This is a genomic window from Clostridium punense, from assembly GCF_017874425.1.
Classification (GTDB): domain Bacteria; phylum Bacillota; class Clostridia; order Clostridiales; family Clostridiaceae; genus Clostridium_J; species Clostridium_J punense.
The window spans coordinates 1-57,671 of record NZ_JAGGLL010000024.1; the positions used below are offsets into that span (position 1 = coordinate 1).

Consider the following 57,671-nt stretch of genomic DNA (forward strand, 5'->3'; position numbering starts at 1 on the left):
GACATGAGTATGTACCATAAAATGGATTATACTCATGTCTTTTTTATTATCTAAAAGGCAGAACACTGAAAAACAAGATGTTTTTCAGTGCCCTCGTATTTATTCACCTTCTTTTTTAAGCTTCATATTGTTTTAATAATTTATAAAACGTATTTCTTTTTAAACCTAATAACTCCATTGATTTTGTTGCAGTTAATTCTCTATTTTTATATTTACTATATATTTCATTCCAATTACTTGGATATTCTATAGCTTTTCTACCCTTATATGCACCATTTTCTTTTGCTATGGCTATGCCCTCACGTTGCCTTTCAAGAAGGTTTGTTCTTTCAAATTCATTAATAGCACCCATCATTGTAACCATTAATTTTCCTGTTGGTGTACTTGTATCTAAATTTTCTTTTAAACTTATAAGATTAACTTTCTTTTTATTAAAGTATTCAACCAATTCAAGTAAATCCTTAGTACTTCTTGCTAGTCTACTAAAGTCTTTTATGTAAACTATATCTCCTTCTCTGACAAAATCCATCAACTCTTTTAACTTAGGTCTATTGGTATCCTTAGCACTTATTTTTTCATTAAAATATTTTTCAATTCCTAAGTTATCCATTGCCTTTACTTGTCTCTCTTCATTCTGCTCTATTGTACTAACCCTAATATACGCAACTTTCATTCTATCCCCTCTTTCATGACTATATACATATAATACCATATTGTTTATTTAGAGTCTATACTTTGTAAAACATTTATTTGTATAATATAAAAACCACTCTAAACAAACACATCTTAGCTTATAATAGGAGTTTATTTAAGGTATACTCTATACAAATAATCAACTATCATATTTCAATGTAAAAATAAAAACGTGTCTCCACATATTCACTTAAATAGCTTACAATTACTTATATCCTTTTAAAGAAAATCTTAAATTTAACTCCAGAAATCATTGAGTTTCTCAATTCTCTTAAAATAAATATCCAATTTTATCATAAAAAAAGAATGGCATTAAATACCACTCTTTCATGCAATTATATTATATTTTATTAAGTAAATCAGCTTTTTTAGATATAAATTCTTCTTCTGTTACGATTCCTTTTTTCATTAGCTTGTCAAGTTTTTCAATTTGCTCAAAAATATCCTCCTTCGGCTCTGTCACTTCTATCCTATTCCCTGTTGCTACAAATTTTATTTCTTTACTTGGGATTAGTTTTAAAAATGCATCATAAGCTTCAGAATTGAAAATTGCATGTCCTTTTTTATCTTTATCCTTATACTCTAATATTGTAAATCTAAAGTCCTTCCTAATATTTTCAGTAGTTATTTTCCTTCTACTCCCTATAATCGCCCCAGTATCACCTGCAATTACTCCACCCAATATAGCTCCTCCAATCGAGGAATCTCCACCTTTTATATTAGTTTCACTATAAATATCTCCTTCTCTTAAAAAAGAGATAATATCATCTAATGCTATTTGATATTGCCCAACTCCATTTTCTTCTGAATCTAGTAAACATAAATTATTATTACATAACCAAACATAAAAAGTTATTAAGCCACTCTCAATTTCATATACTGCTAAGTTTTTTTCTAAAGAGTTTAGTCGCAAATTATCCTTCATATGCTTTCTAATTTTATTTTGTATATTTTTATATATAGAAGCATTTTTTTGATTATATACATAGAAATTTACTTGTCTTTTGTACTCATCCTCATTAAAATTTTCATACACATCCTGTATAAACTTGCCATATAGATTATTGATTTTACTATCTATGCACGCAATTCCACTCTTATACTTAATAGAAAGTGCATTTGCTGGTACCGAATTAGATTTCATGTAATTAATCTTTTCTTCTTTTAACTGAGCTTTTTCTTCCCTTCCATCTATGGTCACAACCACTATTGTGACAAAAAAAATAAATACTCCCCCCAAAATAATCCAAACCATAAATCATACCTCCAAATAAATATATAATATATTATATATTACTTATTTCCAAAATTAAACCTATATTCCATATTTATCATATGAGTTTTACAACAGTAAAGTGAATTTAATTTTAATGAGAGTCAAAATTATTTATGATACGGCTTTTAATTTCTTTTTATTTAGGCAAAATTTCCTTCCATGTGTTTCTGCTAGTTTATTAATCCAGTAAGTTTCTTTTTTGCAAATCCTTATATATTCATATTCAATAAATTTGAATATTTCTCTTTCATCATCTGTTAGTTGACTAAAATCAAACTTTTTATTTACACCACTACGACCATCTATTTTACCACGTATAAAACTTTCGTACTTATTTAGATATATTCTTTTTATAGTTTCTTTATCATTTACTTCAATATAAGTTCCATCCTCATCCAATTGTAATATCCTTCCACCTATTGCATCATACGAATCTAAAGGATAATCTTTTACATAGTTTGTATAAACTTCTTTTCTATCTAATTCTGGATGCTCAAGACAAATTTTATTAAAACATTTTTGTAACTTTTTATCCTTATTAGATTCTTGGTTAATAATTGCTGATTTGTGTTTTGATACTTCTGAATTAATATCTTGTGAAAAAGTCATTCCTACATAAAAGAAAGTTCCCTCTTTTGAGATAAACTCCATAACATAAACACCAATCTTTTTGTCACCTTTACGATATATTGGATAATGTTCTTCACAATATCCCTTAGTTTCTGCTTCTTTATTACAATTCTTAAATTCACATTTCATATTTTTATTCTCTCCTTATTACTTAATACTAATTGATTCTCTTCTAAATATTCTTGGAAAACTTCTTAAGCCAACTTGATGCCCTGTTTTAGATTTAAGAAAATTAAATAAGTTATTACAATACTTTTGGGAATATAGGTTATATTTATCTCTTTGCATGATAACATACGGATAACCAACTTCATCAATATTTAATCTTTCTTTTAATAATTTATTTAATTTAATTCTAACCAAGTCGTATTTTTCTAATGTTTCTGGAATCACTCTCTTAATCCTACATCTTAAAATCTCTTTATTTCCTTTAAAAGACTCAATAACTTGTCCTTCTCTTACATATCCTTGAATTTTTATAAAGTTTAAAATAACCCTATCAACCAATAATGAAAACTCTTCACTCATATCAGTCAATTGTTTCCCTGCCGATTGAGGAAAAACTCTATTTGCTTCTTCTTCTCCAAAAGTTCTGTAAATCAATTCTCTGCTTATACCTTTCATTGTAAGACCTTTTTCATTAAACTCTTTCGCTTTACTTTCACTAAATGCCATAATTGCATCGCAATAGGAAGGTATTGAATAATAATTTATAATATTTTTCTGACCCTTGATTTTTGCCTGATATTTGGATTCTTTTAACAGAAAATCGGGTATTTCATTTTCTTTTACCTTATTTAGTAAACCAAGATAAGTTAATAACGTTATCATACTAGTCATTCTTTTTTGGTCATAGCGTTTACATACACTCTGTAAATGACTTAAACTTGCAAAAAATAATGGTATACCACTCCCATCAGTGAAATTATCAGTAAAAACCTTTTCCTTTGCAAAACTATTTATTAGAATCAAATTTGGAATATAATTCTTAATCCTCTTATAGGTTTCAGGAGCAATTATTTTAAATCTTTCACTGTCCATCAGAAATCTAATATTGGAATCTAAAATTTCCTTCATTTCTTTTTCCCAATCACTTTCAACAAATTTAATATCATATACTCTTCTTAAAAAGTTGAGTGCTTGAGGTGTGTTGCACATTAATATATTTTCAGTTATCGAAATAATATCTTTAACTACATCACAATCTTCAGAATAACATTTATACCAATAATAATTAGTTTTAGGGTCTAAAAATATATTTGCACTAGGATTTTTATCTTCATGAAAAATGCAATTAAATGATTTTGGTAACCCTAAGAAGTTTTTCAAATCTTGTTTTTTTAGGTAATCATATACGTCTTTATAGTTACTTAACATAACTTGTTTTGGTTTTATAATTTCTCTAAGACTTTTCCACTCACTATTCCTAACTAAATCTAAATTGTGTGAATACATACTAGTCCCACTAATAAAAACATTAGTATTATTATTGTATTTATTAGTGGGATGTGCTTGTCCTATCTTTTCTTCATATGGCAAATCACATATAATATCTTCAATGTCATATCTTATATTATTTAATTCTAATACTTTGCACATAAACCTATTATTTATATCCTTTGTCCAATAATAGTCTGGGACTCTCATTATTCTTTCTACAGTTTTCACTTGCTTGTCACTTTGAAAATAATTAATTAACCTTAATTGACAATCTTCAAACTCCTCATTTGATGCACCTTCATTTAATAGCCAATAAACATGAAGACCATTTCTTGTTTCTATAGTTATAGAAGGTTTATTTTTAAACTCTTTAAGTTTATCAATACATTTTTCTTTGTATTGCTTAGTTTCTTCTAGAGGATAGTAATTTTTATCATCATTACGACCGCAATCTAAATCAATAAACACTGCATTAAATTTATTGATTTGATGTTTCTGCGTTCCCCCTCCGTTAACTACAAAATATACATTATATCCTTGTTCATTATACTTTTTCAGTTTTTTAATTGTTTCTTCGTCATACAATCCAGTTGTATTAAAAGCATTGTCTGAGTTAATTAACCTAAAATTAATTAAGTTTTTGCCATGAAGTAATTCTAAAAAATCTTTTGCTTGCATTCAAATCCTCCTTGATATTTGTAATCTATACTCTTTTTCAGATATAATTGCTTTTAAACCTCCAATACTTTCAAATTAAAAAAGCAGTATATGTATTTACCTAGTCTATAATTGAGTTGTTATGTGTGTAAATTACTATTCATCATATTGTGATTTGAATTAAGTTTATTTAATCATAGGTGTGTTATTATAAAAAAATTATAATAACACATAAAAAGTTATTGACATACGCACCATTTTGTATTAAAATTATGTTATAAGGGTTATATTATAATTATTTTGCTAACATTTATTCTACCATAAATGTTAGTGTTTGTAAATACTTTTTTTGTCAAAAGATAGAAAAATCTTCTATCTTTTTATTATTTATCCAATTTTATAACTAAGCTTCTAAATCAAAGCATATCTTCCCTTTATTAATAATATCTGCTCTATTAGATTAGCTTTTTTACCAACAATTGATAGAATTTGCATTCTTTAAGTTATGATATTATAAGGATGTTCTTTTATCTTTTTATATTCTGCACTTTTATTAAATCCTTAGTTCGCTTTTAAAACTTTATAGATACTTGTTTATATAATATTTTTTCCCATTGTACTAACTATCAATCAAACAATAAATAATTATTCTTTAATTACTTTTTACAAATGAAGCTATCACTAATGTTTGTTCGTGGTAACTATTGCATTGTTTGCAATATAATATAATACATTCTATAAAACGGTCTAATCAATTAATTTTACAATAATTTACTATACTTTCACTGCATATGTTTTTTTCATATCTTAAAATATAAATTGAACAACAAAAGGATGTATATAGGAATCATATACACCCTTAATCAATTTTATTTTAATAATTTTTAATTCATTTTAATTATACTTTTACGTGGTTTCTTCTCTATAGGCATTATGCTCTCGGCAAGCTTTTCAACATCATCCTCTAAATCAGTTGTATAAAATTTTACATATCTATCCAAAATCTCTGGTCTACTATGTTGTACTAATGCCATGACCTTAGGTACTGATAGACCTTGCATAATAGCATTTTTACAGTAAAACCTTCTAAAACTATGAATACTAGTCTTACTAACATTTCTTTTTAAATTATATCTCCTAATAAGTGCTTGAAGTGCATCAGTTGTTAATTGCTCATTATAAACACTTACAAGTAAAGGTAGACTATTCGTTTGTAAAGAATCCTCATTTTGCAATCTTATTTTTAAATAATCTTTCAAAACGTCTGTTAGTATCTTGGGTATTGGTACAGTGTGGGTTCTCCCATTCTTGGTATGTCTAAAATACATAACTTTATCATCAAAATTAATATCTTCAATTTTTATATTTATAGCAGTGCTTAATCTACAACCAGTATAAACAAATATATTAATTGCTACATAAGCACAATACTCTCCAAATTGAACTTTGTTTAAATCAGGTTTAGTCAGTAGCTTTTGTATTTCTTCATTGGTATAAGCATCAAGTTTATCCTTATTTTGAGGTGGAACTTTTATTTTAAATGATGAAAGGTAATTTTCTTTCATTGCCCAATAAAGAAATGTCCTTAAACCTCTGATGTTAGTATGTATAGTTCCTTGTGAATGTCCTCTTTCTTCAATAGAATACTTTATATACTGGTTAATGGTATCTTTATTAATTTCATTAATGTTAGTATTATAGGGAATAAACTTATAAAAAGCTTCCAAAATTCTACTATAAAACTTAATAGTGTCTATCCTCAATCCTCTTGTTTTCATATCTGCTTCAAACAATTGGTGAATTTTATCAATCGAGTAACTAATGCCTAATTCACTATTAAAATTTGAAGTTTCTTCCTCTGTAATTATCATAACCTGTTTTTTTACCCTTGCCATATACTCCTCCTTGCTAACATACGTTGACAAATAAAAAAGCCACACGTTTATAGGTGTTTTACAACCTAGACGTATGGCTTAAAGTTCATATTTAAACGTATTACTAACAAGTTAAATCAATAGCTGGTGCAGGTGATGGGACTTGAACCCATACGTACGTGGTACACACGCCCCTCAAACGTGCCTGTCTGCCGATTCCAGCACACCTGCTTGTGCTTAACTCTTCCTAATTATTATATCATTCTTTACTAACTCATTCAATAGGAAAATAATATTTTTCGCAATAAAAAATCCATAGAGTTACTATGGATTTTTTTCAAGATCATATAGATATTTATAAATATTATAACTAAATTTGACTTTTCTAACGTACTCCTCAGTTTCTTTAAATGGAATTTTATGCAAAGCTTTCCCATCCTTTGAGTATTCTCCATTAGATAGCCACTTATTTACATTACCCCTACCACCATTATAGGCTGCTAAAATAAGTTCAGTATCCCCATTAAATTCTTTGCTTAGATTGTTTAAGTACCAACATCCCATTTTAATATTGATTTCTGGATCATACATCATATCATTATTAAAAGGTTTAATCTCTAAATACTGAGATATCCATTGGCCAGTATCAGGCATAATTTGCATCAACCCATAAGCCCCTTTTGAAGATAAAGCTCTTTCATTAAATTTACTTTCTGTATTAATTACGGAAATCACTAAATAGGGATCTATATTGTATTTTGCACTATGTCTTATCACATAATCCTCATATTTGATAGGATATGCGAATTTTAAAATAGTTTTAAAATTTATTACCATAACTAGTACTAGAATTAGCACAAGTAAGGTTATAAGGTTCCTTTTTTTCGCCATCTTTCCCCCTAAAATTATCAACTAGTATCAATATTTCTTCTAATTGTTTTTTAGCATGTTCTTTAGTTCCATCATTTTTGATAACAAAATCAGCATATTTTAACTTATGTTCTTCTTTCATTTGAGCATCAATTCTTATAGTAGCTTCTTTTAAGCTTAGGGAATCTCGTTCCATTACTCTTTTGAGTTGTATTTCCCTTCCTACGGTAACAAGTATAATGGCATTCATATAAAAATGCAAATTATTTTCTATTAGTGTTGGTGCATCCACCACACATAAATCTATTCCTTTATCAGCATACTCTTTAACCTTGGCAAATATGTCTTTAATTATATAAGGAATGATTATTTCTTCAAGTTTATTTTTTTTTTCCTGATTCGCAAATATTATATTGCCTAATTTTTTTCTAATCAAAGTTCCATTTTGATCAAAGCACTCATCCCCAAAATTTAATTTTATTTTCGTCAAAATATCAGGGTGATTAATCATAACTTCTCTTGAGATAACATCAGCGTCTATAACAGAAATTCCTTTTTCTTTTAAGTAATTTGAAACTGTGCTTTTACCACTTCCAATATTGCCTGTTAATCCAACAAGAAAAATATTACTACTTTGCTTCATACCAATTTTCTCCCACACTTACATCAGCTTCTAAGGGGACTGACAAAGAAAGTACATTTTCCATTTCACTTTTAACCAGATAACTTACTTCTTCTAATTCATCTTTGTACACATTTAATATTAATTCGTCATGAACTTGTAAAATCAACTTACTTTTCATAGTTTTTTCTTTCAATCTATTATTCACATTAACCATGGCAATTTTTATGATGTCTGCAGCACTTCCTTGTATTGGTGCATTCATTGCCAATCTCTTTCCTAGTGCCTTAACTATTTTATTATTTGATTTTACTTCGGGGATAAACCTTCTACGATTAAGTATAGTTGTAACATAGGAGGTTTCTTCAGCATCCACAACTACTTTATCCATGTAGTCTTTAACTTTAGGATATCTTTTAAGATAAGTGTCGATATATTCCTTCGCTTGAGCCTTCGTAATTCCTAAGTCTTGAGCTAAACTAAAATCTCCGATTCCATAGACTATACCAAAATTAACAGCTTTGGCGTTGCTTCTCATAGTTTTCGTTACCTCTTCTACTGGAACCCCAAAAACTTCAGAAGCGGTTTTAGTGTGAATATCGCTGCTATGTTTAAAAGCGTCTATTAAATTTTCATCACCAGATATATGAGCAAGAACCCTAAGTTCAATTTGAGAATAGTCTGCAGATAATATAACACAGTCTTTATTGTGAGGTATAAAAACCTTTCTAATTGCTCTACCATTTTCATATTTTATAGGTATATTCTGTAGATTAGGCTCAGTACTTGATAATCTTCCTGTTGTGGTTACTGTTTGGGTAAAATTTGAATGAATTCTTCCATCTATATCTATTACGGCTTTTAATCCCTCAATATAAGTAGAATACAACTTAGTTATTTGTCTATAATAAAGGATTTTTTCTATAATAGGATGTTTTTCCTTAAGTGCTTCTAAAACTTCAGCATTTGTTGAATATCCAGTTTTTGTTTTTTTCATAGCAGGAAGATCCAATTTTTCAAAGAGAATTTTACCTAATTGTTTTGGCGAGTTTATATTAAAACTTTCCTCTGCCAATCCATAAATGTCTTTAGTCAGTGTATCTATCTCTTCTTTAAACTTCTCGCCCAAGCTTTGTAACATATTTTTATCAATATTGAACCCTTCAGTTTCCATCAACGCAATAGCCTTTGTTAATGGTTGTTCTACATTATACAATAAGGTCTCCATGTTTAAAGCTTCTATACGTGACTTTTCGGCCTCATATAGTTTGGGAAGGAATGATAATCCATTTATATATAAATTGTCTCCTTCTCCTTGGAAACTCTCCCCTAAATTTTCTTCAACTAAAGTTTTTAGACTATACTCAGCTTTAGCAGAATCCACTAGGTATGCAGCAATTTCCACATCGAATTCAACTAAAGGTAAATCGATTCCTAACTTTAAAAAAGAGCTGTAAGCATATTTAATTCCATGGCTTACAAGCTTAATGCCTTCAGCTTGAAATGCCATCTTTAACCACTTCACTGTTGATTCCTGTGAATCATTTAGTAATTTTTCCGTGTTTATTACGTAGTTTTTATTATTATAATTTGCATATATTTTTTTAAGACTTAGTTTAGAAAAAACATTTGTCTCTTCAACATTAAATAGAACATATAATAACTTATTATTTAGCGTCATATCTATGTTCTTAAGCTCTGAAATAGAATTAACTTCCACATACTCAATATTAGTTATAGCTTCATTTTTAGTCTTCTCTTCAATAGGTGTTCCACCGATTTTTTCTACCTTTTCTAATAAGGATTTAAACTGAAGTTTATAAAATAGTTCTCTTATCCCCTTCACATCAAACTCCTCTTTGGACTTAATAGCTTCTAAGTCAATATCCACTGGCACATTTGTAATTATTGTTGCAAGCTTCTTACTAAAAATAGCCTGTTCACTGTATTCCATAAGTGATTCTTTAAGTTTCTTTCCACTAACACTTTCTATATTATTTAATAGATTTTCTATGCTTCCATATTCTTTTATCAACTTATAAGCAGTTTTTTCTCCAATACCTGGAACTCCTGGAATATTATCTGACTTATCCCCCATTAGCCCTTTTACATCAATAAACTGCTTTGGAGTTACTCCTAGTTCAGTTACCATTCTTTCTCTATCATAAATTTCTTTTTCACTCATACCTTTTTTGTTTATTATGACTTTAACATTATCAGTAGCTAGTTGTAGGGCATCCCTATCGCCAGTAACTATATAAGAATCTATATCATTATTTTCGGCAACCACAGATAAGGTTCCAATTAAATCATCTGCCTCATATCCATCTAACTCAAAAATATTAATGGCTAATTTTGTTAATAGTTCTCTTACTATGGGAAATTGCATAGCTAGCTCATCAGGGGTTTTTTTCCTGCCTGCTTTATAATCTCCATACTCTATATGCCTAAAGGTTGGTGCCGCCCTATCAAAGGCCGTAACAATGTAATCTGGCTTTATTTCATCTATCATCCTTAATAGCATACTGGTAAAACCATAAACTGCATTTGTGTGTATTCCCTCTGAAGTTGTTAATTCTGGTATTGCATAAAACGCCCTATATAATAAGCTGTTACCATCCAATATTAGCAATTTCTTCTTATTCATTTGCACACTTCCTGTCTTCTTCTATATATTTTAATAAACTAATGAAATCGTCACTAGGATAAGCTTTTAATATTTCTTTTAGAATCTCAAAAGCTATGACATTTTCTAAAACAATGGAGGCAGGTACTACCCCACAAACATCTGATCTTTCATATCTTGTTGTAGTATTTTTCTTTTTTATTAAGTCAACAGTTCTAAGATTTTTTTTTACTGTTGGAATTGGTTTCATAAAAGCAGTAATAGAGATAATTTCTCCATTAGAAACTCCGGCTTCTATACCTCCACTATTATTACTGTATCTATGCAAATTTCCATCTTCAAAATACATCTCATCATTAAATGTACTTCCAATTATTGAGGAATTTAACGTTTTCCCAAACTCTAAAGCCTTTATTCCTTGAACAGACATTATCGCCTGGGATAAAATTCCATCTAGTTTTCTGTCATAGTGCACATAACTGCCAATTCCTACTGGGACACCATTTACTTGGACATTAATACTTCCTCCAATAGTGTCTCCTTCTAGCTTAAGTTTATCAATTCTCAACTTAATTCTCTCTTCAATTTCTTTACTTACAACCCTCACATCGCTATCTTCAATAACCTTATATAAATCGTCATTAAAGATATCTACCTCAACATCATGTATGGAACCGATACACTGAACCTTGCTCCTAACTTCTATGTTTAAATTTTTAAGTACCTGCTTACATACAGCTCCTACAGCGGTTCTGATTGCAGTTTCTCTTGCAGAAGTTCTTTCAATTGTATTTCTTATATCCCCAGTTTTGTATTTTATAAAGCCAACATAATCTCCATGGCCAGGTCTAGCGATTCCAATTTTATCTTCTTCATTTGGCTCATTATCTAGTACCGACTTCCAATTTTCATAGTCCTTGTTAAATATTATTAAAGAAATAGGATTTCCAGTGGTGACATTGCCTCTCAACCCTGACAAAATTTCCACTCTATCCTTTTCAATTTTCATTCTGTTACCCCTGCCATAACCTCTTTGCCTTCTAGCAAGTTCGTCATTAATACGGTCAATATCTAATCTTATATTAGCTGGTATACCCTCAAGAATTGCAATTAAAGCTTTACCATGAGATTCACCAGCATCTAAAAATCTTAACATATATTTTCCTCATTCCTAACATAAAGTTATCATTTTATTATAGCACTACTAATTAGTATTAACAATAATTCCCTAATTATAAATTACCTTAGAACATCATATAAAACATATTTGATAGTTTTATAATAAAAATACTTTATATAAGAAATAACATCTATGGTTTAAAACTTATAAAGTCTTAAACTAGATAATTAAGCAAAACACGTCCTAAGTTTCTTAGGGCGTGTTTTGCTTTAAACAATTAATAGTTAATATAAAAAATTGTACTTTACTAAATATAAGATTTATTTAATAAAAATGTATTAGAAAATACTTAAATCAAATTCCTGAGATAGACTTTCAAGAACTTTAATTCCTGCAATACTATTCCCCTTGTGATCTAGAGATGGTCCAAGCACACCTATTCCCATTCTTCTTGGAACTGCAGCCATAATTCCCCCACCTACTCCACTTTTCGCGGGAATTCCAATATGTACAGCAAATTTACCAGAAGCATCATACATTCCACAAGTAACCATTATAGTTTTAATGATTCTACATGCCTCTCTAGATATAACCCTCTCATTATTTAAAAGCACACCAGCATTTGCTAGTAGAGCTCCAATCCTAGAAATATCTCTGCAGGTAACCTCCATAGAGCAAGCTTTAAAGTATACATCTAAAATATCCTCAACATCACCTTGTATAATTCCATTACCTTTCATAAAGTAAGCTAAGGCTCTATTTCTATCACCAGTGGCCTTTTCACATAAATAAACATTATTATTCACATCTATAGTATCGTTTCCAGTAATTTTTCTTGTGAACTTTAATATTCTATTAAATTTCTCCTCAGCTGTTTCTCCACTAATAAGTGAAACTGTAGCAATAGCACCTGCATTTATCATTGGGTTTAAGGGTTTTTTCTGTTTATTATTCTCTAGATTTACTATTGAGTTAAACGCTGATTCTGTAGGTTCCATTCCTATTTTAGAAAATACATATTCAGTACCATTATCTAAAATGGCTAGCATCAAGGTTACTACCTTAGAAATACTTTGTATAGTAAACTTTGAATCATAATCACCAGCAAAATACTCTTCGCCATCTAAAGTAGTAACACAAATCCCGAGGGCATTAGGGTTAGCTTTCGCAAGTTCAGGAATATATGAAGCAACCTCTCCCCTTTTAGACCATTCTCTATTTTTTTCAATAATATTTTCTAGTACTTTTTTCATTATGATACTCTCCAATCTAAATATAAACATTCAATACAAACATATTATAACATTTTAATTTAGTTTTTCAACTTTATAGAATGAAAACCATAACTTTTTTTACTAATATTTTCATATACATATTGAAAAAACTATAATACTGTGGTAATATAGTTTTGTTGATAATGATTTTAATATAAAATTTATCAGAAATACTCTTAATATTATGCCGATGTGGCGGAACGGCAGACGCATTCGACTCAAAATCGAACGGGAAACCATGTGGGTTCAAATCCCACCACCGGCACCAAACCATACTACATCCATAGTGTGGTTTTTTTATTTTTAAAATTCAACTCATTTAACCTCTTAAAGTGCCTATTATACCGTGATATTAGTGTATTTTAAATTAGTTCTACAAATTCATGGATTTTTTAACTGCTTTAAAGGAATATATGAATGCGACAATTTAATCTTACACAATGAATTCAACTTTGTTCCCATAAAAATAAACTCCCTTCATGAAAACAGTTTTATTATTTAAACTATCTACCATAAAGGAAGTATATAAAAATTAATCTGTGTTTTATTTTTATAGTTAGTTTTGTTTATTTTCTTGGATTTTCAAAGGATGGTGCAGTTGGATCTGGCGCTTCAAAGAATTTTCCAGGTGTAGATAAATCAAAGTAAAGTTTAGAATCTTCTGTTACACCAAAATCTCTATTTGAACCAGTGTCCTTAATTTTATTAAATGCTTCTCTAAATAATGCATTATGCGCTTCTTCACGATTTAATAAAAAGTCTATAGTTTCTCTAACATACTTATCATTAATTTGGCGATGTAAATACTCATAGACAACCTTAGCTCTTTGTTCAGCGGCAATATTTGATAAAATGTCAGCACATAGGTCTCCAGTTACATTTACGTAATGGGCGGTCCATGGGTCTCCTGATGCATTAATAAGTACTGGATTTAGTCCGCTTAAAACCTGTGACTCAATTTCTCCTACTGAAACTCCATCATGGTCTACATCATGACCATTTAGCAAATTAATAGTTTGAGCAACCATTTCCATATGGCTTAACTCTTCAGCAGCAATATCTAAAAATAAGTCTTTTATGGCCATATCTTTAATTCTAAAGCTTTGTGAAGCATATTGAAGTGCAGCTTTTAGCTCTCCATTAGCCCCCCCTAACTGTTCCTGTAAAAGTACCGCATATTGTGGGTTTGGTTTTTCTACCCTTACATCTCTTAATAGTCTTTTTTCATGTTTAAACATCTATTCCACTCCTTTAAATAGGTAACTTCAAGAATATATTGCCAAATATAAAATAAAATTATACCTAATTTTATCAATTACCTTAATCTGTTCAGGACTAGAGCTAAAATTAAGGTGATAAAAAATTATTAAAGATAAATTATAAAATAAGTAATAACTCTTAATTATTTTTCATAATGTTATATGGAAAAAGGGGTTGATATATTGAAAAAGAAAATTATAATACTAATTTTAATAATAGTTACCTTAACTAGTATTACGGGGTGCAAGATGTCAAATAAGATTTTTAATAATGAAAAACCTACAACCTATTACTATACAAATGGATTGCTTAACTTTTATAAAACAGAAGCTCCAATGTCCATAGTTATTTTTTATTCAGATTTATATAAGGAGCGAACTTTAGATAAAGTTGGTTACGAAGATATAGATAATTTCTTAAACTCTTTAAAAGCCACTAATTTTATCAGCAAACCTGAAAACTTGCCTGAAACGCCTATCTATAAAGTATATATAGAATTTAACAAAATTAAATATGTATTAAATGTTTATAATGAAAAATATGCTTCTATTTATCCTTGGGATGGTAAGTATGATATGGATTATATAGATATGTCAGATATACCTCTTTCCTATAATCTTTACGGTATATGTAAGTTTCATCTACCTAATGAGTAGAACATGGTAAGCTTGATAACTTCTAAGATAAAAGTTTTCTTTCAAAGATTAAACTTAGCCAAAACAAAAAGGGTAGAAATTCTACCCTTTAATATTTTTTTCATAAAATTAAGCTTCTATTAAGAATGCTTCGTAACCTCTGCATGCTTCATATATATCAGCTTTACTTGCTATTTCCCATGGTGCGTGCATATTATGAAGAGCCACACCTGAGTCAATAACTTCCATTCCATACTCAGCTAAGATATAAGCGATTGTACCACCGCCGCCTTGGTCAACTTTTCCAAGCTCAGAAGTTTGCCATGATACGTTATGTTTTTCCATAATCCTTCTTAACTCAGCGATGAACTCTGGATTTGCATCGTTACATCCACCTTTTCCTCTAGCTCCAGTATACTTATTAAATACAATACCTTTACCGAAGAATGCATTATTTTGTTTCTCACTTACTGATGGATAGTTTGGATCAAATGCAGCACTTACATCAGAAGATAACATTTTTGAGTTTGCTAATGCTCTTCTAACTTTTAAGTCGCTATAATCTCCCATTAAGTTAACTATTTCTGCTACAGTGTTTTCAAAGAATCTTGATTGCATTCCTGTAGCACCTATGCTTCCTACTTCTTCTTTATCAACAAGTAGAGTTATAATAGTTTTATCAGTTTCTTTAATGTTTAGCATAGCTTCGAAAGATGTGTAAGCACAGATTCTATCATCATGACCATAAGCCATAACCATTGAGCTATCTAATCCGTAGCTTCTTGCTCTTCCTGCTGGTACAACTTCTAATTCAGCAGATACGAAATCTTCTTCATCTATTCCATATTTTTCGTTAAGTAATCTTAAAGCATTTAATTTTACTCTATTTTTAGCTTCTTTATCTTCAATTGGCATACTTCCTAAACATACATTTAGGCTTTCACCTTCAATACCTTTAGCTAGGGTTTTTGCCATTTGATCTCCAGCAAGATGTATTAGTAGATCAGAAATTCCAACTACTGGTTCTTTCTCATCTTCTCCAATAACTACGTTAACTGTAGTTCCATCTTTCTTAATCACTACACCATGTATTGCTAGTGGAATAGTAACCCATTGGTATTTTTTAACTCCACCATAGTAGTGAGTTTTTAACATAGCAAAGTCTGAATCCTCATATAACGGATTTTGCTTAAGGTCTAATCTTGGAGAGTCAACGTGAGCTCCTAAAATTTTAAAACCTTTTTCTACAGGTTCTGAACCAATTAAAAATAAAGCTAAAGTTTTTCCCATGCAGTTAGCATATACTTTATCTCCTGCTTGAAGTTTTTTCCCTTCAGCAATATAAGAGTTTATATCTCTATATCCTTCTTTTTCTGCAAGAACTATGAACTCGTTTACACATTCTCTTTCAGTTTTGCATTTTGACATGAAATCTATATATCTTTCTGATAACGCAAAAACCTTATCTAAGTCTTCTTTTGTGTACTTGTCCCAAGCTAATTCATATTTCTTTACTAGCTTATTGTAATCTCCCATGGCTTCATCCTCCTAAAATATGATTTATCTCTTTCATTTTACTAAAAATTTTAACAGAATACAATTAAATTTTCATGAATTGCCAAAGTTTATTTTACTTTCTAATAATTCATTTCACTTATTCTTTTTTCGATGGTTTCGACAGGAGTGCTATTTGATGTAGCATTGTACCTGAAATTTGCTGCTGCTGCCTCAATTATCACTGCTATATTACGACCTGGTCTAATAGGTAAAAGCATCTTCTCAACATATACTCCTAGTATTTCTGCATACTCCTTATCCACCCCAAGTCTATCAAACTCCTGCTTATCATCCCAAATTACCAAAGAAATCAATAAGCTAATTTTTTTATTGGTAACAACTGAGCTGGTTCCATAAATTGCAGCTACATCAATAATCCCCATTCCCCTTACTTCTAACATACCTCTTGTAATATATGGGCAATTACCATATAAAATCCCATCAATTTCTTTAATGTCCACTGCATCATCTGCAATCAATCTATGACCTCTTTTAATAAGTTCTAGAGCTGCTTCACTTTTTCCAATGCCACTTTCGCCAGTTATTAAAATACCTATGCCATATACGTCCACTAAAACACCATGAATTCTAGTTTCTGGTGCTAGTTCACTATCTAAGTAATTAGTAATTCTGCTTACAAACCTTGTAGATTTCATACTACTTCTTAAAATGTTCACATTATATTTCTTAGCTGCATTAATAAATTCCTCGTGGAGTTCAAGTCCTCGTGTAACAATTATACAAGGATTTTCAAAAGAAAAAAATTTATCTAATCTTTCTGCTCTTACTTCTGGTGATAAGGACTCTAAATAACTCCACTCTGTTTTCCCAACTATTTGAACCCTCTTATTGTCATAATAATCATAAAAACCAGCAAATTGAAGACCTGGCCTATTTATATCACTTACAGGAATGTCTACTTCTAAGTTACCTTCTACTAAAATTTCTAAATCAAAGTTCTTAATTAAATCCTTTGCACATACTCCCATATAATCACCTTCAATTAATGTATTCTTTTAGGCGGAACTCTCTTTATTCCACTAAGTTGTTGTCTGAAATTTCTTTTTACATTATCAACATATCTTCTTCTCAGTTCTTCCTGTTCCTTTTTTTCCTCCTCAGTAAGTCCTTCATTTTGACTTTTTTTATATAAATAATTAATTCTTTCAATCATTTCTTCTAACTTCATAACTTTCATCCTTTCTTTACTACAATATGTGGAAGCTTTCTAGCTTAATATATTTTACAACTTAAATTATAAAAGATAAAGATATTATCTCCTAAAGTATTAAATAAAATTAAATCAACGGTCCAAAGTGCTTTTCTGCTGCCACAATGCCTAATACCTAATACCTAATACCTAATACCTAATACCTAATACCTAATACCTAATACCTAATACCTAATACCTAATACGATTATAAACTACAATTAACAAAATATTGGGTTTAAAAATAAATATAATCAAATATAAAAACTGCTGGAAATAATTAATTTTGCGACAGTTTTCGGTATTTACATATATTTACATGCGTTGATAATCCTAATTTCTTACCTTTAAATTTATGGTAATATTTGTTAATTAATCTATTCTTTCTTCGAAGCATCATAAAATTTGTAAAATAACACAGTATTTTGACTTACGAAATCATTTAACTTTTATTTTATTGTTTGTTAAAATTAAAGTATCAAATTATTACAAATTCAAAGTTTAGCGAGGAAATATTATGATCTTAAAAATTCGGATACTTAAACATAAGATTAATTCCTTTAAGAAACTGCTACATTTTTTACTGACATTTAGGAAGCCAACTGACAGAATAGTTGTGTTTTGTTCACAACAGTTAGATCAATATATAGTTCAATATCAAAAACTACATAAAAAAATAAGCTAACTTAAAGCTTATTTTTTTAAGAAACTCCTCCTTGAGGAGTTTCTTAAAGCTATAATTACCTATCTAAATCACTAATAAACTAACTCATCTAATTCAAAATCGATTTCATCTTTAAAAAATACAGCAATAAATTCTACGTAATCTACTTGTTCCTTAGACAATTCATAAGCTACAAACTCATAATCTAAACTTTCTTCCTCACAAATTTCATCCATTATATCCTCTACATTGTCAATTGCCATGTCATTTAAATAAGGCAGATAATAATCATCATACCAGCTATCATCCTTTTCCTCTTTGTCATACTCTTCATTGGCATAACTTTCAGCTCCTGATATTTCTAAGTCATCGAACTCGTACTTAAAATTTACCACTAAAACATCATTGTTTTTCTTAATTTCTTTAAGATCATATAACTCATTATCTTCAAGCATATTAAAAATTTTAATCTTATTCAAATTTATTCCTCCAATACTAAATTATAATTTTAATTATACTACATAGAAAGTATTATTTCCTCGTATCCTAATATTAACACATGCTCCTCTTTTTTTTAATATTTTTAATATACTGTATATTTAAAAACTACTTATAAAAATTACCACTTTGTTATATAATTGCTTGTCAAGTAAATTCACAAAGGAGGATTGTTAAATGAAAATAAACTTTATAGGAGTTCCACTTTTTTACGGTTGTGATAGAGAAGGTGTAAACCTAGGTCCTAATGATTTAAGAGAAAGAGGAATAATTGAACTTCTAGAAAAAAATAACCACGAGGTTTATGATTTAGGAAATTTACATGTACCTGAGATATTAGAAAGTGATAAATTTGCCAATCATAATAAAATGAAGTACTTAAATGCCATATTAGATGTTAATAAAAACTTAGCACATCAAGTATACAGCAGCCTTGAATCAAAGTCTTTTCCGCTAGTAATTGGGGGAGATCACTCTTTAGGCCTTGGCTCTATATCTGGTTGCAGCAAGTATCATGATAACATGGCAGTTGTTTGGATAGATGCACATGGTGATATTAATACGCATGAAACATCACCATCAGGAAATGTTCATGGTATGCCTCTAGCGGCAGCTATGGGTATAGGACATTCAGCACTTACAGATGTATATTTTCAAGGCCAGAAAGTAAAGCCAGAGAACGTATTTATTTTAGGTGCTAGAGATTTAGATGAGGGAGAGCTTAAGATAATTGAAGACTATAAACTAAATGTCTATACTACTGAAGATCTTAGAAACTTAGGTATAGAAGAAATTATGCGCAGAGTTCACACCACACTTATTGAGAAAAAAATAGATGCAATTCACTTAAGTTATGATATTGATTCTCTTGATTCAACTTTAGTTCCTGGAACTGGCACACCGGTTGCTGATGGATTGACAGTTGATGAATGTAAGTATATGTTAAAATATTTAATAGGAACTCGTTTAGTAAAATCAATGGATTTTGTTGAGCTAAACACCAGACTTGAAGAAGGTGGAGATTCTACAATTTCTATTTGTATGGATTTATTGGAGCATATATCAAAAAATCTATAATTTCAAATATATAAAAAAGTATTGCAACCCAAATGTTGCAATACCTTTTTCTTATTTAAGCATTTCTAAATAGTTTTCTACAAAAACTTTAGCTACTTCAAAATCATTTTCACTTGGAACAAAGTTAAACTTTAAACCATCTTCTAATACTTTAAATTTTAAGCTCTTTAATCTTGAATTAACCATTGGTACACCTTCACCGCTCCATCCGTAAGATCCAAAGGCTCCTGCGATTTTACCTCTATTTGTGATAGCACTTACATGAGCTAAAAGGTTCCAAGCTGGTTCAACTGCATCTTGATTTATAGTTGGAGTACCAACTAGTATTCCAGAAGATTTTTCAATTAAATTAACCATATCTCCCATGTTCATTGAAGTTATTTCATGAGCTTCAGCTCTAATACCCTTCTCATTGATAGTATTAGCTAAAAACTTAGCCATAGTTTCTGTATTTCCATAAGCTGATATATAGAATATTTGAATATTTCTATCCGTTGGCTCTTCTTCCTTAGCCCATTGTCTATAAAGATTTATATAATGTTCTATATCATCAATATGGATTGGTCCATGGCTCGGTGCAACTATATCTTTAGGAAGACTTTCAATTTTATCTAAACCTGCATTAACAAATTTCTTGAAAGGTCCCATAATTACATCGAAATAATACTTCATTTCAGTTTCATAATCTCCTGAACAACCATCTGTTATACAATTTATCGGAGAGTAATGACAACCCATAACATCACAAGTAAATAGAACTTTTTCTTCCTTAACATAAGTGAATATTGTATCAGGCCAGTGTAAATTTGGTGCTGATATAAATTCTAAGGTTCTGCTTCCTAAATTAATAGGTTGTTCTGCTGGTAAGCTATGAAAGTTTGTATTTAGAATTCCACCTAAGTATTTAATAGCCGCCTTAGAAGCAATAACTTTAGCCTCAGGATACACCTCTAGTAGTTTAATTAAAGAACCACTATGGTCTAACTCAGTATGTTGTACTATTATATAATCAACTTTTCTATCTCCAATAATATTCTTTATATTCTCTAAATAAGTATCAAAATATCCATCTTTTACAGTATCTATAATTGCAACCTTTTCATCATCTATTAAGTATGAATTATATGTAGTTCCTCTCTTCGTCTCCATGATTATGTCAAAAATTCTTAATTCAGGGTTTTCCACACCAATCCAATAAATTTTATTTTTTAATTCAACAGCTTTCATTTCTAAACCTCCAATTGAGAAATATTTTCCAAAATTATTACCCTTAATATTATATAACAAATTATAAATAAAAGAAATAATTAATACTAATTATTAGTTATAAGTAATTATTAATTATTTATTAACTAACTTACTGTAATAGCTTAGTTAAATTTCCACTGAAAATTATATATTCTAAATGTAGTGCTCTTGTTAACGCTACATATAATAACTTTTTATCAAGGTCATTATCTATATAATTTTCATCATCACAGTTGTATATAATAGTAGCATCAAATTCAAGTCCTTTAGTCATATAGCTAGGAATTATAATCCTTTCCATGTTAATATTGTTCTCATTTTCTCCAATTAAAACCCAGGTAAAGGAAGAATTTTTACTTAATTTTTTACTTAATTCCTTACATTGACTTAGGGTTTTGCAAATTATAGCAACGGAATTCTTTTTCTTTCCATAAACCTCATTAACTATAGTATCAATTAATTTAACTTCTTCATCTTTAGATGGTACTCTTATATTCTTAGGCATTTCACCATGCCTTAGCACTGGCATAGCTGGTATTAAGTTTAAATTTTGTTTTTCTAAAACTCTATTAGCTACACTTATTATTTCAACTGTGGAACGGTAGCTTTGTGATAGCGCTATATATGTTGCGTCCTGCTTAAAAACACCTTCTATAAGCTTATTCCATGATGCTATCCCTTTATAGTTGTAAATCCCTTGTCCTAAATCCCCTACAATAGTCATAGAACTGTTTTGAGATATTTCATTTAATAGATGCATCTGAAAATAACTGTAATCTTGAGCTTCATCTACCACTAGATGCATAAATTTTTCTAAATTAGTTCCTTCAAATTTTAATTTTAAATAAGTTAAAGGGGTCAAATCATCACTATCAATAAGTTTCTTCTGAGAATTTCTATTTAGCTCTTCTCTCATATACTCATACAACTTTTGAGGAATTGTATCCTTAGTAATCTCTTTAAAAGTTGCTTCATTATTGAATAATTCTATATAGCATTTATACAAGTCTAGAGACTCCCAATTTGAAAAAAACTCTTTTAAAGCTTTATTACTGTTTACTTTTAAAGATTTTTTCTTTTCATCTCTTTCATTATAAACACTAATTATTTGTTTTCGCTTTTCTTCCTCAGAAATATTTATAGCTAATTTTATATCTTTAACCCTAAAACCATAGTCTCTGTCAATAAGTTCTTCAACAGAAAAAACTTTATCTTTAACCTTTTGTTTAAAATATTTTTTAATCTCTTCTTTTCTTCTCTTCACTGGTAAGTGAGCTAAATCTCTAATATAAAGCTTTTTAATTTCCTTTGATGTAAAAAGAGTGTACCCTTCTACCTCTATATCTTCCACATCACTATCCTTTGACTCTAAAAATTTAATATACCTATCTAAAATAGACTTAAAAGCCAAGGATCCCTTAACTTTACTAGAAGAAGTTATATATTTTACACTATTTATTTGCTCTTCTTCCATAATTTTAGCTAGCTTCTCATCCTTTGTGATTATTTTTCCTTTAATTTTCAATATCTCCATACACAACTCTTCATAGGTATTTTGCTTTACGCTATAAACTCCCAAATTGGGTAACACATCAGATATGTAATCTATAAATAATTTATTTGGTGCTACAACTAATATATTTTCATTTTTTTCTTCATTTCCATAGGTATAAATAAGATAAGCTAATCTATGAAGAGCTACAGTGGTTTTCCCTGAGCCTGCTGACCCTTGTATTATAATAGGCTTATTTTTATATGCACGTATAATTTCATTTTGTTCCTTTTGAATTGTAGCAACAACATCCTTTAGCTTTTTGCTCATACTTTGCTCTAGGTTTAACTTTAAAAACTCATCTATAAGTTCATTTCCCTCAGCAGATGTTTTTACAATCAATTCATTAATACCCTCATCAAAGATTTCTTCTAGTCCTCCATCTTTCACAAGGAACTTTCTCTTTAGAGATAAATCTCCTTCAATTATTCCCATTGGAGATGCGTAATATGATTGTCCAAAGGTTCCACTATAGTATAAGTTTGCAATAGGGGCTCTCCAGTCAATTACCACTTCTTCATTATTTTCTTCATCATTTAATCCAAACTTTCCTATATAAAAGCTTTCTTTTTCTCTTCTTTTTTCCCTAAAGTCTATCCTAGCAAAGTAAGGCTGTTCTTTAGCCTCTTCGTACTTATGGAGATTTTTATTTATAAAATCAAAAATCTGTTGGGCTAGAATTAAGTCATCACTATATGTTCCTCCAGAAGATTTTTTTAAAGTAGAAATTTTTTTATCATAATCATTAAACTTATTTTTGGTTTTATCCAATTCCTCATGAATCCAATTTTTTGTAGTTATAAACTTCTCTCTTTCCCTAAGGGTTTCAGCTTTTTCAATAGCCATACAACTTCACCCACCTTAAATAAAGTAATTGTTTTTTACTAGAAGAATATTATAATAATATATTATAGCAATTTAGTCTATAGAAAAACATTTTTAGGAGTTTTTATGATAAAAATTAGCGAGGACGCCATAGATTATTTAAGAAAAAATAATTATGTAGTATTGTTAAAACTGGTTAATACAAGTTTGTGTTGAGGCACTACCCCTGTTAAAACCCCATGGATTGAGGTTAAAAAACATGTAGAAATTAATGAAGATTATAATTTATTTCAATACGAAGGTATAAACGTTTATATTCACAATGGGCTTTACATTGAAGAAGATGCAACTATTAAGCTTAATAAGAAGCCATCCTTACTTGGAAACAAACTTTCATTTGAAGGAATCACTCTTAAAACCTAAAATATTTTGCTTTAAAATTTAACATTATTAAATTTTCTTACAGAGGACATTCAATTAATTTTCTATTGTTTCTCTAACGCAAAATATACCGTAGAAAATAAAACTACTTATAAAATTTATGTAGCACAATATAAAAGAGAGCCTAAAAGCTCTCTTTTATTCTTCTTCGTCTTCTTCAACAACTTCATACATTGATTCAGCTCTCGACATATAAAGTATGCCATCTAAGTGATCAATTTCGTGACAAAAGGCTCTAGCTAATAATTCCTTTGCAGTATATGCAATCCTCTCACCTTTTTCGTTTAACCCTTCAACAACAACCTTTGTAGGTCGTACAACTTCACCCTCATAACCAATATAACTTAAACACCCTTCATAATCACACTCACTGCCACTAGCTTCAACTATTTCTGGGTTAATAAGTATAATAGGCTCTCCTCCACTTCTTAAATCAATAAGAATTACTCTTTTTAATATACCTATTTGTGGTGCTGCTAATCCTATGCCTGTGCCATCATATAATGTATCCTTTAAATCTTGAATGATGTCCAAAACATCTTTATTAATTTCTTTTATGGGCTCACAAATTGTACTTAATCTCTTGTCACCATATTGTAAAATTTCTCTTACTGCCATTGCTAGTCCCCCTATCATATATTTAACTTATATAATATTTATAGACACATCTCATCCCTTATTGACAACAATGAATAAATGCACCCTAAAAACTATAGAATTTAAATAAAAATACATACATTGATTTGGAATATAATTTTATTTGAATCTATATTTAAGTAAAATCATATTACATATATTATATACTATTTTTTTTATATTGAGAACTGGATATTTATACTTATACTATATTGCTGTGCTTTTAATTCTTAAGCTAATGGAAAGAGCGGAGTTAATTACTCCGCTCTTTTATTTTGCTTTTCCATCATATCTTTAACTTTCATTAATCTTGTTAATGCACTTCTTTCGTTTTCATCTAGTTTCATCTTTATATATTTTATAGTTTCATTTAGCTGTGGAATGGTCATATACTCAAGGGCATTAACCCTTCTTCTTGTTTTTTCAATCTCATCAGCCATTAACTGGCATGACTTTTCTACCTCAGCAAGTTCTAAAAGCCTTGGTAATATAGAGTAAAGATGCTCAATAGAATCGTCTAACTCAGAAGATGTAGTTGCAAATCCATAAGGGTAAATACTTCCTGGATCATCCTCTAGCTTTCGAATAAACTTCATCACTGGCACGTTAACGCTCATTACATTTTTATGGCCTACCTGAACAGATATGCTTTCTTTTGGATAAGCTATTGCTTCTTCTAGAAACTCTGGAGATATAGCAGCAGACGCCATGAGAAACTTTTTAAAGGATAATTGAAGCTTATCCTCAACCTCAGTCCTTAACTTATTATTATATTTAATAAGTTCTATAAACCTTCTCATTAACTCGTCTTGTTTATCTTTTAATAGCTTATGGCCTCTTGTTGCAGTCACTAATCTTTTTTTTAGCTTAGAAAGCTCCATTCTAGTAGGATTAACATTAAGCCTAGCCATTATTACTCATCCCCTCTTTGAGGTAAATACTTCTCTAAATACTCATCCCTAATTCTCTTAAGCTCTGATTTTGGTAATATGGTTAGTAATTCCCAGCCTAAATTTAAAGTTTCTTCAATTGTTCTATTAGATGTGAAGCCTTGTGATACATATTTTTTTTCAAAGGCTTCAGCAAATTTAGCATATTGCTTATCAGTATCAGAAAGTGCAGATTCGCCAAGGATAACTGCTAACTCTTTTGCTTGTTTACCTTGTGCATAAGCAGCAAAAAGCTGGTTCATAGTATCTGCATGATCTTCTCTTGTTTTATTTTTTCCAATACCCTTATCTTTTAATCTTGATAGAGATGGTAGTACATCAATTGGAGGCATTATGCCCTTTTTATACAATTCTCTACTTAATATTATTTGTCCCTCTGTAATATATCCAGTAAGGTCAGGAATTGGGTGTGTCTTATCATCCTCTGGCATTGTTAGTATTGGAATTTGTGTTATAGAACCTGGAGTATCTTTAATCCTTCCAGCTCTTTCATATAACATTGCTAGGTCAGTATATAAGTACCCTGGATATCCTCTTCTTCCTGGAACTTCCTTTCTTGCTGCTGAAACTTCACGAAGTGCCTCACAATAATTTGTTATATCTGTCATTATAACAAGAACGTGCATACCTTTTTCATATGCCAAGTATTCAGCAGTAGTTAAGGCCATTCTAGGTGTAGCTATTCTTTCTATGGCAGGGTCATTTGCTAAGTTCATAAATAATACAGTTCTATCTATAGCCCCTGTTTTAGTAAAGTCATCTACGAAAAATTGAGCCTCTTCAAAAGTAATGCCTATAGCTGCAAAAACAACAGCAAACTTTGAATCAGAATTTAGAACTCTTGCCTGCCTTGCAATTTGTGCTGCTAGCTCAGCATGAGGTAATCCTGAACCAGAAAATACTGGGAGCTTTTGCCCTCTAACCAAAGTATTAAGTCCATCTATCGCAGAAATACCAGTTTGGATAAATTCTGATGGATAGTTTCTTGCAACTGGATTTATTGGTTCTCCGCTAATATCCATTCTTGTCTCAGGAATAATTTTAGGACCTCCATCTTTAGGTCTTCCAAGTCCATCAAATACTCTTCCTAACATATCCTCTGAAACTCCTAGCTCAAGAGGTCTTCCAAGGAAGGTAGCCTTACTTCCTTTTAGATTTATACCTGCAGAGCCTTCAAAAAGCTGAACCATGGCTTTATCTTCGCTTATTTCAAGTACTCTTCCTCTTCTTTTTTCACCAGTTTGAAGCTCAATCTCAACTAATTCATCATAGGTTACGTCCTTAACTTTTTCAACTACCATCAAAGGCCCAACTACTTCTGAAACTGTTCTGTATTCCTTAAACATCAGCTACACCTCCTTCTGTTATTAATCTTTGGATTTCTCTTTCTAATTCTTCTTGGATTTCGTCTATTTTACTTATTCCGCTCTCATCTATATATTTAGCTCTTGCAATTTTATCCCTTAGTGGAAGAGCTAAAATCTTGTCTAAATAAACACCATTATCTAGTGCTTTTACACCTTGTTTAAAGAAATTAATAACTAGTTTAAGCATTTTATATTGTTTATCTAAAGAAGCATAAGTATCAACCTCATGGAAAGCATTTTGTTGAAGATAATCTTCCCTTATAGATTTTGCCGCTTCTAATTTTAATCTATCTGCTTCTGATAAAGCATCTATTCCAACTAAACGAACGATTTCTTCAAGGTTTGCCTCTTCTTGTAACAATGCCATAGCTTCAATTCTTAACTCAGTCCAATCCTTAGCTACGTTCTCATTCATCCAAGTGCCTATTTTTTCTAGATATAAGGAGTAAGAGTTTAGCCAATTAATTGCTGGAAAATGTCTTCTATAAGCTAAGTTCGCATCAAGACCCCAGAATACTTTAACTATTCTAAGGGTTGCTTGAGTAACAGGCTCTGAGAGGTCTCCTCCTGGTGGTGAAACTGCACCGATTACAGTTAGTGCACCTTCTCTTTCATCCTCACTTAAACATACTACTTTCCCAGCCCTCTCATAAAATTCAGCAGCTCTTGATCCTAAGTATGCAGGATATCCTTCATCACCAGGCATCTCCTCAAGTCTACCAGACATTTCTCTTAAAGCTTCAGCCCATCTTGATGTAGAGTCTGCCATAATAGCTACAGAGTACCCCATGTCTCTAAAATATTCTGCAATAGTTATTCCGGTATAAATGGAAGCTTCTCTTGCTGCAACAGGCATGTTTGATGTATTTGCAATAAGTACAGTCCTCTTCATTAGAGATTCACCGGTTTTAGGGTCTTTTAATTCCGGGAACTCATTAAGTACGTCTGTCATCTCATTACCACGTTCACCACAACCAACATAAACTACTATTTCAGCATCTCCCCATTTAGCTAACTGATGCTGAACTACAGTTTTACCACTTCCGAAAGGACCAGGAACACAAGCTGTTCCACCTTTAGTTACTGGGAAAAATGTATCTATTACTCTTTGGCCAGTAGTTAGTGGTTCAGCTGGATTTAACTTTTGTTTATAAGGTCTTCCTCTTCTAACGGGCCATTTTTGCATTAAAGTTAGCTCTTTTATCCCGCTAGTTGTTTCTACTTCACAAACTACAGTATCAACTGTAAAAGTTCCACCTTTAATAGTTCTTACTATTCCTTCTATGCTATTAGGAACCATAATTTTTTGTGTAATTATAGAAGTTTCTTTAACTGTTCCTATGGTATAGCCGCCGGATACTTTGTCACCTTCTTTTACAGTAGGCACAAAATCCCATAATTTTTCTCTATCTAAAGGAAAAACACTTACACCCTTTGTTAAAAAGTTTCCAGCCTTATCCCTTATAGCATTAAGAGGTCTTTGTATTCCATCAAACATGGCTTCCATAAGTCCTGGTCCGAGTTCTACACTTAGGGGTTCGCCTGTAGTTTCTACAGGAGCACCTGGACCTAGTCCAGTGGTTTCTTCATATACTTGAATTGAGGCTCTATCTCCTCTCATCTCGATTATTTCACCAATAAGACCTCTTTCTCCAACTTTAACAACGTCATATATATTAGCTTCGTCCATGTCCTTAGCAACAACTAAAGGACCTGAAACTTTTACTATTTTACCTATCTTCAAGTTTCTTACCTGCCTTTCTATAAAATATTAACACCTACAGCCTTCTCAACATTATCACTAATTCTTTTCTTTCCTATATTTAAACTTCCTTGATTACTTGGTATTAAAATGATTGCAGGAATCATTTTTGTATTATATCTTTGAATAGTTTCTTCTAAATGTTGAGCAAGTTGTTCTGTTACAAAAATTACAGCATAATTTTCAAAGGCCATTCTATCGATTCTCTTTCTTGCTTCCTCAACTTCAATTACAGGAAAAACATCTATGCCGATTGCTTTGAAGGCTAAAATTGAGTCCTTATCGCCTACTACTCCTACCTTATGCATATATGTCACGCAACCTTTCTTTGATTACTTCTGTTGGAACATTATTTATCTTTCCAACCATTATAATCCTTATGATTTTAATTTCATTCTCCTTGGCTAAGATATAAGAGACTATTGGCTCTGGTCCAAAGTTAATTCTTTTTGCATCTTTAGCTTTATCAATTATATAATTATCAAAAAGAACTTCTATAGAAGAAAAGTTACCTGTACTGTTATATTCCTCTAAAATTGATGTTAATATTTTCGTATAAGAAGACTTGGAAATACTATTAATAAAATTTTCTAAAGTATCATTAATTCCATATATAAATATAGATTTTTCTATGTTTCCTTCAGGAATTAATATATTCTCAAGAAATTTACTATCTTTATTTTGTTTCTTTACTCTTAACATAGACTTAATATTTGCTATATCAATTGAAGATTTAACATAATTGATAATAAATTCTATTTCAGTATCTAGAGCACTCTGTAGAATGTGTTTATACATATATTTATCTAATATAATGTCCACATTCTGTGGATCCTTACTTTGTGAAAAGTCTTCCTCTACCTTTTTAATGGCTTCTCTCATCAATGGAGGTAAATCTTTTATTTCCCCTGAAAGCACCATTGTTTTTAAGTTCTCAACGGAAACTGTCCCAATAGGAATTAAAAGACTGGTAAAATCCCTGCCTCCTAATTTTCCCTTTTCTAAAACTTTAATATTATGGTAATCATATCTTAGACTCATAATATCTACAATAGATTTATCAGGTGTTAGCTTATACATATTTGAATATAAGTTTTTTAATTGTTCCCTCAGCATATCTTCATAACTATGCACATTATTAACATCGCTAAGGCTTTCCCCGTACTCAGTTTCTTGAAGGATTTTAAGAACTTCTTCTGGGGTTTCACCTTCTAATAATCTTTCTATCTTAACTTTATCAAGGAGTCTTTTTTCAATAACTCTTAATCGAGCTACAGCATGGGTAAAATCCATTCTGTCCATTTTGTTAAACCTCCTTAGTTTCCATCAAATAAAATTTTATTTACCCCATATTCAAGTTCATCTCTGAAGGAGGAAATCATTGACTTAAAAGAGTTATTTATTTCAATTCCACCTTTAGTTAAAATATATCCACCATTTAAATCCCTAGTCTCATCGCTAAACTCTATGTTACCTATTTTGCCATTAGCAATTAGCATATTGTTTAACTCCTCTAAAAAGTTCTGTGGAAGTTTAGCTTTGTCATCAATGGACATGATTATTTTTTCATCTCCATCTATATCCAAAGACAATATGGAAGTTTTTACATATTGTTGAAACACCTCTAGATTAATCTTAGATAGCCTATGTTCTGCTTCCTTAAAAACCTTATCCATTACCTCCTGCTTTGCTAAAAGTTTTTTATTTCTTACCTCTAGCTCTGCTTTAGATATAGCTCTATCAATAATGGCTTTTGCCTCTAAAGTTGCACTTTCAAGAATTATCGAAGTAACCTTACTTGCGGCTTCAACTTTTTTACTTATTATTTCTGCTTCTTTGTTTTGAGCTTCCTTTAATATACTATCTGCTTTAAATTCAGCATCTTTAATTATCTTAGAAGTTAAGTTTTCTAAATTAGACATGTACTTCACACCCTTAATTAAAAGTTAGCACTAGTTACTAGTAGTAATGACATAACGAAACCTAATAAAGCATATGTCTCAACCATTACTGTTAATATAATACCCTTTGTATTGTGCTCTGGTCTCTTTGCAAGAATTTGCACTGCAGAAGCTGCGGTTCTTGCCTGCGAAATAGCAGATTTCCAGCCTGCAAAAGCTATTGGTAAACATGCAATTAATAAATACGCTCCATTAGCAAGGCTCATATCAGCTGATAATTGTAATGAAACTAACAGTGCTATAACGAAACCATATAGACCTTGTGTACCAGGTAATAACTGAAGAATTAATGCCTTACCAAATTTTTCTGGTTCCTCTGTTAAAAGTCCCGAAGCAGCTTCACCAACCATACCAACACCTCTAGCTGATCCAATTCCAGGCATTGCTGCAGCAAGTGCAACTCCTAATGCTCCTAGGAAAATCCCTCCAAATTCTGTGAATAATTGTAACATAATTTATTCCTCCTCATTATTTGTTATTTTTTGAAATATTATAGTACTTTGAAGTAAATTTAAGTGGTTCAAAGGCTTTACCTCCACCCTCATAAAACTTACCAAAGTATTCAAGATACTGTAATCTACTTGTATGAACATATGAACCTAAAGCATTAATTAATAAGTTAAAGATATGTCCGAAAGTGAAAATGATAACTGCAAATATTATTGCAAAAATTGATTTCCCTAACATACCTACCATAATGTTAAAGGCTGATCCTATAAAGCCTGTTGCTAGTCCTAAGGCAGCAAGTCTAGTATAAGATACTAAGTCTCCTACATAACCTGTAATTCCATATAAAGAGTAGAAACCAGTTCCTAGTTTTGCCCCAATGGATTTTTCTCCCCTTCCATGGGTAAGTATAATAAGAATCATTGAAATTACAGTAATAATCCCTGCAACTCTTACTATCTGTGGGCTAAGATTAAGAGACTCTCCTGAACCTAGTGCACTAACAGCCCATATAATCGACCCAGTTAATGTGAAATACCAAAGCCCCGCATCTAGGAATGCTGCTAGTGGTTTTCCATCTCTAATAAGTATATAAGCTTTAATTCCTAATCCAACAAATATTTGAATTAATCCCATAGCTATAGATACAAGCATTAATAAACCTACATCACTCTCAGGAGTCATCCAAACTGGTGGTATCTTAATTGCTCCTCCAAAATAACTTCCATAGAGCACACCCCAAACAATTGTGGATACACTTAAATAAAGAAACATCTTAACAGTTTTTCTCATATCTTTATCCAAATTGAATCTTGATAATGCAAAACCTGTAGCTAATAACATTAAGATTCCATACCCAGCATCAGATAACATCATTCCGAAAAACAGAATATAAAATGGTGCGAATAATGGTGTGGGATCTATTTCTTTATACCTTGGTATGCTATACATGGCAGTTATAGGCTCAAAAGCTGAAAACACACTGTTATTTTCTAGCAAGGTTGGAGCATCGTCACCTTCTGCTTCGGAAAATTCAATATAATAGTCCTCACCAAGAGTGTGATGTAAAACCTCCATGAACTTATCATGGCTTTTACTTGGATAATGTCCTTCCATAGCAATAATTTTGTCACTTTTCAGGAATTTTTCCATGGATTTAAGTCTAATTAACTTATTTTCGTAGTATTCATATACCATTTTAAATTCTTCTAAGTGTATTGCATAATTTTTAATTTCACCAGTAACTGTATTATTAGATTGCTTTAATTCATCAATTTTTTCTTTATAACCTTTAATAATCTCTTTTGGAACTCCCTCATAATTTAAGGAAGCCTTGCTAAAAGAATACTTTTTTAGTAACGCATTTGCTAACTCTTCTTCTTCTTTATGGAAAATCATGAGTAAATTAGCTTCTCTAGTATTTTCACTAATTACTTCTGCATAGTATCCCTGAAAACTTTCATGTAGCTCGTTTCTCACTGATTCCATAAACACTTGAGGAATAACTCCTAAAAAACTTATTGATGATTTTAAACTGTTAAGTCCAAGGAGCGGTGTATCTAAATTCGCCCAAGGTAGAAGTTCTTCAATATTGCTAAGAAGTTTAGATATTTCACTTTTGTTCTTATTAATAAGATTTTCTTTCTCCTTTAATTGGGCATAAATATCTCTCCAATTAGACTTTGAAACCATCTCTGATAGTGTTTCATAGGAAACGTCTTTTTTTCCCTCTTTCAAGCTTTTTATCATACCAACTTTAGTACTATACTCGCTTAAAAGATCTATTCCAAACTTAATTTTTGATAACTCACCTTCGATTTCAGATATTTCTATGCTCTCACTATTTCTTTTTAGTTCGTTAAAACTAGTTTCTTCATCATCTAAAAGATATGCAAACTCTACATTTTCAAAGTTTTGTAACTTTTCGAGCAAAGAATACTTTTGTGATTCAAAGGCTAAAAGCGTAAATTTATTCATCTTAACTATTGCCATTGAAATTCACTATCCTCTCAATTACTAAATTTACAGCTGAATTAAACTTATCCTGGTCAATATTTATTATTTTACTAATTTGCTCATCCCCCAATCTTATAATCGGTTCTGTTTTAACTCTTCCTTCTAGAGTAGCATTTTCCTTAATAGTTTTTGCTTCCTCCTCTGCTTTATTCACTAGAGAATCATATTGGCTTTCCCCTTGAATTTCTGCATTTTTTATAACACTTTTACTGCTTTCTATTGCCTTTTCTAGAATAGCTGCTGCAGTATTTTCTGCTTCCTTGATTTTACTAATTGCTTCTGTAGCCAAGATATCACCACCTTTAGTATGTTATATATTGATAGTAGGTATAATAATATAGTATGCAATACCATATTACACCATTGTGCTAACTTTTTAAAGTGTTATGTTATGTTTTTCACTATTATATCAAATTGTTAAACTTATTTCAACATTGTAACTTTTCTGAAAACTTATCATTATATTTAACTTTTATGTTCACAAATTATTTACATTTTAACTTCACTTACACAATTTGTCCAACTGAAATAATTACTAAGAATATTTTGTTAAACACGTTTATTTACATTGGTATTTTTTATATTTTTTTATTTTTTTAAATTCAATGAATACTTAGTATAACTTTGATTTTATTTAGTCACTTATAGACCAATGAAATATAGAAAACATCAAATTATAAGTTTAGCCCTCATTCCTTCTAATATTTAGGGAATCAATCGCTTGTATTCTTGATTCCCTAAATACTTTTGCACTAAATAAATGTTTAAAGCTAAATAATTTGTTATTTAAATAAATATATATGAATTATCAATATTTGAAAAGGCAATATAAAAATTTTCTTGTACAATCTTACCTTCATTTATAAAAGCTTTTATATTAAAATTAAACTTATGTACCACATAATCATTTAATTTTTTTACTCTCCCACTTTCAAGTAACCTTTCCTTAATAACTCTTTCCTCATTTTTTTCAATCTTGTTTTCTAAGAATATAGGAATACCCTTCTTTTTATTAAATCTTAGGTAGTCAAACTTAACAATATCCTTTATAAAATCGCTATTTTCTATGTTATTGCTTTCATTAAACTCTATAAATACCTTATAATAATCTGCTGAAGAAATATTTCTCTTAAAATAACCTTGTTTTTCAAAGAACTTAGATAATTCGTAGTAAAAATCAAAGGATGTTTCAAACTTCTTAGAACCAATGAAGCAATTTAAGATGTTGCTAAATTTACCGCTATTTAGATATTTGTCCACCACATGTTCTACTTTCTTTAAAATTATAAGTTCATCATAGGAAATATCTTTTGTTTTTAAAATTTCATAAGGAGGGTAAGGTGATGCAACCATTCCCCATTCAGCAGCTTCTTCCCTCATAGAAGAACCTTTTATAAGCTTTAAAAATCCCAACTGAAGCTCATCTGGCTTCACTTCATAAACTTGATTAAAGGAGTTTTTAAAGGACTGAAAATCCTCTCCTGGAAGCCCTGCTATTAAATCTAAATGTTGTTTAATATTTTTAAGTTTTTTCAGTTCCTCTACTTCTTTCTTTATGTCTGAAAAATCAATATGTCTATTAATATTCTTTAGTACTTGTTCATTAGTGCTTTGGACTCCTATTTCAAATTGAATGGTATTTGGCTTAGCAGCTGCTAGAATTTGTAATGATTCTTCATTTAAAAGGTCAGCTGAAATTTCGAAATGAAAACTGCAATCTCCTCCTTCTTTTATTAAGAAGCTCCAAATCTCATTTGCAAACTTTTTATTACAATTAAAAGTTCTATCCACAAATTTTACTAACCTTACTCCTTTTTTTATAAAGAACCTTAAATCCTCTTTAACTCTCTCAATTTCTAAGAAACGGACCCCATGAGTAGTAGAAGATAAGCAATACTTACAATTAAAAGGGCATCCCCTTGACCCCTCATAATATACAATTTTATTGCTTAAATCATCCTGTTCATTATATGGAAAAATAATTTTATTCATATCTATTAACTGCCTTTTCCCACCATAGAACACTTTATTATTTTTCCTAGTGTATAGTCCTTTTATTCGCGTAAAATCTACATTTTCTTTATGTACATACTCAATTATTTTATGTTGAATTAATTCTTTGTAGGTGTCCTCTCCTTCCCCCTCAATTACATACTCACCTGAATTTCTTTCTAAAAACTTCTCTGCATCAAAACTAGGCTCTGGCCCACCATAAAAAATTTCTATCTTAGGATTAATTAATCTGATTAGTGTAGTTATTCTATTAATGAACTCTACATTCCAGATATAACATGAAAAACCTAGAAAACTAGGTTTTTCAGCTAAAATATCCTCAACAACTCTCTCAGGTCTATCATTAATTGAAAACTCCATCAATTCACAACTATAGTCTAACTGTCTTGTATAAGCCTCTAAGTACCTGATTGCTAAATTACTGTGAACGAATTTGGAGTTAACACCAACTAAAACTACTTTCATATCTTTTTAAATTCCTCTCTTTTTGCAAACTATACTGAAGATGTTATCAGAGTGTTTTATATCTAAAACCTCGAAAAACTCTTTCAATACATTTATTATTTTTTCTTTTGAATTGTTTGTAAAGGGGTTTAAACAATTAATTTTAAAATCTTTTAAAGTCTTATCTGGTAGAGACACTTTTATATTTCCTCTAAAAGTTTGAAGGGGTTTTTTGTCTATATCCCAAATATATACATATCCATTATTTCTTAAGCAATCACTAATATGCTCAAATAATTTCTTTTTTTCTCTACCATTGACTATGTTATGCAAGGAAAAAAATAATATACAAGAATCATAATAATCGCTTTTCATACTTCCTGTATTTTCCCGTCCTTCTAGGTAATCTACATCTAAATCCTCATCATAGTATTTATAAACATTATAAATAACTCCATTATTATCTAATCCCACATCTAAAATATTGCCTCTAAACACTTCTTTTTCTAAACTAACAAAAATATTGTTCATAATTTCACCTCTTTGGAATATTTTACCATATATTTCTCCAAAGAGGTTTAAAATCCTTCTTAACTATATAATTTTCTATAATTTTCATAAAACATCAAAAGAAATCCAGAAGTAGTCTGATTTGCTCTTAACAGTATCTTGTCAGTTATTTTACTAAATCTTTCTTCTTTATTTTTTAGATTTTGAAATCTTCTCTCTATGCATACTGCATACTTAGTGTTTTCAGTAATATATTCTACTGGACTATTGAACTTAATTATCCCATGTCTAACATGATGTCTAAATCCTTTTGTAACCTCACTGATTACATAGGTTTCAAAGCCTTTGTGATTTCGCAATTTTCTCTTAGCATGGGCTGGTACAGTAGCATCCTGAATTAAATGGCATGCAGCTCCTAGAAAAAACATAGACTTCTCATATTCCTTATTTTTAGCGTAGCATATGGCAGTTTTATAGTACTTCATACACTCATCAGAAGCATTAGAAAATCCATAAAGACCTCCCCCTTCCTCATGATGGTAAAAATGATTTGTACTTTTAAAATCTGAATCAGCCCATACCACACCCTTATTCAAAGCTTCCTCATATTTCTTGAAAAATTCATATTCCTCCACGTATCCATCACTCTTCAGCATATCTAAGGCTTCTAAATTGATAAATTTATGCACTACACAATCTGTTCTTTTCACTTTTTTCTTTATAGGATTCACCATGTAAAGTACAACTTTCATAGTATTACTGTAAGTGTTTTCTATTCGCTTTTTCATAATTTCACCTTCAGTTTTAAAGTATTTGGATTTTTATAATTAATGTGTAAATTAATTTATGTTATTATAAGCCTTTATTAAAATTATATAACCAATTAAAAATAAGATTTAACTCTAATAAAATCCATGTTACTAGTATTTAGTTTTAATAATAATTTTATTTATATTTTCTTCTTAGTAATAATAATATTATTGAAACTATGGATGTCAAAGTTACAACTAGTAAACTTATATATAAATTATTTTTCATATATGCGGAATCCTTATTTTCATTTAACTTCATTGTGTATAAAATACCCGCATTATTTTCTAAAATTACTAGTTTATCATCTACCATTTTCATATTTGCGATACTACTTTTAGATCCTAATTGAACTAAACTTTTAGGTCTCTCTTTCATATTTAAGGACAAAATCTCATTACAAATCTTATCGTAAAAAAACATAGTATCTTTATTTGACAGAGCTCCTTTAGCATCAATACAAAACGCTCCCAGTGATGTTACCTCATTATGTTGGTAAATGGGTGCAGGTGGATTACTTCCAGGGTGCTTCTCTAAAAGAAAATCATTAACTTTCCCCTGCTGATCTCCGAACCTTGGAGAGTTTATAGGATCACCACCAGTAAAGTCAGGGAATCCATGCCAAACACCCTTTTTTACTTCATATATATAATCTGAATCATTAATAACAGGTCTTAAACCTCTATTCTCCATTCCCCCAACAGTTGCATAAATCTTTCCTTCACTAGAAAAATCTATTCCATTTATATTTCTTATCCCCCAAGCAAAGGTCTCATAAGCTTTAGTTGTTAAATTATATATAAGTATTGTAGAATTTCCAATGCTGTTCCCTTCAATAATTTGTCCTTTTATATTTTGAATGCCATTAGGTACAAAAGCTCCATTATTATTTTCTCCAAAACTTAATCCTTTTAAGGTTATTTTTTTTGCTGTATAGTCATGATGATTAGGATAGTTAGAAAGCCATGTATTATCTGGACCTACAACTCCAGAGTTTGTAGCTGATCCCACTGTAACAAAAAGGTACTCTCCCTTTATCTTCATTAACATTCTAGGAAAATCTCCATAGTTTGGAATGTTCTCTATACAAGTATCTATTTGCTTACTTTTAAGATCATAAGAAATAACCTTATCATTTGTAGCAATATATAGTTTGTTATTAAAATACTCAATGCTCCAAATATTAAAATTATTATCTTCAATTACCACATAACTCTTCCCATTCTTTTCAATGATTACAATCTTATCTTTAAAAGCTATGTAATAGCTATCTTCATTGTCTTTAGTAAAATCCACTGAGTTTTCTAACCCCTTGTACTTCAATTGTACTTCTATCTTTTTATCTGTGCAACTAATACTATACTGGTTATTATTTTTGCCTACCAAGAATACCGTCGTTATTGAAAATATTATTATCACTATCCATCCTATTAATTTCTTCATAATATCCCCCACCATATATTTTCTTATTTTATATATATATTTAATATATATTTTAAAGATATAAAATATAGAATTATTTGTTTGACTAAAATGGACATGAAAATTTTTATAATAATATTTACCAATCCCTTATAACCTGTTATGATAATTTGTATAATACATATACTATGTATTGTAGGTTTAAAACGAAGGAGGAATTATCTTGAAAGATCCAAGAATTATTACACTAGCTAAAAATTTAATTAATTACTCTTGTAAATTAAAAGCTGGAGAAAAAGTACTTATCGAAGCTATTGGCTTAGAAACACCATTGGTTACCGAATTAGTAAAACAAGCATATGCTGTTGGTGCTCTACCTTTTGTAACTATTAAGGATAAGGAAGTTGACAGAGCTTTACTAATGGGATGCTCACAAGAGCAAATGGAAATGATGGCAAAATATGAGGCTGCAAGAATGTCTGATATGGATGCTTATATAGGAATTAGAGCTGGAAATAATATTACTGAGCAATCAGATGTACCTTCAGAAAAAATGTCTATATACTCAAAATATCTTTGGGCTCCTGTACATGGTGGAATAAGAGTTCCAAAAACTAGATGGGTTGTGTTAAGATACCCTAACTATTCTATGGCTCAATCTGCTAACATGAGTACTGAAGGCTTCGAAGACTTCTATTTTAATGTATGTAACTTAGACTACAGCAAGATGTCTGAAGCTATGAATAACTTAGTTAATCTAATGGAAAGAACTGATAAGGTACATATTAAAGGCGAAGGCACAGATTTAACTTTCTCAATTAAGGGAATGAATGCTATTAAGTGTGCTGGTGAACTTAATATACCTGATGGTGAAGTTTATACTGCTCCTGTGAAAGATTCAGTTAATGGGGTTCTTTCTTACAATGCTCCTGCAGTATATCAAGGTTATACTTATGAAAATATAAGACTTGAGTTTAAAGATGGTAAAATTGTCAATGCTACTGCAAACAATACTGAAAAAATTAACAACATTTTTGATACAGATGAAGGTGCAAGATATGTTGGAGAGTTCGCAATTGGTGTAAATCCTTATATATTAACACCAATGAAAGATACATTATTTGATGAGAAAATCGCTGGTTCTATTCACTTCACACCAGGAAGTTCTTATGATGATGCCTTTAACGGAAACAAATCTGCTATTCACTGGGACTTAGTTTATATCCAAAGACCAGAATATGGCGGCGGAGAAATTTATTTTGATGATGTTTTAATAAGAAAAGATGGTTTATTTGTTATAGATGAACTAAAATGCTTAAATCCAGAAAACTTAAAATAAAAGAATAATAATTAAGACCCCCACATAAGTATTAATATATCATTTATGTGGGGGTTTTTATGGGAAAAGATACTTTTTATAGAGATACATTTATTTTAACTATATCAAATTTAGCAATGGGTATTTTAAGATTTATGTTTTCTATTATTCTATCAAGGCAGCTTGGTCCTGAAGGAGTTGGCCTATATGGACTTATTATGCCTATTTATGACTTATTCACTTGCCTTGTTTGCGGGGGGTTAGTAGCAGCCTTATCAAAAGAAACTTCAGCTTATTATGGGACAAACCACTTCAATAACTTAAATAAAAGTGTTAGTATTACCTTTGCTTTTACTCTACTTTGGTCAACAGCTATTACTATCATAATTTTCTTGGTTTCACCCTTAATAAGTAATTATATAATTAGAGATAGTCGTTCCTTATATTCTCTTTGGATTATCTGTCCTGCTTTAATCTTTATAGCCTTATCCTCTGTATATAAAGGATATTTTTATGGTGTATCTGAGGTAATTACTCCTTCAGTAATTGATATCTTGGAAAAAGCAGTGAGGATGGCGTTAATGGTAGGTGTTATTAGCTACTTTGCCTTCAAAGATATCAAATCTACCGTAGCAGCAACTTATTTTTCCTTTACTATTGGAGAAATTATAAGTTTTATTTTTCTTTATATATTTTTTAAGAGAAGCAAGAGAAAATTCATTCCTACAAGAGAAAAAAGTGAAAATCGAGCTCAACTCCTGTTCAATGTTTTAGTGGTTGCATTACCCCTTGCAGTAAATGGCTTTCTTTCTACGGCAATTCACAGCGTTTCTACCTTACTAGTTCCACTAAGATTAATGTCAGCAGGTTTTGATCATGTGGCTGCTCTGGAACTCATAGGAAAATTTAGCGGCATGGCCTTAGCTATTGTGTTCTTTCCAATTGTTATCGTATCTTCTATGTCTACTGTGCTAATACCAGACATATCTAAGAGCATAACTCAGAAAGATTTTGTTAATGTAGAAGCTAGAATAAGTGAAGTTGTAAAAATGTGTTTTCTACTTGGTGTGTCAACTCTATTAGTATGTTATCTGGTTCCAGATTCCTTAGGTAAACTATTTTTTAATAGAAGCGATTTAGGTGCATTCATTAAAAATGCAGCAATTAGTGCTCCCTTTCTCTATGCAGGAGCATGTAGCTATGGAATACTAAATGGACTAGGTAAACAAAAGGTAATACTTATAAACTCAATTATTACTTCCTTAATACAATTAGTCTTAATATTTATACTAATAGGAATACCATCAATTAATATTATGGGATATGGCATTGCAATGGCTGCTTCAGCTTTAATTGGTCTTGTAATGAATTTGTACGAAATATCAAAGGTTGTAACTTTAAGATTTTCTCTAGGTGAGTTCTTAATAATGAGCTTTTTAACAGTATTAATAGTAATTGCTGTAAATATTCTTAATTCAATTATTCCAAATACTTTATTCTTAATAAAAAATATAATTATAATTTCTATCGGGTTTTCACTATTCATTATTTCTACCTTTTTAGTTAGAAAATCATCATAATATTTTACTAGCAATAAGTACTTAAAGTTAAATTTATGGAACTTTTAAGGAATGTATAAAAGTACTTGATAACATGAAAGCCATGAAGAATAGATAAATTACTCTATTCTTCATGGCTTACTAGCTTTAATATTAAATTTTAATATATACACTTAGTCAACCCCATGTGTTGTCAATATATTCTTATTCCACTGGTTAAATTTTGCTTAAAAGTTTACGCGGAATAAGTCTAACTAGCTTTTGCGGAAGAGAGTTTAAATCCTTTCTTCTTACCCCGCCAATACTGAATAAAACTACAATATAAACTATTGCAGCTACAACAACTGAAATTAAGGTGCAAATAGCATTTAGCATATACCCTGATAAAATAACTGAGAATATCATATAAAATATTTTATAGGTTAATGCAGTTACAATCCACATAGAAACACTAGCAACTATTGGCTTGATACTTGGTTTGAGTAACTTAATTTTAATCTTCAGAGTGTTATTAATAAGTCTTTGACTAAGCAGAACCATAATTAAGAATCCTATCCCATTACCTATCACTGCTCCCAAAATATTTACAGAGGGAATGGCAACAAAAATGTAGTTTACAACTATTTTTCCTAAAAGTCCTATTAAGGAGTATACGGTAACCATTTTTACTTTCCCTAATCCTTGCAAAATTGATGTTTGTACTAATGAGAGACCAGTTAAAATTATAACTAAAGGGCCATAAGTAAACAATGGTGCTGCTTGGATATCATAGCCGATAAGTGTTAGAATTTGACTACTAAGTGCAGCAAGTCCAAAGGCACAAGGAGCAGCTATCATATATGTGACTCTATAAGTAGAATTCACACTAGATTTCAGTGCTTTTTTATCCTTAATAGCATTGTGTCTAGATATTATTGTTAGTATGGATATGGATAAAGACCCTATGATGGCCATAGGCACAGATACTAAAGTATTATACTGACTTAATACTCCCCATAGCTCTTCAACAATGTTACTGCTATAACCTGCAACTAATAGTCTTGACTTAACAATCTTCAAGTCTACAATCATACCTGAATTTTGAAGTGCTACCCCTATGGTTATGGGAACAGCATAAGCAACTATTCTATTAAATATTTGTTCATTTGAAAGTCGCTTAACCTCAAGGTTATTACTTACTTTAGGAATATTAAATCTCTTGTTTTTGTTGTAAGCATAAATCAAGTATAGTGCCGCTGCAAGAGCACCTAAAGTAGTTCCAACAGTTCCCCCTGCAGCTCCATAACTATCCCCAAAGGAAATTAGTATATACGCAAAGAGCAAACTAAACACTATGTTAAACACTTGTTCTACTACTTGAGATATTGCTGTAGGGGTCATATTACTTTTCCCCTGAAAATACCCCTTATATGAACATAAAACTGCAGTAATAAAAATAGTAGGACATAAAGCTTGAATTGCAAGAGTTGACCCTGAACTTTCTAGGTTTCTAGATAGTGGTCCTGCAAGAATAAACATAACCAAGGAAATAAATAATCCAAAAACTGCTAGCATTGACCTAGCAATTTTAAAAGTTTTTAAAGAATCCTTATAATTTCCTAATGCATCTAATTCAGCAACCATTTTAGATATAGCTACTGGAATTCCTGCATTAGCGAGAACATACACAAAAGAAAAAATTGAATAAGCTGAATAATATACTCCAAGTCCAGTCTTTCCTAAAATTCCTCTTAACACTGGTACGTATAAAAGAGATAGTACTTTTACTAGCAGCATTGAAGCTGTAAGCACAGCAAAGCCCTTGGCCGCTGACTGCTGTGTTAGCTTTGAACCTTCTTCCATACAAAACCTCCACTAAAATTTAAAAACATCGTTCTTAATCTTTTTTAATACAGGTGGTAGTGACTCTGCTACAGTTTTATTTTCTAAATACGAAAATTCTTGTGGAGTATCTTTAAAGGTAACCTTAAAGGCATATAAATATTGATAATCTAGTCCATACCTGTTTATAAAGAAACTATTAACCTTTTTATCTCCATACTTTGGGTCACCTACTATTGGGTTCCCTAGGTGAGCTAAGTGAGCTCTTAACTGATGACTTCTTCCAGTGATTAAATCTATCTCAATTAAGGAAAAAGTACCACAGCTTTGGATATTAGTTACTTCCATAGCAATTTTTTTAGAACCATTTACTTCATGGTCATATATTTTTGATACATTATTTTCCTCATTCTTGAGTATGTATCCCTCATAAATACCGTCTTTAATACGATCTTTAACCAATGCCATGTAATTTTTCTTTATTCTTCTTTCCCTAATCATCTCATTTAGAAGTTTTAAAGAAGTAAAATTCTTTCCAAAAATAACTACTCCTGAAGTATTTCTATCTAATCTATTACATGGTGCTGGAGTAAAAGTTAATTCCTTCTCTGGTTCATAATCTCCTTTGTCATAAAGATAGGACAATACATAATCAGTAAGAGTAGCATCTCCGCCTTTCTTATCACTATGAACTAATACCCCTGGCCATTTTTCAACCATTATAATATTTTCATCTTCATAGGTAATTTTAAGTTTATTATCAATTCTTTCAAAGCTTTTCTTTTCACTAGTTGTTGTTATATCCCTTATTTCTAATACATCACCTTCTACAAGGGAGTATTTCTCTTTAATCTTTTTCCCATTAACTTTTACATCACCTTTTCTGAAAGTCTTGTAAATAGCACTTAATGGTACATCCTTTAATAACTTTCTTACAAATTTATCACATCTTTGACCTGCTTCATTTATTCCTATATCTATTCTCATCTTTTCCTCCATTAAGCTGAAATGCAGCTTTAGTTATTATTTAAAAATTCATAAGCAGTAGCACAATGCAGTGCAACACCAACAGGAATGCAGTCCTCATCAATATCAAATAAGCTACTATGAGCTGGATGTATTATTCCCCTTTCTTTATTTCCACACCCTAGCCAATAAAACATAGCTGGTCTTTCAAGGGAAAAATAAGCAAAACTCTCAACTCCCATAGTTGGATCCTTTACAAAATTGATGTTTTCATCTCCAATAGTATTACTTGCTACTTTATGAAAAAATTTATACATATTATCATCATTATATAAGCACGGATAGCTTTCTTGAATATCTATTTTGCAACTACCTCTAAAAGCTTTAACCACTGACTCTGTTATTTCCACTAGCCTTTCCTTAACATACTGTCTATCTTCCAGCTTCATAGTTCTTATAATTCCACTAATTGTTACTTCTTCTGGAATTATGTTTTGAGCAGTTCCTCCATTAAAGGTTCCTATAGTCACTACAGCTGGCGAAGTAGGACTTACTTCCCGGCTCACTAAGGTCTGTAATGCTACCACCACATTACTTCCAATAACTATTGGGTCTATGGATTTATGAGGACTAGCACCATGGGCCCCTTTACCATAAATAGTTATATTAAAAGGATTTGAAGCTGCATATACTACATCATTCTTTATTCCTATGGTACCAACTGGTGAACCCTCGTCTACATGGCAACCAATTATGGCATCAACATAAGGATTCTCAAGAACTCCCTCAGCTATCATTGGTCTTGCTCCACCAACAGTTTCTTCTGCTGGTTCAAACAATACTTTAATATTACCACTAAATTCACTCTTAATGGAATTCATTATTTTTGCTGCTCCCAAGGCCATAGTGGTATGTGCATCATGACCACAAGCATGCATCTTACCTAACTCCTTAGATGAATATAGGGTATTCTTTTTATCCATTAGCGGCAATGCATCCATATCCGCTCTAATTGCAATTGTCTTCTCTTTTACAGTAGGTTTTTTACCCCTTATAATTGCCTCAATACCTGTTTGAGCAACAACTCTATACTCTATTCCTTCTCTTTCCAAAAACTCTCTAACCTTTTGTGAGGTTCTATGTAATTCAAATCCTAACTCAGGATTTCTATGAAAATCTCTTCTTATTTCAATTAGTTCATCTTTAATTTTATTAGACATAACTAAAAAATCCATATTAATACCCCCATAAAAAAATAATAGACATCTCTATGTCTATTATAGTCTTAATTTGGAAAACTTATTATTAATACTCCAAAAACATTATTTAAATTATATACCATATTTAAACATTATTCAACAATAAAGGTCATGAAATAATATTTCACTTCCATCCAAACTTTTGAGAGATAATTCTCCCACTTTTTTAGGTGAGAGTTCTAATTCCAAATAACCCTTGTAGTGGACTTAAGTCAATATAGTAGACACAATTTCTCGAACATTTTTATGCAACTTTTGCCAAATCCTCACACTGTTGAGGGGTAATGTAGCCAATACTGCTATGAATTCTCTTCCTATTGTACCAAGATTCTATGTATTCAAATATTGCTAACCTAGCAGCATCAAAATCATAGTACTTCACTAAATTTACTTCTTCTTTTTTAAGCGAAGCGTGAAAAGATTCTATACATGCATTATCGTAAGGGCAACCCTTACCACTAAAAGAGTGCATGATTTTTAAGCCTAATACATATCTAGAAAAATCTTTGCTTGTGTATTGGCTTCCTAGGTCGCTGTGAAGAACCGGAGGTTTTGAAGGTTTTTGAACCTCATAGGCATTCCTAACAGCATTTATTGCTAGAGCAGTATCCATATTTTTATCCATAGAGTATCCAATAATCTTCTTACTATGAAGATCCATTACTGATGCAAGATAGCACCAGCCATCTTTTATTGTATGAATATAGGTAATGTCAGTTACCCACTTTTGATTTATCGATGTTGTAGAAAAATCCCTTTTTAAGATATTCTCTCTATCTTCAACTTTTACTTTTGATGGAAACGGTCTGAACTTTTTGCACACAATGGCTTTAATATCGAGCCTTTTCATAAGTCTCTGTACTCTTTTAAGACTAATATGTATGTTTTCAGCTTTTAGAGTTTTATGGATTTTAGGTGCTCCATAGCGTTTCTTGCTATCTTCATAAATTTTGATTATTTTTGATTTAAGTTGTTTATTTTCTAAAGATCTTTTACTTTCTTTTTTATTAAGGAATTTATAGAAAGAACTTCTTGAAACCTTTAGTAGCTTACACATTAGCTTAACACTATGAGCATTTGCATTATTCTTTATAAACTCATAAATGGTAGTTACTTCTTCGCGAATATGGCCATGGCTTTTTTTAATATTTCATTTTCCTCTTCAAGCCTTGCCATTCTTTTTATCATCGCTTGGTATTCTGCGGTTGTAACTACTTTATCTTTTTCAATAGACACAGGCGTCGCCTTTGAAACCCATCCTTGGATAGTTGATTTTGATATGCCATATTCACGGTTTAACTCTGCTAAACTCTTACCAGAGTTATAAAGCTCTACTATTGTATTTTTGAAGTCATCAGTATATCTTGTTATCTTCTTTGTCATTTTGTAGGCACTTCCTTCCTCTTAACTTTATTTTAAGTTGTTCGGATTTCTGTGTCTACAATATTATACTAACACCATAGTAGTCCACTTTTTAGGTTGCTATTGGACATAATTCCATTAACTATTTCATAATAATTGTACACATTATATCAAAAGATTTTTTGATTTTAAAAAAACATAATTTGTTATTAAATAAAATTAATACCTTTAAAATATACTTTTAAAGTATATACTATTTATATGGAACTAAAATCAAATCTTAAATCATATATGGAAACTAACTTGGTTTCATTAGGCTATTGAAGTTAAATAAGATAAACTTTACCTAAAGTAATCTATTCATCCAAACATAATTTTATTTAAGAAAGGTGGAAATATAATGAAAAGTGTTAAAGTGTTTATTACAGACTGGTGTCCTCACTGCAAAAGGGCTCTTAATTGGATTGAAGAAGTAAAGACAGAAAATCCAAAATATAAAGATATCAAAGTTGAAGTCATAGACGAAGAAAAGCAACCAGAGGTATCAAAACAATATGACTATTATTATGTACCTACTTATTATGTTGAAAATAAGAAAGTCTTTGAAGGTGGTACTACAAAAGATATAGTACTTAAGGCTTTTGAAGAAGCCTCAAAATAAGTCTTTCGATTTAATTTTATTCACCATATCTATAAGTAAAATGTAATAAAACCCTTGTTTATCTTGGGTTTTATTACATTTTACTTTATTCTTCACATAAGAAATAAGATATTGGTTATTATAGAAATAAAATAACTGGAGGATAAAGTAAAATGGCAATGAAAACAAAATTCATTAATTCTAGTACAGTACTTTTTATCGCGATCCAAGCACTAATTGGTTTTGGCTTATCTAGACATAATGATATAGATTATTTATATGAAGTAATAGCCATTGTAGCATTGGTTTTACTAGGAACATTTTTAGAAATAAAATATAATTTTTTCATTAATAACTATATACGAATACTGGTACTGGTAACTCTAATTCTGCATACTGCAGTTGGAGATTACATGAGACTTTATAGTAATTCCGTTATATTTGATAAATTTTTACATGGATTTGGTATCTACGCTTTCACCTTACTTGTGTATTATATTTTTATTAAGATCACTAAAAAACAAGGTGATTTTGAAATTTATGATTTTGTTTTTATGGTGGTTCTTGGTATGGCTTTAGGTCAGTGTTTTGAATTTTTAGAGTTCTCAATAGACCTTTTTTTAAAGCCTTCAAACCCTGCCCAGGAATCTTTAATTGACACAGATATAGATATGATTGCTAATACCATTGGAGCTTTTCTCGCAGCACTGCACTTTAAGTATAGAAAATTTAAGTCAAACTATTAAAAGCTACCAGAAAAATATTTTCTGGTAGCTTACTTAAATTAGATTTTATTTGATTTTCAAACTTCAAAAATTTTGTTACAAAAGCAACATTAATCAACTTCTATTTTGGTGCTACCTATTAACACATTTTGAGAACACACTTCTAAGCACTAATTTGTATCTGTGCTTCATCATCAATTATACTTTTTATCCATTTCTTTGAATGAAGCCTAGCTCCTTCAAATACTACTTTTATTAGTTCTTCCATGCAAATAATTAAGTACACTGCAGGAAGAGATAAATTAAAGTACATTGCTCCTATGAATCCTACAGGAATTGAAAAACACCAAATAGTACCAAGTTGGACTAACATAGAATAAGTGGTATCACCTCCACCTCTAAATATACCTACAATCATAAGTACATTAAAAAATCTTAAAGGTGCAAAGAAGGCCATGGTTCGAAGTACAGTAACCGTGAGCTTTATAGTATCATCACTAATTTTAAAGGCTTGTGTTACTATTGGAGCACAAATCCATAGAGCTCCCCCTATTATTACTCCAATTACAGGAGCAAGTATACCAAGTTTTCCTGCATAATCAATAGCAACTTCTTCCTCTCCTGCTCCAATCTTATTACCTACCATTATGCTTGCTGCAACTGCAAGACCTATACATAATACCATAAACATATTGTTTATGGTGGTGGCAATCTGCATGCTTGCTACTTCTTTAATTCCAATCTTTGCATAAATTACTGAGTAAGTAGTCATTCCTAATGCCCAAACTAGTTCATTTAAAATAACTGAATAAGAAGTTTTAAAATAATTCTTAATAAAGCCCATATTAAAGTTGAAAAGTTCTTTAAGTCTTCCTCTTGCAACGCTTTCAGGCCTATATGCATAAATTAAAACTATAGTGGTTTCAACTACTCTTGCAATACTAGTAGCTAAAGCTGCACCGGCAACTCCCATAGCTGGTGACCCAAGCTTTCCAAATATAAATACCCAGTTTAAAAAAGCATTTGTCAAAACTCCAATTAAGCTTGCAAACATTGGTGGCTTAGCAATGCCTGTACATCTTAAAGCCGTTGAAAAGCCTTGAGTAATATTAGTTAACATAAAAGTTATTGCTATAATTCTTAAATATTGAACTCCTAAATCAATTATTATGGCGTCTTTTGTAAAAATCTTCATAATATATTCTGGCGCAAATAGTGCAATCACTGTAAAAATTGCTGAAGTAATAGTACCTAATACCAAATCTAAGCCTAATACTCTCTTAATGTTTTTTTTATCTTTACGTCCCCAATACTGTGACATAAATATGCTGGCTCCAGCATTTATACCGGATAAGCAAAGCATAAAAATGAAAAAATACTGATTCACAAGACCTACTGCTGCAATCTCATTTTCACCTAATCTGCCTATCATCACATTATCCACCATATTTAATGAGGAACTAATTAAATTTTGCAGTGTTATTGGAATAACCAATGTAAGAATAGTCCTAAAAAACTCTTTATCTTTAAAAAGCTTTCCCATACTATACCTCCTTTTCCTTACTTAATTCTGAACAAAAAAATAAAGCAAATGGGTGATATAGCCGCCCATCTGCTTTAAGTTCTATAATTTACCTAAAGTTACCGATAACTTTTACTAGTAGATTATAACCTAAAAATTCAAGGTAATCAAAGGTATAAATTTACAATTAAGTGAATAGTTTTTTAACATTTTAAAGGTTTATTAGATACATAAAGATTAATATAGTCTTCATCTACCTATTTACTTTTCATTTATATATTAGTTACTTTTAAAATAATTGTACACAGCTGCTGACATTTTACCCATAAACTCATCCATTAACTTTATTTCATCATCTTTATAATTTATTAACATGGTAAAAATATAATCGCAATTATCAATGTAAAATATACCAGCTGCATGTTTATAACCCCATACATCACCAGTTTTCAGTGCTAATCCTATATTATCTGGTATATATCTATGCACCTCCGCAACTAGTAGCTGACTCTTCATAATGTCTATCATTTGTTTACTACACTTTTCATTTATAATTTTTCCATTATATAAAAGTTCAAGGAATTTAGAAACCTCAATGGCTGATATATAATTTTCTTTGCCCTGCATCCTAGCTTCCATGTCTAACATTTTTCTTTGAATTTCGCAGTTCTTAAAACCTAGGGATTTGATAAAGGAATTAATATTATCTATATCAACCATATCAATCAAAATATTTGTTGCTGTGTTTTCGCTTTGGCAAATCATTAATTTAAGAAGTTCTCTAATTGTAAATTCTCTATCTTCATCAAAAAGTGTTAAAAGTTGGTAGGATATCTTTTGTTCTTCTTTAACAGTAATCTTATCCTCTAGAAATATTTTACCTTTATTTATGTTATTAAATACTTCACCCATAACAAATAACTTAATAATACTTGCTGCAGGCATTGCCATTTGTTCATTGACTTTTACTTCTTCCCCAGTATTTAAATTCTTTACTACTATGGCACAGTTAATATTAAAATCTTTGATACAGTTTGAGATAACATCACTTAACATAAAACCCCTCCCATTAACATATACATTATGTATCTATTTACCAATTATACCACACGATGGTGAAGCTAAGTTTTAAATTTTGTTAATGTATTGTTAAAGTTATAAAAATTCATAAAATAATAAAAGAGACTTACCTTCAAATTTGAGAAGTCTATTTTATATACTATTATCCTAATATATACTTTTCCTTCCCCAAACAAGAACAAATGCGTGTATTCACAGGCCTTTCTTATTAATTAGCCGCCACTTGCATTTTTTTACATAAAACCTTAAATCCAGTAATTTCAATGAATGCCAGGTGATTTTTTTAGGCAAAAAAAGTTGAAATTCCTATATAATAAAAAGAGGCAAGATAAACTTGCCCCTACAACTGATAAAGATTAATCCTTCATTTTTAACAACTAATTTAATCTAAAGAATAAATCTGTTCTTTCTCCTACCTTATTAAAGCCTAGTTTCTTATACATATCCTTTGCAGTATCATCCTCATCTGTAACTAGATAAATTATATTACAACCTTCATTTATTGCTATTTGAATTAAATGTTTAAGAATTGTAGTTCCATAACCTTTGCGCTGATGTTGTGGTGTAACTGCAAAATCTTCAATTTTTGCAACACCTTCATGAATAAACAAATCACAGTTGCCTATTCTTGCGCCATTATGATAGCAGATGTAAGAATTTACATCCTTGTCTGAAATGTATACCTTACCACGTCTATGACATCTTCTAGTGCAAAAATCTCTTCCTAAAGTTGCCTCGTCCAACTGTAAGTCGCAATATAAAATATCCTCAACCATTTCCATATTATGAACCCTTTCAATGCTACACCCTTCCACGGCTCTCATATCCTGGAGTTTTGTAATATCAAAGTAATAATATCCATTCCTTGATACTTCACCTTTATACTTTAAATCCTTTAACATTGTTTCATCAATTGAATAATCCAAGAGAATATTGCAAAACTTCTCTCCTTTATTGAAAGCAAGAGATATCTCGTTTTCAATAATTTTTTTCATTTCATAATTGTCCATATTATCTCTTATATATGTGTAGTTGTGGTAATACATATCTTTAAGTTCGTAATCCCTGTATCTTATGATATTCTTATCTTTGTAATATTCACAAAAGCATTTAGTGTACTCAAATTCACATTGTTTTATCTTTTCCCCAACCATTATTAATCCTCCTAATTCCCCTTTTTATTTAAAATTGTGTCCAATAGGCTATATTAAACCGTGGATAACTCAGAAGTATACTTATTTCAACTTTAATTCTGTTAAAACAGGATTATGATCCGTATTTTCAAATTCTAGATTTATTCCTTTAGTGCTAATGACATCTACATTTGGAGAAACAAGAAATCCATCTATAACACTAAGAAAATTAACATCTTTTTTAAATGGGATGTCTACAGTTCTATTTGATGGTACGGTTTTATCAATAACCCACTTATATCTCTTTGGAGCAAAATCTTCAGGAATGGTCTTCAACCAATCTGGAAATGCCTGTTTGGTCTTAAATATGGATGGGTCCGTGCCAGGCATACTATGATTCCAATCTCCTCCAACAACTACATAATTTCCTTTTTCAAACTCCTTTTGCACAAATTCTTTTAAAAATTGGAGTTGCTGCTTTCTTATGACTCCACCTTTATCATAGGCAGAAAGATGGGCATTTACTAAAACAAGTTCTTTCCCATCCTCCACTGGGATTCTATTCTCCTGAACACACCTGTCTAAGTCACCTAATTGCCTTAAGAAAGCTTCAGTTCCTGGAAGACTATATCTAGTTGAAGATTCAACTCCATATTTTGACATTGTTAGTAAGCCAGCTTGTACACTTCCATGTGGCTTTGAAATTGGTATTGGAACCCAAAACACCTTATAATTGAGCGCAAAACTTGAAGCGTAATCTTTCAAAGCATCCTTCATAAATTCAACTTCATTTACCTTAAAACTTCGAGTTGATTTCCTATCAACTTCTTGAAGCATAATAAAATCAGTATTCTTTGATTTTAAGAATGCAGAAATTTTAGTTATATTTTCTAAAGTCTTTTCCTTACTCTTAGACCTAGAACCTAATCCACCGTCCATAAAAAAGTCTTGATCTTTATCCATTCCACCATAACCTATATTAAATGTAATTATAGAAATTGACTCATCCTTTTTTATAACAGATTTTTGATTGTTATCAATTTCCAATTTTATAGCTTTATCAGGTTTATAGTCTGTGATAATCATAATTAGTAGGTATACACCGAATAAAACCACAGGTATCGAAACAATTATTGCTATAATTTTAAAAAGCCTAGATTTTAATATTCCCATAGTAGCCCCTCTTCTTCTCTTAAACTTATTAAACTTTATTTCATCCCTATACATCTAATTATAAAATACTGGCAATATAATAACCACATATTTAGAATATTTTTAATACCTTTACAATATATCCCATCATATGAGTAAATTTGAGACTTTATAAATGCTTTCACAACTTATATCTATTTACTAATATGCCTATTTAAATCCCTATTTACTTCTATATTAAAAAGCCCATAGGTAAAACCTATGAGCTCTAAAAGCAATTCTTTTTTATTATAAACCTCTTTTATTTTGTTAATATAATTTCTTCTCTATCATAGTGACTGTCTCAATATGTGACTTCATAGAAACATCATTAAAAATCAACATTAACTTTACTTTCAAACTTCTTATCTAGACATGCCGAATATTGCACCTGAAATAAAAGGGATAAGCCATATAATCCAAACTACAATACTTAATTTATGGAAGTTTGCTTTAGCCTTTTCATCATTCTTATATAATACTACTGTTGCCCAGAGTGCATGGAAAAGCATTAATATAATTGCAAGCAAGCCAGTAATGCCGTGGAAATTCAGTTTGAATCCCCCTGTGGCGATTTTGCTCATAATTGCTGTTCCTGTTGTATCAAATACCAATCCTATATAAAACACAGCCAAATGCCATTTTTTAAGCGCACCTTGAAACTTTTCACTCCATACACCTACAGTGTAGAATACAAGCGCCAATGTTATTGTAATTATTGCAGAAATTAACATATTAAATACCTCCATATATTTCAAAATATAAACTTAGTTATTAATACAAAGTGATTTTATAAAGCATGTTCATTAAATTATATCTAAAAGCTTTTTTTCTATAAAATCTAAAATATCTTGTATCCATAGATACTAATGAGCACCCAATAACTTACTTATTGGTTTATTCAACTAAATTTTGTGTTATTTTTTTCTTTTTAGTCCTTAATTCCTGATATCCCATAATAACAATCCAAACATATGCAAGAGTCTTTGGAATCATCAAAGCTCCTATCCAACTAATTGTGTCGCCATTATTAATCCAAACAATTTAAACTGCTTATTTTCTTCACTCTTCATTATCATTACTAGTCCGATTGTCACAACACTAATTAGATAAATTGAATTAAATAGAACTTCCATAATTGTTCGCATATTAAGCCTCCTCATAACTCCCATGAACATTGTTCATCTTTGTTCATATTAAAAATCATACCGTAAGCATGATTTTTAGTATAATAATATTTTTTTAATAATCACAATAAAGAAATTAATGTCACTTTCACCCTTGCGTAGTCTTATAAGCATATTGTCAAAAATAAACTCCGCCATAATTTCTTTCGAAATTTCATCACTCCATGGATAATTTCTTATGGTGTCATCCATATCCATCATAGTTACAATCCTATTGATTATTACCTTGAAATATGCATTTTGCTTTTCTTTCCCAAGCTTTTTTTCATGGGTTTTCAAAATAGAGAGCTCTTCTAACCAATTCTCTTTGAATTTATTTAGGTATTCATTTAGAACGTTATAAACCCTCTCCAAGTTGGTATAAAAATCATTATGAGCAAAGCTTTTCCAATCAATATTTTTAAAGGCATCCTCCCAAAACTCTTCAATTATTGCAGCAAGTAGATCTCCCTTTGAAGCAAAGTAATTATATACAGTGCCTGAAGCTATACCACAGTTTTTCGCAACGGAGCGAATGTCAACCTTTGTTATCCCTTCTTTAAAAGCAATATCCTTTGCAGATGATAAAATTTTTTCTCTATAGTTCGTAGTGTTAGTATACATCTTTTGAATCACCTCATGAACAATGTTCATCTTTATATTAGCATCACTATTCTTTATTGTCAACAGATGATTTTATTTTTTAACTCTAAGATATTCTGTGATTGTATCATTAGATAACTTACTGTCGATATCAATAAGGCGGGAAATTCTTCAATCATGTCTTATAGTAAGAAATCATTTTCGCCATATAACATTTATAATTTCCCAAAACCCATACCTTAACGCAAATCCCTCTATTTCTGCGTAAAAGTTAGACCCCCTAAAGCAAAATTCCCCCAAACCATTAGTTTGAGGGAACATAAAACACACTTCAATATTTACTTAAAAACATTGAAACCCTTTGATATCAGCCTATTTCTTCTCTAGCCTAACCACTGTCTCAACGTGTGTGGAGTTCGCTATAGGAACACACTCCTTTGTCATTTTTATCTACATCTAATTCTAACACATCTTTACCTTTTAATGAATGACTCATACCAGAATTAAATATAAAAGTTATCATATATGGATCTATGTTGCCTTCTTCATCAGTTCCACCTAATATAATTTTATTAACTGCACTTTCAAAAACTACTCTATCAAATTCTTTAATTGGTTTATTACTATCAAATACTTTTCTAAAACTGTTTATTCTTTTTTTAATATCAATATTATTTTCATTAGAAGCATCTAAGTCAGTTTTTTCAACCTTAAGCTTTTCTAATGCTGTAGAAAGCTCTGTGAATTTAATTTCGTAAGTAGCTTTATCAATTATTTCATCAATTCTCATATCCACTAGCTTTTTTAACTTATTTTCATAAGAAGTAATTTCTCTTTCAACTCTTTTTAATTCTTTAGCTGTATTAGTGTTATTAAGAGTATTTTCTACAGTTTCCATGAACTCTGTAACTATATCTTTATTTTGTAGACAAAACATATTAAAGGCTTCAAGAAAGGCATTTTCAATAATCTTTTCATCTATTCCTTTACTGTCTGGACAATACTTTTTACCTTTCTTAGTAGATACACAACAATGCCAAATAGTTTTTTCATGAGTTGTATTACTGTGCCATCTACGTCTACTAGCTGTGCCTCCACAAAATCCACATTCTATTTTACTACTAAAAGCAAATTTTCTGCTATACTTTTCTCCTCTTCCTTTATTGTTACTATTTACACTACGTTTTTCAAGTATCTTTTGAGCTTCATTAAACATTTCTTCTGATATTATAGGTTCATGATTAGAGTATAGGAATAGGTAAGAACTTGATATTATCTCCTTCTTTTCCCCTCCTCCACACCGTACGTGAGACTTTCACCTCATACGGCGTTCCATCAATAAAACTTTACTCTACTTCAGTTACAACATAAAATGTTACGAAACGAGGCAAATCATTCCCAAGATAACATCCCACCCAGTTGGCCTTGTTTTAAATGTCCCTAGCCTTTTTAGTCTTAATCGAACCTGGATGTATTGCACATTCAAAATATTTCTAATTTCATTGACTTGTGGCTATCCCTCCACTCCTTATTATTAGAGTTTCAACGGTACTGTGCCACTACTTTCACTGATATAAAAGCAAGTTATAACATTACGTTTTTCCTTGCTACCACTTCAACAGAAGTAAGTCCTCCATGTTATCAGCTTACCACGTTCCAATAACTTTATCCGTGCATGTATCCTTAGGTAATTCCTATGAGCCTGCATGCTTTTTACTGCCTTTAACAGTATAAGGATTTTCATAACATAGATTTTTACTCACCCTCACATGCCCTACAACTTTGGTAGGTAAAATATTTCTATTCTATCAATTTTTAGACCCGTACATTCGGAATTTCGTCAGTTCTCATGAACCATTCTTACCATAGATACTTTATGGACTCCCGGCCTATATTATCCTCGACTACCTCTAGTTCGCAGTTCCTCAGCTTAACCTGTTAGGAGATAACCTCAGCCGACTTCACCGAGCTTATAACAAAGCCGTTCTTACTGCTAGCTTCGCTATTCGGAGTATTAGAGAAGCCCTTCAAGGCGTTACCCTTTCATTTGACTTTTCAAGTTATCAGTTCTTAAACAGTTTTATCTGTTTAGGCAATACTTTTCATATTGCAACGTGTCGCACTTATATAATACTTCTCTTCTTCACCCATATTATCAAGTCTTCTTTTGGATATTGGGTCAACAGTAAAGGTCTTCCCTAATAATAAATCTCCTTTGTATTTTTCATTATTTATAATTCTTCTAACTGAACCATCATTCCAATTAGTGTTCCCTTTTTTAGTTTTATATTTTAACTGTGTAAGTTCTTTTGCAATAACAAAACACCCTGCACCTTCAATGTATCTTTTAAAAATATATCTAACTATCTTTGCTTCTTCTTCATTAACTGTTATTACTTTATTCACTGTGTCATAATCATATCCTAAGCAGCCATTAAAACCTATCATTTCTCCACGCTTCATTTTCATTTTTAATCCCATTTTTACATTGGCTGAAATAGATTCACTTTCTTGTTGAGCTAGTGAACTTAGAATAGTTAATAACATTTCTCCATTCATTGTTAAGGTATTGATATTTTCTTTTTCAAATAGAATTGCCACATTATGTTCTTTCAATAACCTTACATATTTTAAAGTATCCAAAGTATTTCTAGCAAATCTTGAAATTGATTTAGTTATGATTAAATCAACTTTCCCGTCTATTGCATCATTTATCATTCTTTGAAATTCTACTCTTTTATCTGTTTGTGTACCACTTATCCCTTCATCCGCATAAATATCAACAAGACTCCACTGTGGATTAGCTTCAACCATATTTCTATAATGCTCTACTTGAGAATTGTAGCTAGTTAATTGCTCTTCCGAATCAGTACTTACTCTACAGTAAGCTGCAACTCTTAATCTATCTATCACTTTTGCATTACGTCTATCAATTCTAC

At 30.6% G+C, this 57,671-nt stretch carries 50 protein-coding genes, 2 tRNA genes and 1 pseudogene (1 of these 53 running past the window's edge); 8 read left to right on the forward strand and 45 right to left on the reverse strand.

What is annotated here, in order from left to right:
• Positions 1–115: 115 nt before the first annotated feature.
• The 11 genes from J2Z44_RS14580 to glsA form a co-directional block, all read right to left on the reverse strand.
• Positions 116–673 carry a recombinase family protein gene (locus J2Z44_RS14580; protein ID WP_209649732.1) on the reverse strand — a complete coding sequence of 186 codons (558 nt, stop codon included), beginning with the start codon at positions 671–673 and terminating at the stop codon, positions 116–118.
• Positions 674–1,033: 360 nt separating this feature from the next.
• Positions 1,034–1,948: an SHOCT domain-containing protein gene (locus tag J2Z44_RS14585; RefSeq protein WP_209649734.1), complete on the reverse strand. Its 915-nt coding sequence runs from the start codon at positions 1,946–1,948 to the stop codon at positions 1,034–1,036.
• A gap of 132 nt (positions 1,949–2,080) precedes the next feature.
• Positions 2,081–2,728 (reverse strand): hypothetical protein, encoded by a 648-nt coding sequence (locus tag J2Z44_RS14590; RefSeq protein WP_021284992.1) that lies wholly within the window; start codon positions 2,726–2,728, stop codon positions 2,081–2,083.
• 18 nt (positions 2,729–2,746) lie between these two features.
• Positions 2,747–4,717: a hypothetical protein gene (locus J2Z44_RS14595; protein ID WP_021284991.1), complete on the reverse strand. Its 1,971-nt coding sequence runs from the start codon at positions 4,715–4,717 to the stop codon at positions 2,747–2,749.
• 863 nt (positions 4,718–5,580) lie between these two features.
• The gene (locus J2Z44_RS14600; RefSeq protein WP_021284990.1) at positions 5,581–6,591 is read right to left on the reverse strand and encodes a tyrosine-type recombinase/integrase; all 1,011 of its coding nucleotides are present in this window, start codon (positions 6,589–6,591) and stop codon (positions 5,581–5,583) included.
• A 124-nt stretch (positions 6,592–6,715) separates the two neighbouring features.
• Positions 6,716–6,801, reverse strand: a tRNA-Leu gene (locus J2Z44_RS14605).
• Positions 6,802–6,894: 93 nt separating this feature from the next.
• Complete coding sequence (locus J2Z44_RS14610; RefSeq protein ID WP_021284989.1) at positions 6,895–7,461, reverse strand: lytic transglycosylase domain-containing protein; 567 nt, start codon at positions 7,459–7,461, stop codon at positions 6,895–6,897.
• A complete protein-coding gene (coaE, locus tag J2Z44_RS14615) occupies positions 7,391–8,083 on the reverse strand; it encodes a dephospho-CoA kinase (RefSeq protein WP_209649736.1) in 693 nt (230 codons plus the stop codon). Before coaE ends, J2Z44_RS14610 begins: the two co-directional genes overlap by 71 nt.
• Positions 8,070–10,709, reverse strand: coding sequence for a DNA polymerase I (gene polA, locus J2Z44_RS14620; protein ID WP_021284987.1), 2,640 nt, complete (start codon positions 10,707–10,709; stop codon positions 8,070–8,072). Before polA ends, coaE begins: the two co-directional genes overlap by 14 nt.
• Positions 10,702–11,844, reverse strand: a complete 1,143-nt coding sequence (aroC, locus tag J2Z44_RS14625; protein ID WP_021284986.1) for a chorismate synthase — start codon at positions 11,842–11,844, stop codon at positions 10,702–10,704. Before aroC ends, polA begins: the two co-directional genes overlap by 8 nt.
• Before the next feature lie 302 nt (positions 11,845–12,146).
• On the reverse strand, positions 12,147–13,061 hold the full coding sequence (gene glsA, locus J2Z44_RS14630) for a glutaminase A (protein ID WP_021284985.1): 915 nt from the start codon (positions 13,059–13,061) through the stop codon (positions 12,147–12,149).
• A 207-nt stretch (positions 13,062–13,268) separates the two neighbouring features.
• Between glsA and J2Z44_RS14635 the strand changes: the two genes are divergently transcribed.
• Positions 13,269–13,350, forward strand: a tRNA-Leu gene (locus J2Z44_RS14635).
• 298 nt (positions 13,351–13,648) lie between these two features.
• Here the strand turns inward: J2Z44_RS14635 and J2Z44_RS14640 are convergent.
• Complete coding sequence (locus J2Z44_RS14640; protein WP_021284984.1) at positions 13,649–14,320, reverse strand: manganese catalase family protein; 672 nt, start codon at positions 14,318–14,320, stop codon at positions 13,649–13,651.
• Between the two features lie 270 nt (positions 14,321–14,590).
• Between J2Z44_RS14640 and J2Z44_RS14645 the strand changes: the two genes are divergently transcribed.
• Positions 14,591–14,998: a DUF4883 family protein gene (locus J2Z44_RS14645; protein WP_209649738.1), complete on the forward strand. Its 408-nt coding sequence runs from the start codon at positions 14,591–14,593 to the stop codon at positions 14,996–14,998.
• A 108-nt stretch (positions 14,999–15,106) separates the two neighbouring features.
• On the opposite strand, the gene J2Z44_RS14650 is transcribed toward J2Z44_RS14645, so the two are convergent.
• The 3 genes from J2Z44_RS14650 to J2Z44_RS14660 form a co-directional block, all read right to left on the reverse strand.
• Complete coding sequence (locus J2Z44_RS14650; protein ID WP_021284982.1) at positions 15,107–16,513, reverse strand: aminopeptidase; 1,407 nt, start codon at positions 16,511–16,513, stop codon at positions 15,107–15,109.
• 101 nt (positions 16,514–16,614) lie between these two features.
• Complete coding sequence (gene hprK, locus J2Z44_RS14655) at positions 16,615–17,523, reverse strand: HPr(Ser) kinase/phosphatase (RefSeq protein WP_209649740.1); 909 nt, start codon at positions 17,521–17,523, stop codon at positions 16,615–16,617.
• A gap of 14 nt (positions 17,524–17,537) precedes the next feature.
• Positions 17,538–17,723, reverse strand: coding sequence for a DUF896 domain-containing protein (locus tag J2Z44_RS14660; RefSeq protein WP_021284979.1), 186 nt, complete (start codon positions 17,721–17,723; stop codon positions 17,538–17,540).
• A gap of 538 nt (positions 17,724–18,261) precedes the next feature.
• Between J2Z44_RS14660 and J2Z44_RS22080 the strand changes: the two genes are divergently transcribed.
• Positions 18,262–18,429 carry a Spo0E family sporulation regulatory protein-aspartic acid phosphatase gene (locus J2Z44_RS22080; RefSeq protein ID WP_209649742.1) on the forward strand — a complete coding sequence of 56 codons (168 nt, stop codon included), beginning with the start codon at positions 18,262–18,264 and terminating at the stop codon, positions 18,427–18,429.
• Positions 18,430–18,500: 71 nt separating this feature from the next.
• Here the strand turns inward: J2Z44_RS22080 and J2Z44_RS14670 are convergent, their stop codons facing one another.
• Positions 18,501–18,887, reverse strand: a complete 387-nt coding sequence (locus tag J2Z44_RS14670) for a hypothetical protein (protein WP_021284978.1) — start codon at positions 18,885–18,887, stop codon at positions 18,501–18,503.
• 196 nt (positions 18,888–19,083) lie between these two features.
• Between J2Z44_RS14670 and rocF the strand changes: the two genes are divergently transcribed.
• Complete coding sequence (rocF, locus tag J2Z44_RS14675; RefSeq protein WP_209649744.1) at positions 19,084–19,983, forward strand: arginase; 900 nt, start codon at positions 19,084–19,086, stop codon at positions 19,981–19,983.
• A 51-nt stretch (positions 19,984–20,034) separates the two neighbouring features.
• On the opposite strand, the gene J2Z44_RS14680 is transcribed toward rocF, so the two are convergent.
• From J2Z44_RS14680 to J2Z44_RS14755, 16 genes are all read right to left on the reverse strand, one after another.
• Positions 20,035–21,210 (reverse strand): FprA family A-type flavoprotein, encoded by a 1,176-nt coding sequence (locus tag J2Z44_RS14680; protein ID WP_021284976.1) that lies wholly within the window; start codon positions 21,208–21,210, stop codon positions 20,035–20,037.
• Between the two features lie 130 nt (positions 21,211–21,340).
• Positions 21,341–23,629 (reverse strand): RNA polymerase recycling motor HelD, encoded by a 2,289-nt coding sequence (helD, locus tag J2Z44_RS14685; RefSeq protein ID WP_209649746.1) that lies wholly within the window; start codon positions 23,627–23,629, stop codon positions 21,341–21,343.
• Positions 23,630–24,187: 558 nt separating this feature from the next.
• Positions 24,188–24,667 (reverse strand): peptide deformylase, encoded by a 480-nt coding sequence (gene def / locus J2Z44_RS14690; RefSeq protein ID WP_021284972.1) that lies wholly within the window; start codon positions 24,665–24,667, stop codon positions 24,188–24,190.
• A gap of 275 nt (positions 24,668–24,942) precedes the next feature.
• Positions 24,943–25,596 (reverse strand): V-type ATP synthase subunit D, encoded by a 654-nt coding sequence (locus J2Z44_RS14695; protein ID WP_021284971.1) that lies wholly within the window; start codon positions 25,594–25,596, stop codon positions 24,943–24,945.
• 2 nt (positions 25,597–25,598) lie between these two features.
• Complete coding sequence (locus J2Z44_RS14700) at positions 25,599–26,981, reverse strand: V-type ATP synthase subunit B (RefSeq protein ID WP_021284970.1); 1,383 nt, start codon at positions 26,979–26,981, stop codon at positions 25,599–25,601.
• Entirely contained in the window at positions 26,974–28,746 is a 1,773-nt protein-coding gene (locus J2Z44_RS14705; protein ID WP_021284969.1) for a V-type ATP synthase subunit A, read from the reverse strand. Before J2Z44_RS14705 ends, J2Z44_RS14700 begins: the two co-directional genes overlap by 8 nt.
• A 17-nt stretch (positions 28,747–28,763) precedes the next feature.
• Positions 28,764–29,072 (reverse strand): V-type ATP synthase subunit F, encoded by a 309-nt coding sequence (locus J2Z44_RS14710; protein WP_021284968.1) that lies wholly within the window; start codon positions 29,070–29,072, stop codon positions 28,764–28,766.
• Positions 29,065–30,066, reverse strand: coding sequence for a V-type ATP synthase subunit C (locus J2Z44_RS14715; protein ID WP_021284967.1), 1,002 nt, complete (start codon positions 30,064–30,066; stop codon positions 29,065–29,067). Before J2Z44_RS14715 ends, J2Z44_RS14710 begins: the two co-directional genes overlap by 8 nt.
• Before the next feature lie 14 nt (positions 30,067–30,080).
• On the reverse strand, positions 30,081–30,686 hold the full coding sequence (locus J2Z44_RS14720) for a V-type ATP synthase subunit E (RefSeq protein WP_021284966.1): 606 nt from the start codon (positions 30,684–30,686) through the stop codon (positions 30,081–30,083).
• A 17-nt stretch (positions 30,687–30,703) separates the two neighbouring features.
• Entirely contained in the window at positions 30,704–31,177 is a 474-nt protein-coding gene (locus J2Z44_RS14725; RefSeq protein ID WP_021284965.1) for a V-type ATP synthase subunit K, read from the reverse strand.
• Positions 31,178–31,193: 16 nt separating this feature from the next.
• Entirely contained in the window at positions 31,194–33,164 is a 1,971-nt protein-coding gene (locus J2Z44_RS14730) for a V-type ATP synthase subunit I (RefSeq protein WP_021284964.1), read from the reverse strand.
• Complete coding sequence (locus tag J2Z44_RS14735) at positions 33,151–33,477, reverse strand: hypothetical protein (RefSeq protein ID WP_021284963.1); 327 nt, start codon at positions 33,475–33,477, stop codon at positions 33,151–33,153. Before J2Z44_RS14735 ends, J2Z44_RS14730 begins: the two co-directional genes overlap by 14 nt.
• Positions 33,478–33,974: 497 nt before the next feature.
• Complete coding sequence (locus tag J2Z44_RS14740) at positions 33,975–35,666, reverse strand: B12-binding domain-containing radical SAM protein (RefSeq protein WP_021284962.1); 1,692 nt, start codon at positions 35,664–35,666, stop codon at positions 33,975–33,977.
• A gap of 6 nt (positions 35,667–35,672) precedes the next feature.
• A complete protein-coding gene (locus J2Z44_RS14745) occupies positions 35,673–36,176 on the reverse strand; it encodes a class I SAM-dependent methyltransferase (RefSeq protein ID WP_209649748.1) in 504 nt (167 codons plus the stop codon).
• Positions 36,177–36,235: 59 nt separating this feature from the next.
• Entirely contained in the window at positions 36,236–36,943 is a 708-nt protein-coding gene (locus tag J2Z44_RS14750) for a zinc dependent phospholipase C family protein (RefSeq protein ID WP_209649750.1), read from the reverse strand.
• A gap of 157 nt (positions 36,944–37,100) precedes the next feature.
• Positions 37,101–38,408: a hypothetical protein gene (locus J2Z44_RS14755; protein WP_021284958.1), complete on the reverse strand. Its 1,308-nt coding sequence runs from the start codon at positions 38,406–38,408 to the stop codon at positions 37,101–37,103.
• Between the two features lie 202 nt (positions 38,409–38,610).
• Here J2Z44_RS14755 and J2Z44_RS14760 point away from each other — a divergent pair, with 202 nt between their 5' ends.
• Both J2Z44_RS14760 and spoVB read left to right on the forward strand, forming a co-directional pair.
• Positions 38,611–39,726, forward strand: coding sequence for an aminopeptidase (locus tag J2Z44_RS14760; RefSeq protein WP_021284219.1), 1,116 nt, complete (start codon positions 38,611–38,613; stop codon positions 39,724–39,726).
• Positions 39,727–39,785: 59 nt separating this feature from the next.
• Complete coding sequence (gene spoVB, locus J2Z44_RS14765) at positions 39,786–41,285, forward strand: stage V sporulation protein B (RefSeq protein WP_021284218.1); 1,500 nt, start codon at positions 39,786–39,788, stop codon at positions 41,283–41,285.
• A 195-nt stretch (positions 41,286–41,480) separates the two neighbouring features.
• Here spoVB and J2Z44_RS14770 read toward each other — a convergent pair whose 3' ends face one another.
• The 4 genes from J2Z44_RS14770 to J2Z44_RS14785 all read right to left on the reverse strand — a co-directional run bounded on the left by J2Z44_RS14770 (position 41,481) and on the right by J2Z44_RS14785 (position 46,693).
• Positions 41,481–43,106: a putative polysaccharide biosynthesis protein gene (locus J2Z44_RS14770; protein WP_021284217.1), complete on the reverse strand. Its 1,626-nt coding sequence runs from the start codon at positions 43,104–43,106 to the stop codon at positions 41,481–41,483.
• 12 nt (positions 43,107–43,118) lie between these two features.
• Positions 43,119–44,072, reverse strand: a complete 954-nt coding sequence (locus J2Z44_RS14775; RefSeq protein ID WP_021284216.1) for an RluA family pseudouridine synthase — start codon at positions 44,070–44,072, stop codon at positions 43,119–43,121.
• A gap of 29 nt (positions 44,073–44,101) precedes the next feature.
• On the reverse strand, positions 44,102–45,286 hold the full coding sequence (locus J2Z44_RS14780) for a M20 metallopeptidase family protein (protein WP_021284215.1): 1,185 nt from the start codon (positions 45,284–45,286) through the stop codon (positions 44,102–44,104).
• Positions 45,287–45,554: 268 nt separating this feature from the next.
• A protein-coding gene (locus J2Z44_RS14785; protein WP_242833429.1) for an IS3 family transposase occupies positions 45,555–46,693 on the reverse strand; the annotation gives its coding sequence in 2 pieces (ribosomal slippage) (positions 45,555–46,447 and positions 46,447–46,693; 1,140 coding nt in all).
• Positions 46,694–47,072: 379 nt separating this feature from the next.
• On the opposite strand from J2Z44_RS14785, the gene J2Z44_RS14790 reads away from it, so the two are divergent.
• Positions 47,073–47,333: a thioredoxin domain-containing protein gene (locus J2Z44_RS14790; protein ID WP_021284212.1), complete on the forward strand. Its 261-nt coding sequence runs from the start codon at positions 47,073–47,075 to the stop codon at positions 47,331–47,333.
• 152 nt (positions 47,334–47,485) lie between these two features.
• Entirely contained in the window at positions 47,486–48,058 is a 573-nt protein-coding gene (locus J2Z44_RS14795) for a DUF2238 domain-containing protein (RefSeq protein WP_021284211.1), read from the forward strand.
• Between the two features lie 142 nt (positions 48,059–48,200).
• Here J2Z44_RS14795 and J2Z44_RS14800 read toward each other — a convergent pair whose 3' ends face one another.
• From J2Z44_RS14800 to J2Z44_RS14840, 9 genes and pseudogenes are all read right to left on the reverse strand, one after another.
• Entirely contained in the window at positions 48,201–49,580 is a 1,380-nt protein-coding gene (locus J2Z44_RS14800) for an MATE family efflux transporter (RefSeq protein WP_209649752.1), read from the reverse strand.
• A gap of 258 nt (positions 49,581–49,838) precedes the next feature.
• Complete coding sequence (locus tag J2Z44_RS14805; protein ID WP_021284208.1) at positions 49,839–50,615, reverse strand: serine hydrolase; 777 nt, start codon at positions 50,613–50,615, stop codon at positions 49,839–49,841.
• Between the two features lie 401 nt (positions 50,616–51,016).
• Positions 51,017–51,793, reverse strand: a complete 777-nt coding sequence (locus J2Z44_RS14810; RefSeq protein ID WP_021284207.1) for a GNAT family N-acetyltransferase — start codon at positions 51,791–51,793, stop codon at positions 51,017–51,019.
• Between the two features lie 81 nt (positions 51,794–51,874).
• Positions 51,875–52,945 carry an endonuclease/exonuclease/phosphatase family protein gene (locus tag J2Z44_RS14815; RefSeq protein WP_209649754.1) on the reverse strand — a complete coding sequence of 357 codons (1,071 nt, stop codon included), beginning with the start codon at positions 52,943–52,945 and terminating at the stop codon, positions 51,875–51,877.
• Positions 52,946–53,328: 383 nt separating this feature from the next.
• Positions 53,329–53,697: an HsmA family protein gene (locus tag J2Z44_RS14820; protein WP_021284205.1), complete on the reverse strand. Its 369-nt coding sequence runs from the start codon at positions 53,695–53,697 to the stop codon at positions 53,329–53,331.
• Between the two features lie 270 nt (positions 53,698–53,967).
• Positions 53,968–54,111, reverse strand: coding sequence for a hypothetical protein (locus J2Z44_RS14825; RefSeq protein WP_021284203.1), 144 nt, complete (start codon positions 54,109–54,111; stop codon positions 53,968–53,970).
• A gap of 75 nt (positions 54,112–54,186) precedes the next feature.
• The gene (locus tag J2Z44_RS14830; protein WP_021284202.1) at positions 54,187–54,753 is read right to left on the reverse strand and encodes a TetR/AcrR family transcriptional regulator; all 567 of its coding nucleotides are present in this window, start codon (positions 54,751–54,753) and stop codon (positions 54,187–54,189) included.
• 379 nt (positions 54,754–55,132) lie between these two features.
• Positions 55,133–55,948 carry a recombinase zinc ribbon domain-containing protein gene (locus J2Z44_RS14835; protein WP_021284201.1) on the reverse strand — a complete coding sequence of 272 codons (816 nt, stop codon included), beginning with the start codon at positions 55,946–55,948 and terminating at the stop codon, positions 55,133–55,135.
• Between the two features lie 908 nt (positions 55,949–56,856).
• A pseudogene (locus tag J2Z44_RS14840) lies at positions 56,857–57,671 on the reverse strand (recombinase family protein); its annotated part runs 34 nt beyond the window's last position; the annotation flags it as partial.

Excerpts from the sequence above, each read along its gene's own strand:
- J2Z44_RS14580 (WP_209649732.1), bottom strand. The coding sequence starts at position 673 with ATGAAAGTTGCGTATATTAGGGTTAGTACAATAGAGCAGAATGAAGAG.
- J2Z44_RS14585 (WP_209649734.1), bottom strand. The coding sequence starts at position 1,948 with ATGGTTTGGATTATTTTGGGGGGAGTATTTATTTTTTTTGTCACAATA.
- J2Z44_RS14590 (WP_021284992.1), bottom strand. The coding sequence starts at position 2,728 with ATGAAATGTGAATTTAAGAATTGTAATAAAGAAGCAGAAACTAAGGGA.
- J2Z44_RS14595 (WP_021284991.1), bottom strand. The coding sequence starts at position 4,717 with ATGCAAGCAAAAGATTTTTTAGAATTACTTCATGGCAAAAACTTAATT.
- J2Z44_RS14600 (WP_021284990.1), bottom strand. The coding sequence starts at position 6,591 with ATGGCAAGGGTAAAAAAACAGGTTATGATAATTACAGAGGAAGAAACT.
- J2Z44_RS14610 (WP_021284989.1), bottom strand. The coding sequence starts at position 7,461 with ATGGCGAAAAAAAGGAACCTTATAACCTTACTTGTGCTAATTCTAGTA.
- coaE (WP_209649736.1), bottom strand. The coding sequence starts at position 8,083 with ATGAAGCAAAGTAGTAATATTTTTCTTGTTGGATTAACAGGCAATATT.
- polA (WP_021284987.1), bottom strand. The coding sequence starts at position 10,709 with ATGAATAAGAAGAAATTGCTAATATTGGATGGTAACAGCTTATTATAT.
- aroC (WP_021284986.1), bottom strand. The coding sequence starts at position 11,844 with ATGTTAAGATTTTTAGATGCTGGTGAATCTCATGGTAAAGCTTTAATT.
- glsA (WP_021284985.1), bottom strand. The coding sequence starts at position 13,061 with ATGAAAAAAGTACTAGAAAATATTATTGAAAAAAATAGAGAATGGTCT.
- J2Z44_RS14640 (WP_021284984.1), bottom strand. The coding sequence starts at position 14,320 with ATGTTTAAACATGAAAAAAGACTATTAAGAGATGTAAGGGTAGAAAAA.
- J2Z44_RS14645 (WP_209649738.1), top strand. The coding sequence starts at position 14,591 with ATGTCAAATAAGATTTTTAATAATGAAAAACCTACAACCTATTACTAT.
- J2Z44_RS14650 (WP_021284982.1), bottom strand. The coding sequence starts at position 16,513 with ATGGGAGATTACAATAAGCTAGTAAAGAAATATGAATTAGCTTGGGAC.
- hprK (WP_209649740.1), bottom strand. The coding sequence starts at position 17,523 with ATGGGAGTATGTGCAAAGGATTTAATTAAGAACTTTGATTTAGAAATT.
- J2Z44_RS14660 (WP_021284979.1), bottom strand. The coding sequence starts at position 17,723 with ATGAAGTTAGAAGAAATGATTGAAAGAATTAATTATTTATATAAAAAA.
- J2Z44_RS22080 (WP_209649742.1), top strand. The coding sequence starts at position 18,262 with ATGATCTTAAAAATTCGGATACTTAAACATAAGATTAATTCCTTTAAG.
- rocF (WP_209649744.1), top strand. The coding sequence starts at position 19,084 with ATGAAAATAAACTTTATAGGAGTTCCACTTTTTTACGGTTGTGATAGA.
- J2Z44_RS14680 (WP_021284976.1), bottom strand. The coding sequence starts at position 21,210 with ATGAAAGCTGTTGAATTAAAAAATAAAATTTATTGGATTGGTGTGGAA.
- helD (WP_209649746.1), bottom strand. The coding sequence starts at position 23,629 with ATGGCTATTGAAAAAGCTGAAACCCTTAGGGAAAGAGAGAAGTTTATA.
- def (WP_021284972.1), bottom strand. The coding sequence starts at position 24,667 with ATGGCAGTAAGAGAAATTTTACAATATGGTGACAAGAGATTAAGTACA.
- J2Z44_RS14695 (WP_021284971.1), bottom strand. The coding sequence starts at position 25,596 with ATGGCTAGGCTTAATGTTAATCCTACTAGAATGGAGCTTTCTAAGCTA.
- J2Z44_RS14700 (WP_021284970.1), bottom strand. The coding sequence starts at position 26,981 with ATGTTTAAGGAATACAGAACAGTTTCAGAAGTAGTTGGGCCTTTGATG.
- J2Z44_RS14710 (WP_021284968.1), bottom strand. The coding sequence starts at position 29,072 with ATGCATAAGGTAGGAGTAGTAGGCGATAAGGACTCAATTTTAGCCTTC.
- J2Z44_RS14715 (WP_021284967.1), bottom strand. The coding sequence starts at position 30,066 with ATGGACAGAATGGATTTTACCCATGCTGTAGCTCGATTAAGAGTTATT.
- J2Z44_RS14720 (WP_021284966.1), bottom strand. The coding sequence starts at position 30,686 with ATGTCTAATTTAGAAAACTTAACTTCTAAGATAATTAAAGATGCTGAA.
- J2Z44_RS14725 (WP_021284965.1), bottom strand. The coding sequence starts at position 31,177 with ATGTTACAATTATTCACAGAATTTGGAGGGATTTTCCTAGGAGCATTA.
- J2Z44_RS14730 (WP_021284964.1), bottom strand. The coding sequence starts at position 33,164 with ATGGCAATAGTTAAGATGAATAAATTTACGCTTTTAGCCTTTGAATCA.
- J2Z44_RS14740 (WP_021284962.1), bottom strand. The coding sequence starts at position 35,666 with ATGAAAGTAGTTTTAGTTGGTGTTAACTCCAAATTCGTTCACAGTAAT.
- J2Z44_RS14745 (WP_209649748.1), bottom strand. The coding sequence starts at position 36,176 with ATGAACAATATTTTTGTTAGTTTAGAAAAAGAAGTGTTTAGAGGCAAT.
- J2Z44_RS14750 (WP_209649750.1), bottom strand. The coding sequence starts at position 36,943 with ATGAAAAAGCGAATAGAAAACACTTACAGTAATACTATGAAAGTTGTA.
- J2Z44_RS14755 (WP_021284958.1), bottom strand. The coding sequence starts at position 38,408 with ATGAAGAAATTAATAGGATGGATAGTGATAATAATATTTTCAATAACG.
- spoVB (WP_021284218.1), top strand. The coding sequence starts at position 39,786 with ATGGGAAAAGATACTTTTTATAGAGATACATTTATTTTAACTATATCA.
- J2Z44_RS14770 (WP_021284217.1), bottom strand. The coding sequence starts at position 43,106 with ATGGAAGAAGGTTCAAAGCTAACACAGCAGTCAGCGGCCAAGGGCTTT.
- J2Z44_RS14775 (WP_021284216.1), bottom strand. The coding sequence starts at position 44,072 with ATGAGAATAGATATAGGAATAAATGAAGCAGGTCAAAGATGTGATAAA.
- J2Z44_RS14780 (WP_021284215.1), bottom strand. The coding sequence starts at position 45,286 with ATGGATTTTTTAGTTATGTCTAATAAAATTAAAGATGAACTAATTGAA.
- J2Z44_RS14790 (WP_021284212.1), top strand. The coding sequence starts at position 47,073 with ATGAAAAGTGTTAAAGTGTTTATTACAGACTGGTGTCCTCACTGCAAA.
- J2Z44_RS14795 (WP_021284211.1), top strand. The coding sequence starts at position 47,486 with ATGGCAATGAAAACAAAATTCATTAATTCTAGTACAGTACTTTTTATC.
- J2Z44_RS14800 (WP_209649752.1), bottom strand. The coding sequence starts at position 49,580 with ATGGGAAAGCTTTTTAAAGATAAAGAGTTTTTTAGGACTATTCTTACA.
- J2Z44_RS14805 (WP_021284208.1), bottom strand. The coding sequence starts at position 50,615 with ATGTTAAGTGATGTTATCTCAAACTGTATCAAAGATTTTAATATTAAC.
- J2Z44_RS14810 (WP_021284207.1), bottom strand. The coding sequence starts at position 51,793 with ATGGTTGGGGAAAAGATAAAACAATGTGAATTTGAGTACACTAAATGC.
- J2Z44_RS14815 (WP_209649754.1), bottom strand. The coding sequence starts at position 52,945 with ATGGGAATATTAAAATCTAGGCTTTTTAAAATTATAGCAATAATTGTT.
- J2Z44_RS14820 (WP_021284205.1), bottom strand. The coding sequence starts at position 53,697 with ATGTTAATTTCTGCAATAATTACAATAACATTGGCGCTTGTATTCTAC.
- J2Z44_RS14825 (WP_021284203.1), bottom strand. The coding sequence starts at position 54,111 with ATGCGAACAATTATGGAAGTTCTATTTAATTCAATTTATCTAATTAGT.
- J2Z44_RS14830 (WP_021284202.1), bottom strand. The coding sequence starts at position 54,753 with ATGTATACTAACACTACGAACTATAGAGAAAAAATTTTATCATCTGCA.
- J2Z44_RS14835 (WP_021284201.1), bottom strand. The coding sequence starts at position 55,948 with ATGTTTAATGAAGCTCAAAAGATACTTGAAAAACGTAGTGTAAATAGT.